The following is a 57397-nucleotide window of genomic DNA, read 5'->3' as shown; positions in this document are numbered from 1 at the left end:
ACAGTCAACAAGCTCGTCCAGGTCGCAGGCGTCATCGACGCCGTCGAGGCGGACATGATCATCGCTCAGGGTGCCGACTGGCTCGGCTTCGCGCTGCGTCTGCCGTCCGGCAAGGACGACATTCCCGAGCAGGATGCCGCGGTGATCATCAAGGGCCTCGCCGCCCCGCACGCCGGCGTCCTCATCAGCTATCTCACCGACGCCCAGGAGATCAGCGACTTCTGTCACGAACTCGGCGTCGTCGCCGTGCAGTTGCACGGTGACGTGGAGACCGGGCAGCTGCGCCGCCTCAAGGAGATCCGGCCGGACCTCTTCGTGCTCAAGTCCCTCGTCGTCAAGCAGGACAACGCCGAGGAGCTGCTGAAGCTCGTCGACGACACCCACGCCTTCGTCGACATGTACATCACCGACACCTTCGACCCGAGGACCGGCGCCAAGGGCGCCACCGGCCTCACCCACGACTGGAACGTCTCCGCCGAGCTCGTCCGGCGTTCACCCAAGCCGCTGATGATGGCCGGCGGTCTGAACCCGGAGAACGTGGGCGACGCCATCCGTGCGGTCCGGCCCGCCGCCGTCGACGCGCACACCGGCCTGGAGGGCCCCGACGGGCGCAAGGACCGCGCCAAGGTCGCGAAGTTCGTCGCCGAGGCCCGCCGCGCTTTCGACGAGATCGGCTGAACGCAGCACCGAAGCAGGGGCGTCCGGACCGCGATCCGGCCCGGACGCCCCTCCCTTCGCCGTGCCCTCGTCGAGCGAGTCGAACCCAACGGACCCGAAGGAGCCCATGCCGTGACCACGGGCCACAACGTCCATCTGCTTCCGCAGACCGACCAACTCCGTGCCATCCACACGATCATCCGGGACAAGGACTGCACCCGCGAGGACTTCGTCTTCCACTCGCGCCGCGTCATCCGGCACCTGCTCGAAGCCGGCCTCGACCTCCTGCCGTTCACCAAGAAGGACGTCACCACCCCGGTCGGCACCACCTACCAGGGACTCGAGTTCGCCTCGAAGATCTGCGCGGTGCCGGTCATCCGGGCGGGCGAGGCCATGGAGGGCGAGCTGCGCTATCTCCACCCCGGCATCCGCGTCGGCAAGATCCTCATCCAGCGCGACAAGCGGACCAAGCTGCCGCACCTGTACTACCAGCACCTGCCCGCGGACATCGCCGACGGCCACGTACTGCTGCTGGAGCCGATGCTCGCCACCGGCGGCTCCGCGATCGCCGCGATCGACGTGCTGCGCGAGGCCGGGGTGCCCGAGAAGCACATCATCATGATCAACTTCCTGTCCTCTCCCGAGGGGCTGCGCCGGGTGGGCACCGAGCGTCCACAGGTCAAGATCGTCACCAGCGCGATCGAGGACCGGCTCAACGAGCACGCGTTCATGATCCCGGGCATCGGCGACTTCGGCGACCGTTTCTTCGGGACGACCGACTCCGGAGCCACCGAGTGACCAGTCAGCGCCTCGCCGCGACCTCCGCCCTCACCGCGCTCGCCCCGGCCGTCTGGGGATCGACGTACCTCATCACCACCGAGTTCCTGCCGCCGGACCGGCCGCTGCTGGCCTCCACCCTGCGGGCCCTGCCCGCGGGACTGCTCCTGCTGCTCATGACCAGGACGCTTCCCCGGGGCATCTGGTGGTGGCGGGCCGTCGTCCTGGGCGTCCTGAACATCGGTGCCTTCTTCTATCTGCTGTTCCTGGCCGCCTACCACCTGCCCGGGGGAGTGGCCGCGCTGGTCATGACGATCCAGCCGATGATCGTGCTGCTGCTCGGCTCGGCGCTGCTGAAGGACCGGATCCAGCCCGTCCATCTGGTGGCCTGCCTGGTCGGCGCCGTCGGAGTCGCCCTGCTCGTACTGCAGCCGCACGCCGGTCTCGACGGCGTCGGCGTACTGGCCGGGCTCCTCGGCGCCCTGTCCATGGCCTCCGGCATCGTGCTCACCAAGAGGTGGGGCCGTCCCGAGGGCGTCGGACTGCTGACGTTCACCGGTTGGCAGCTCACCGTCGGCGGGCTCGTCCTGCTGCCCGTCACCCTGGCCGGCGAGGGTCTGCCGGACCATCTCACCTGGACCAACGTCGGGGGCTTCGCCTACCTCAGCGTCATCGGCGCGCTCATCGCCTATGTCCTGTGGTTCCGAGGTCTGTCCCGGCTGCCGGCCCTCGCCGCCTCCTTCCTGTCCTTCGCCTCACCGCTGTGCGCGACGGTCCTCGGCTACCTCTTCCTAGACGAGACCCTGCGCCCGCTCCAACTCCTCGGCGCGGCCGCCGTCGTGGGCGCGGTCGTCCTCGCCCAGCCGCGGGGCCGGGACCGCAGACCCGCACCGGCGCCGCCCGAACGCGCGGCGAGCCGGGTCTGATCGACTCTCATCAACGATTCGGGGGAATCACCACATGAACACCGAGGCACCCATATCCGGTGTGTCCTTCAAGCCCGCGTCGCTGCGCGGCCTGCTCGCCCACCAGGCGGGACTGCGCCCCGACGACACGGCCGTAACCACCGCCGACGCAAGCCTGACCTTCCGCGAGCTCAAGTCCCAGGCCGACCGCCTGGGTTCCCGGCTCGTCGGACTCGGCGTCCTGCCCGACACCTGCGTCGGCCTCTACACCGAGTCCTCCGCGGACCTCATGACCGGGGCCTGGGGCATCCTGACGGCCGGCGCCGCGTATCTGCCGCTCTCGCCCGATTACCCGGAGGCCCGGCTCAGACACATGGTCGAGGACTCCGGCGCCCAGGTGATCGTCACCCAGCCCCACCTGCGCGAGCAGGCCCGGCAGTTGGCCCCTGAGGGCACGGTCGTCGTCGACCTCACCGACCTTGCCGAGGACACGGTGGCGCCTCTGCCGGCCCCGCGCGGCGAGCATCTCGCCTACGTCATCTACACCTCGGGCAGCACCGGCCGGCCCAAGGGGGTGATGATCGAACAGCGCAGCATCGTCTCCCAGTTGCGCTGGCTGGCCAACTGCGGACACCTCGGCCCCGAGGTGTCCATCCTCCAGAAGACGCCGATGAGCTTCGACGCGGCACAGTGGGAGATCCTCGCCCCCGCCGTCGGAGCGCGGGTGGTGATGGGAACCCCGGGAATCTTCCGGGACCCCGAGGCCGTCATCGCCATGGTCTGCGCGCACCGGGTGACCGCGCTCCAGGCCGTGCCGACCCTGCTCCAAGCCCTCGTCGACACCGAGGAGTTCGGTGCCTGCACCTCCCTGACCCGGCTCTTCTCCGGCGGCGAGGCCCTCACCCGCGCGCTGGCCCAGGAGCTGTTCACAGCTTTGCCGGGCGTCTCCCTGGTCAACCTCTACGGCCCGACCGAGACCACGATCAACGCCACCTCGCACTGGATCGACCCCGACGCCCTCGACGTCGCACCGGCCGGGATCCTGCCGGTCGGCGTGCCCGCCGACAACGTGACCTGCTACATCCTCGACGAGAACATGCAGCCGGTCGACATCGGCGAGAACGGTGAGCTCTTCGTGGGCGGCGTCCAGGTCGCCCGCGGCTACATCGGCCTGCCCGAGGCGACCGCCGGACGCTCCTCACCTCGCCGTTCAATCCGACGGAACGCCTGTACCGTACGGGCGACCTCTGCCAGTGGAACCCGGACGGCACCATCCAGTTCACCGGCCGAACCGACAACCAGGTCAAACTGCGCGGCTACCGGGTCGAGTTGGAGGAGGTGGCGTCCCGGATCGAGGAGCACACCTGGGTGCGGCGCGCGGCAGCCGTCGTCACCGACGACCCCCGCACCGGAGGCAAGTCCCTCGTCGCGGCAGTGGAGTTGAACGAGCGCACCGCCGCGGTGATGGACCAGGGCCGCGACGACGCCGCCCACCACCGGTCCAAGGCGTCCAAGGTCCAGGTCAGGGCCCAGCTGTCCAACCCGGGACTGCGCGGTCCCGCCGAACTGGCCGGGCGCCCGGTGCTCGAACTGCCGGGCCGGCAGGCCACCGAGGCGCAGCGCCGCGAGGCCTTCGCCCGCAAGACCTACCGCCGCTACGACGGCGGCGCGGTCACCGCGGACGACGTGCTCGACCTGCTCTCCCCGCGCCGTCGTACACCCCGCGTGCCCCGGGCGCTCACCGAGCTCACACTGACGGAACTCGGCCGTGTCCTGCGCTGGTTCGGCCCGTTCCGCAGCGACGAACGGCTGCTGCCGAAGTACTCCTACGCCTCGCCCGGCGCTCTGTACGCCACCCAGACGTATCTGGAGATCGACGGCCTGTTCGGGCTGTCCGGCGTCTACTACCACCACCCCGCCGACCACACGCTGGTGCGCGTCGGCGACGCGGGCCATGAGACGTCCCGTCCGGTGCTGCGGGTGCACTTCCTCGGGCGGACACGGGCCATCGAGCCCGTGTACAAGAACAACATCCTGGAGGTCCTGGAGTTCGAGGCCGGCCACATGCTCGGCGTCTTCGAGGAGGTCCTGCCCGAGTTCGGCCTCGGCATCGTCCCCGTGGGCTTCGACCCGGCGGTCTTCGACCGGCTCGACGCGGCCGACGGCGACCGGTACCTGGGCACCTTCGAGATCACCCCGCACCAGGACCGGGAGCAGCCGGACGAGGTCGAGCTGTTGGTCCAGGCCCACGGCGACCGGGTGGCGGGACTGCAGGAAGGCCTCTACCGGCACCGGGACGGCCGGCTTGAGGCGGTCGGCTCCGGGGTCGTGGAGAAGCGGCACGTCATCGCCATCAACCAGAGCGTGTACGAGTGCTCCGCCTTCGGGATCAGTGCCGTCTCCCGGGCCACCGACCCGTGGCGGCACTACATCGTCCTCGGCACCCTGCTGCACCGCCTCCAGCGCACCGCGGGCATCGGTCTGATGTCCTCCGGCTACTCCTCCAAGTCGGGCAACCCACTGCCGGCCGCCCGCCGCCTGGACGACCTGCTCGCCGCCGCCGGAGCGCCTCCCGCGCCCGCCTCGTACTTCTTCGTGGGCGGCCGGATCAGCACCGGCCAGGCCGCGCACGAAGGCATGGCCGAGGACGCCGTGCACACCCGGGGTCCGGCGGAACTGATCCGCGACGACATGGCGCGGTTCCTGCCCGACTACATGATCCCGGCCCGGGTCGTGGTGGTGAACGAACTGCCGCTGACCGCCAACGGGAAGATCGACGCCAAGGCCACGGCCGCGCTGCCGGAGGTCGCCGCGATCCGCAGCGCCGCCGAGTACGTCGCCCCCGCCACGGCGACGGAACGCTGGCTGGCCGCCGAGTGGGGCCGGATGCTGAAGTACGAGGACGTGTCCGTCCAGGACGAGTTCTTCGCCTCGGGCGGCAACTCGCTGCACGCCGTGGCGCTGGTCAACCGGATCAACCGGGAGTTCGACGCCGGTCTGCCGCTCCAGGTGATCTTCGAGTCGCCGAAGCTGGCCGATCTCGCCGCCCGTGTCGACCGCGGCGCCCCGGACACCGGCTCCCGGCTGGTGCCGCTGCACGGCGGCCCCGGCAGCCCGGTCTTCTGCTGGCCGGGCCTCGGCGGCTACCCGATGAACCTGCGACTGCTGGCCCAGGGAGTGGACCTGGACCGGCCCGTGACCGGGATCCAGGCCCACGGGATCAACCCCGGCGAGGTGCCGCACGGCACCATCCGGGAGATGGCGACGGCCGACGTCGCGGAGATCCGCCGGGCCCAGCCGTGCGGACCGTACACGCTGTGGGGCTACTCCTTCGGCGCGCGCGTGGCCTTCGAGGCGGCCTGGCAGCTGGAGCGGTCCGGCGAGAAGGTGGACAGCCTGCTGCTGATCTGCCCGGGCAATCCCGAGCTCGCGAACGAGAGCGGACGACGGTGGGGCCGCGAGGCGTCCTTCGCCAACCCGGCCTACGTCACCATCCTGTTCTCCGTCTTCGCGGGCACCGTCCACGGCCCGGCCGTACGGGCCTGTCTGCGGCAGGTGACCGACGAGGACTCCTTCGTCGGCTTCGTCCACGACCGGCTGCCGGCCCTCGGTGAGGAAACGATTCGCCGCATCACCCGGATCGTCGCCGAGACCTACGAGTTCGAGTACAGCTTCCGCGAACTGCGCGAGCGCCGCATCGAGGCGCCCGTCACGGTCTTCAAGGCGCGCGGCGACGACTACTCCTTCCTGGAGACCAGCTCCGGCTACTCGGCCGAACCGCCGGTGCTCGTGGACCTCGACGGCGACCACTACTCCGTGCTGAAGAAGCACGGAGTGGACGAACTCATCGCCCGCATCCGGGATCTGACACACCGTCACTGAGACTCCTCGCCCCGTGAGTTCCCCCGCCGCGGGGCGAGGTCCCCGACCGAAAGGGACGCGGCCGTGCCGCACATCAGCATCAGCCACTTTCCCCGCACCTTCACCGAGGCCGAGCGGGCCGAGCTGGTCACCGCACTGACCGAGACCGTCACCCGGGTGTTCGGCGTCGAGGAGGGCGCGGTGTCGATCGCCGTGGAACCCGTCGAGCCGTCCCGGTGGATCGAACGGGTGCACACACCCGAGATCGACGCCAAGGCCCACCTGCTGTGGAAGCAGCCGAACTACTCCCAGCCGATCCCCGCCGAAGGAACCCGATGAGCACCCGCATCCCGATCCACTACAGCGAAGAGGTCCGCGAGGCCCTGCACGAACGGCGGCCCGTCGTCGCGCTGGAATCGAACGTCATCACCCACGGCCTGGCCTACCCGCACAACGCCGAGACGGCGTACGAGGTCGAGGCCGCCGTCCGCAAGGGCGGCTCCGTCCCGGCGACGATCTGCGTCGAGGACGGGGCCCTCAAGGTCGGCATGACCGAGCAGGACATCGAGCGGTTCGCGTCCGGGACCGGCATCCCCAAGGTCTCCAGCCGCGACCTGCCCGTGGTGCTGGCCCGCCGGGGCCTGGGCGCGACCACCGTCGCCTCCTCGCTCGTCGCCGCCGAGCTGGCCGGCATCCAGTGGTTCTCCTCCGCGGGTCTCGGCGGCGTCCACCGTGGCGCCGAGACCACCATGGACGTCTCCTCGGACCTGATCCAGCTCACCCGCTCCAAGGTCGCGGTCGTGTGCGCCGGCGCCAAGATGATCCTCGACCTGAAACTCACCATGGAGTACCTGGAGACGCAGTGCGTCCCGGTGCTCTCCCACGGCTGCGACGACTTCCCGGCCTTCTACTGCGCCTCCAGCGGCATCAGATCCCCGCACCGCATCGACGACGAGGACCTGATCGCCGAGGTCGTCGCCACCCACTGGGCCACCGGCCACCCCGGCGGCGTGGTCGTCGCCACCCCGCCGCGCGCCGAGGACGCCGTCGACCGGGCCGAGGCCGAGGCCGCCATCCAGGACGCGCTCGCGCAGGCAGAGCGGGACGGCGTGGGCGGCCAGGGCTTGACCAAGTACCTGATGCACGCGGTCGACCGGGCCACCGGAGGCCGCACCGCCCAGGCCAACATGGCCGTCCTCATCTCCACCGCCGAGGTCGGCGGCCGCCTGGCCGCCGCCTACGCCCGCCACCAGACCGACCGCGGCTGACACCCTCGTAAAGGAAGATCATGACCTCGCTGTTCGACTCCGTCACCTTCGGCAAGATCACCCTGGACAACCGGCTCGTGATGGCCCCCATGACCCGCAACCGGGCCAAGCCGTGCGGCGGGGCCACCGAGCTGATGGCCGAGTACTACGCCCAGCGTGCCTCCGCCGGCCTGATCATCACCGAGGGCACCCAGCCCTCCCAGGTCGGCCAGGGCTTCCTCAACACGCCCGGCCTGCACCACCCCGAGCAGGTCAAGAGCTGGCGCACCGTCACGGATGCCGTGCACGCCGCGGGCGGGCGGATCGTGGTCCAGCTGATGCACTCGGGCCGCATCGGGCACCCCGCGCTGTACGACAGCGCCCACCAGCCGGTCGCCCCGTCCGCGATCGCCGCCGCCGGACAGTGCTTCACCCCGGCCGGACCGCAGGACTACCCGGTCCCGCACGAGCTGACCGCCGACGAGATCGCCGCCACCGTAAGGGACTTCGCGGACGCCGCCCGCAACGCGGTCGAGGCCGGATTCGACGGCGTCCAGGTGCACGCCGGCAACGGCTTCCTTCTGCACCAGTTCCTCGCCGAGAACACCAACCACCGCACCGACTCCTACGGCGGTTCGCTCGCGGGCCGGATCCGGCTCACCGTCGAGGTCACCGAGGCCGTCGCCGCCGCGATCGGCAACGAGCGCACCAGCGTGCGTGTCTCGCCCGGCAACACCTACAACGACATCGCCGAGGGCGACACCCAGGCGCTCTACGCGGCCCTCGTCCCGGCGCTGCCGGAGCTGGCGTTCCTGGAGGTCTGCGAGATCGTCTCGCGCCCGGTCACCCGGGCCGTGCGCGACCTGTGGCAGGGCGGTCTGGTGGTCAACCCGCACGCCACCGCGGACTCCTTCCCGGCATCCGCCGAGACCGCGCAGCAGATCCTTGACGAGGGTCTCGCCGACGCGGTCTCGCTCGGGGCCCTCTTCCTCGCCAACCCCGACCTGTCGGCCCGTATCGCCTCAGGCGGACCGTTCAACGCGGCCGACGAGTCGGCCTTCTACGGCGGCGACCACTGCGGCTACACCGACTACCCGGTGCTCGGCCGGTGACCTCCGTGACCCGTGGCGCCCGGCGGGAGATGCTCCTGTTCTCCGGCCGGGCCCACCCCGACCTCGCCGCCCGCATCGCCCGGGAACTCGGCACCCGCCTGGTGCCCACCCAGGCACGGGACTTCGCCAACGGGGAGATCTACGTCCGCTTCGAGGAGTCGGTCCGCGGTGCGGACTGCTTCGTCACGCAGTCCCACACGGCGCCCATCAACACGTGGATCATGGAACAGCTCATCATGATCGACGCGCTGAAACGGGCCTCGGCCCGCAGCGTCACCGTCGTCGCGCCGTTCTACGGCTACTCGCGGCAGGACAAGAAGCACAAGGGCCGGGAGCCCATCTCGGCCCGGCTGGTCGCGGACCTGCTGAGCGCCGCCGGTGCCGACCGGGTCATCACGATCGACCTGCACACCGACCAGATCGTGGGGTTCTTCGACGGCCCCATGGACCATCTCTTCGCCCTGCCCACCCTCGCCGACCACATCGCGGCGGGAACCGACCGGGAGCGGCTGACGGTGGTCTCCCCGGACGCCGGCCGGGTCCGGGTCGCCGACCGGTGGTGCGACCGGCTCGGCGCGCCGCTGGCCATCGTCCACAAGAAGAGGGACAAGGACGTGGCCCACCAGGTCAGCGTGCATGAGGTGGTCGGCGAGGTCGCGGGGAGGGTGTGCGTCCTGGTGGACGACATGGTCGACACGGCGGGCACGATCTGTGCGGCGGCGGACGCGCTGTACGCGAACGGCGCCGAGGACGTCATCGTGGCGGCCACGCACGGCATCCTGTCCGGGCCCGCGGTGGACCGGTTGAAGAACTCCCGGGTCAGCCGGTTCGTCTTCACCGACACCCTGCCCACGGCCGGCGCGACCGGCCTGGACAAGGTCGAGGTCCTGTCGGTCGCACCGCTGATCTCGCACGCCATCCGGGAGATCTTCGAGAACGGCTCGGTGACCAGCCTCCTCGACGAGCTGTGACGGACGGCCTCCGGCGGGGGAGACCTTGCCGGAGGCCCTTCGTCGCGAGCCTGTCGCGTCCGGGCGCGGGCTATCCCGTCTGGCCCATCCCCGCCGCGTTCGGCCAGCTCTGCGCGTTGGGCCACCCGGTGGCGGGCGCCGCGGACAACTCCTGCGGTACGCCCGCCGCCGGTGCGGTCATGCCACGCACCTGCGCGGCCGTGAGCCCGCCACGGGCCGGAACCCCCGGCGGGGTCGGCCCGCTCGGCGCGGCGAAGGGCATCGGGGCCGGAGCCATGGGCATTGGAGCAGGGGGCATCGGGGCGGGGGCCGGAGGAGGTGCGGGTGCTGCCGCCGCCATCGCCATCGGCATGCCCACCATCCCCATTCCGTCCGACTGTGCCGAGGCCACGGCGACCGGCATCTGCACCGGCTGAGGCGCCGACATCGGCGTCGGCATCGCCATCGGCATGCCCACCATGCCCATCCCCATCCCGTCCGACTGGGCCGAGGCCACGGCGACCGGCATCTGCACCGGCTGAGGTGCCGACATCGGCGTCGGCATCGCCATCGGCATGCCCATCCCACCGCCGCCGACGGCCATCGCCGCGAGGCCCTGCATGCCGGCCCCGTTGGTCTGGCCGACGAGGCGGTCCACTGCCGCCGTACCCGAGCTGTAGCTGGTCCCTTGAGCGAGCTCGGGCACGACGGCTCCCCTCCTGGTCCCGTAGAGCACCTGTTCCAGGCCGGACACCAGGCGACGCACATCCACCTGGGGGCGCACCACGAGCCGCAGGAAGCGGCTGGAGGATCCGATCTTGTTGCCGCACTCGCGGACGAGGATGCGGTGCTCGGTGAGCATCCGGTCCCGGACCACGGTGCCTTCGGCGCCCACGGGCAGGCGCACGAAGAGGAAGTTCCCCTGCGAGGGGTAGACGGTCAGCCCGGGCAGCTGGGAGAGCTGGCTCGCCATGTCGAGGCGGTCCCGGCGGACCTGGTGCAGACTCTGCGCGTACTCGGCGCCGTGCTCCTTGAGCATGAACACCACGTACTCGGCGAAGGCGTTGAGGTTCCACTTCGGCAGCATCGAGCGGACCCGGCCGGCCAGGGAGGGGTTGGCGACCATGTAGCCGAAGCGGATGCCGTGCAGGCCGAAGTTCTTGCCGAGGCTGCGCAGGACGATGACGTTCGGCCGGATCATCGCCTCCTGGACGACCGAGGGCTCCTGCTCCGCGTCGGCGAACTCCAGGAACGACTCGTCGATGACGATGAGGTCGAGATCGGCCATGGCGTCCATGAACTGCACCAGCGCGTGCTTGTGCAGGAAGCCGCCGTCGGGGTTGTTCGGGTTGCAGATGACCGCGACCCGCGTGCCCCGGGTGCGGATGAACTCGGCGTACTGCGCGAGGTCCAGGGCGAAGCCGCTGGACTCCTGGAGCGGGAACATGTCGACCCGCTTGCCGGTCTCCATCGGCTGGTCGGTCCAGCGGCCGAAGGTGGGGACCGGTATGGCGAGGGACTCGCGGACCAGCAGGTGGTCGATCCAGGTGATCAGTTCGGTGGAGCCGTTGCCCATCGCCACGGCCTGCGGCGGGAGTTGGAGCAGGTTGCACAGCTCGGCGGTGATCGTGTCGGCGCTGCTGGGGTAGTACGTGATGATGTCCTTCAGCCGCGAGGCCATGGTGTCCATCATCGCCGGGGTGGGAAAATAGGGATTGCAGGGGATACAGAAGTCCACCGGCCCCGTCCCGTCTCCGCCCTCACGCGCCAGCGCCGCCATGGACGGGCTGTGCGCAGAAGTGCTGCGGAACAACGAGGTGACGTTGTCGGCCATCGAACCTCCGTATGGGGCGGACCCGGCGGGGACGACCGGGTCCGTCGTCATTGGGTGGCCCGCGCGGGGGAGCACGGGCCACCTCTCCATACGGAAATCCGCGTGGCGCTGTTCAACGGGTGTGAAAGAAGTGTGAGTTCGGGAACCACGGGGTAGGGCCCGTCATCTCACCAGGTCAGGCACCGAACGAGTGGACCGTTGTCGTACGGTATGTCCGGCCCGGGCGCAGCACCGTGGACGGGAACGACGGGTGGTTCGGGGCGTCCGGGAAGTGCTGTGTCTCCAGGCACAGCGCGTCGCCCTGGCGGTAGGTGCGGCCGCCGGTGCCGGTAAGGGTGCCGTCGAGGAAGTTGCCCGAGTAGAACTGCAGTCCCGGCTCGGCGGTGGAGATCCGCAGCGTGCGGCCCGACGACGGGTCGCGCAGGGTCGCCACGTGCTCGGGCTCCGCGGTGACGCCCTTGTCCAGGACCCAGTTGTGGTCGTAGCCCTTGGCGAGGATCTGCTGCGGGTGGCCGGCCCTGAGGTCCCGGCCGATCGGCTTGCCCTCGCGGAAGTCGAAGGGGGTGCCCGAGACCTTGGCGAGCTCACCGGTGGGGATCAGACCCGGGTCGGTGGGCGTGTAGCGGGACGCGGCGATCTCCAGCTCGTGGTCCTCGATCGTGCCGGTGCCCTCGCCGCCGAGGTTCCAGTACAGGTGGTGGGTGAGGTTGACGACGGTGGCCCTGTCGGTGGTGGCCGCGTAGTCGATGCGCCACTCGCCGTGCCGGGTGAGGGTGTACGTCACCTTCACCCTGAGGGTGCCCGGGTAGCCCATCTCGCCGTCGGTGGACGTGTAGTACAGGTGCAGGCCGACGTCGGTGCCCTCGGTGAACGGCTCGACATCCCACACGCGCCTGTCGAAGCCCTGGGCGCCGCCGTGCAGGCTGTTCTCGCCGTCGTCGACGGACAGTTGGTAGGTCTCGCCGTCCAGGGCGAAGGCGCCCTTGCCGATGCGGTTGCCGTAGCGCCCGATCAGCGCCCCGAAGTACGGGCTGGAGTCGACGTACTCCTCGACGCTGCCGAAGCCGAGGCAGACGTTGGCGTACCGGCCGTCCCGGTCGGGGACCTCCAGGCACTGCACGATCCCGCCGTAGGACAGGACCTTCAGTCGTGTGCCGCCGTTCTCCAGCGACCAGCGGTGGACCTTCGTCCCGTCGGCGAGCGTGCCGAACAGTTCCTTCACCGGGTTCCTGCCTCCGTGGCCTTGGGGTGGGAGGACGAAGGGTCCCGCGGACGGGCTGCCCGCGGGACCCTTCGGTACGACCTGTCTGCGAACCGGCTGCTAAGAGCCGGACTTGCGCTTGTTCCACACGTCGAACCCGACCGCGGCCAGCAGGGCGAGACCCTTGATGACCTGCTGCCAGTCGGTGCCGACGCTGAGGAGGTTCATGCCGTTGTTCAGCACACCGAGGACCAGGCCACCGATGATCGCGCCGAGGACGGTTCCCACACCGCCGCTCATGGACGCGCCACCGATGAACGACGAGGCGATCGCCTCGAGTTCGAAGTTCAGACCCGCCTTCGGGGAGGCCGCGTTCAGACGGGCGGCGACCACCAGACCCGCCAGGGCCGCGAGCACGCCCATGTTGAGGAAGACGAGGAAGGTGACCTTCTTGTCCTTGACGCCGGACAGCTTGGCCGCCGGCAGGTTGCCGCCGATCGCGTAGATGTGCCGGCCGAAGACCGCGTTGCGCATGACGTAGCCGTAGCCGACCACCAGCACACCGAGGACGAGCAGGATGATCGGCGCGCCCTGGTAGCTGGCGAGCAGCATCGTGACCGCGAGGACCGCGGCGGCGATCGCGACGAGCTTCAGCAGGAAGGCGTTCCTGGGCAGCACGTCGAGCGCGAACTCCTGCTGGCGCTTGCGGTCGCGGACCTCCTGGTAGACCACGAAGGCCAGCAGCGCGAAGCCCAGCAGCAGGGTGAGGTTGTGGTAGTTGGTGTCCGGGCCGACCGCGGGCAGGAAGCCGTTGCCGAGCTTCTGCAGACCGTCCGGGAACGGGCCGAGGGTCTGGCCCTCCAGGAGGATCTCCGTCAGACCGCGGAAGAGCAGCATGCCCGCCAGGGTGACGATGAACGACGGTATGCCGAGATACGCGATCAGATAGCCCTGGACCGAGCCCGCGACCGCGCCGACCACGAGCGTCAGCACCAGTGCGATCGGCCAGGCCACGTCGTGCTGGACCGTCAGCACGGCGGCGAACGCTCCGACGAACGCGGTCAGCGATCCGACCGACAGGTCGATGTGCCCCGCGATGATCACCAGCATCATGCCGATCGCGAGGATCAGGATGTAGCTGTTCTGGAGCACCAGGTTGGAGATGTTGCGCGGCAGCAGCAGGTCGCCGTCGGTCCACACCGCGAACAGCGCGACGATCAGGCCGAGCGCGATCAGCATGCCGTACTGCCGCATGTTGCGGCGCAGGCCGTTCAGCATCAGCTGCAGCAGGCCGCCGTCGGAAGCCTGGTCCCCGCTCTTGCCGGGCGGCGCCGACGCCGGGATCTTGCTCACATCGGTGCTCATCGGGTTACCTCTTTGTCCTTCGTCATCTGGCGCATCAACACTTCCTGCGTGGCCTCGGCCCGCGAGACCTCACCCGTCAGCCGCCCGGCGGACATGGTGTAGATGCGGTCGCACATGCCGAGCAGTTCCGGCAGCTCGGAGGAGATGAAGACGACCGCCTTGCCCTCGGCGGCCAGTTGGTCGATGACCGTGTAGATCTCGTACTTGGCGCCCACGTCGATACCGCGGGTCGGCTCGTCCAGGATCAGGATGTCCGGCCCGGCGAAGATCCACTTGCTGAGGACGACCTTCTGCTGGTTGCCGCCGGACAGCCGGCCCACCGTCTCGAACACGGTCGGCGCCTTGATGTTCATCGACTTGCGGAAGCGTTCGGCGACCTTCCGCTCCTCGTGCTCGTCGACCACACCGTACTTGGCCACCTTGTCCAGGGCGGTCAGCGAGATGTTGCGGTTGATGTTGTCGATGAGGTTGAGGCCGTAGTGCTTGCGGTCCTCGGTGACGTACGCGATGCCGTGCCCGACCGCCTCCGCGACGGTCTTCGTACGGATCTCCTTGCCGTCCTTGAGGACCGTGCCGCCCGCGTGCCGGCCGTAGGTGCGCCCGAACACGCTCATCGCGAGTTCGGTACGCCCCGCGCCCATCAGGCCCGCGATGCCGACGATCTCGCCACGCCGCACGTCGATCGACACGTCGTCGACCACCTTGCGGGTCTGGTCGATCGGGTGGTGGACCGTCCAGTTGCGGATCTCCAGGGCGGGGGCCGCGTCCGTCTCGCCCTCGTACGGAGTGCGGTCGGGGAAGCGGTGGTCGAGGTCGCGGCCGACCATGCCCGTGATGATCCGGTCCTCGGTGGTCTCCGGGGCCTTCACGTCGAGGGTCTCGATGGACTTCCCGTCGCGGATGATCGTCACCGAGTCGGCGACCCGGCGGATCTCGTTGAGCTTGTGGGAGATGATGATCGAGGTGATGCCCTGCTTCTTCAACTCCAGGATGAGATCCAGGAGTTTGCCGCTGTCCTCGTCGTTCAGAGCCGCGGTCGGCTCGTCCAGGATGAGGAGCTTCACCTTCTTCGAGAGCGCCTTGGCGATCTCCACCAGCTGCTGCTTTCCGACACCGATGTCGGTGATCCGGGTCTCGGGGTGGTCGGACAGACCCACCCGGCGCAGCAGTTCGGTGGCGTGCTTGAGCGTCTCGTTCCAGTTGATGAACCCGCCCGAGGCGTGTTCGTTGCCGAGGAAGATGTTCTCCGCGATCGACAGGAACGGCACCAGGGCCAGTTCCTGATGGATGATCACGATGCCGTGCTGCTCGCTCGCTCGGATGTCCTTGAAGGAGACGATGTCTCCCTCGAAGAGGATGTCGCCCTCGTACGTGCCGTGCGGATGGACGCCGGAGAGCACCTTCATCAAGGTGGACTTTCCGGCGCCGTTCTCACCGCAGATGGCATGGACCTCGCCCTGACGGACGGTCAGTGTGACGTCCGACAGCGCTTTGACGCCGGGAAAGGTCTTGACGATCGAGCGCATTTCCAGGACGGGTCCCGCCATGGTCGTGCCTTTCAATCAGAGGAGTGGTCCGACAGGGCTGACTACTTGAGCTCGCCGGCCTTGTAGTAGCCGGTGTCGACCAGTTCCTTGGTGTAGTTGCTCTTGTCGACGCTCACCGGCTGCAGCAGGTAGGCGGGGACGACCTTGGCACCGTTGTCGTACGTCTTGGTGTCGTTGACCTCGGGCTTCTTGCCCTTCAGGACGTCGTCCACCATGGCCGAGGCGACCTCGGCGAGCTTGCGGGTGTCCTTGTAGACGGTCTGCGTCTGCTGGCCCGAGATGATCGACTTCACCGAGGCGAGCTCGGCGTCCTGGCCGGTGATGACCGGGAGCGGCTTGCTCGCGGAGCCGTAGCCGTCCGACTTCAGCGCGGCGATGATGCCGATGGAGATGCCGTCGTACGGCGAAAGGACCGCGTCGACCCTGCCGCTGCCGTAGGTGGAGGTGAGGATGTCCTCCATGCGCTTCTGCGCGGTGGCACCGTCCCAGCGCAGCGTGGTGACCTGGTTGATCTTGGTCTGGCCGGACTTGACGACGAGCTTCTTGCTGTCGATGTACGGCTGCAGCACGCTCATCGCGCCGTTGAAGAAGTACTTGGTGTTGTTGTCGTCGTTGGAGCCGGCGAACAGCTCGATGTTGAAGGGGCCCTTGCCGGACTTCAGACCGAGCTTGTCGACGATGTAGCTGGCCTGGAGCTCGCCGACCTTGGTGTTGTCGAAGGACGCGTAGTAGTCGACGTTCTTCGTGCCGAGGATCAGACGGTCGTAGGCGATCACCGGGATCTTGGCGTCGGCGGCCTGCTGGAGCACGTTGTTCAGGGACTTGTTGTCGATGGCCGCGACGATCAGGCCCTTGACGCCCTGCGTGATCAGGTTCTCGATCTGGTTGACCTGCTGGTCGGGGTCGTCCTCGCCGTAGACCAGCTTGGTCTTGTAGCCCTTGGACTGGAGGTTCTTGACGACGTTGTTGCCGTCGGCGATCCAGCGCTCGGAGGACTTGGTCGGCATCGCGATGCCGATGGTGCCTCCCTTGGCGCCGTCGGTCGACGACTTGCTGCCGCCTTCGCTGTCCTGGCCGCAGGCGGACAGGGTCAGGGCGAGGGAGGCCGCGCCGGCTATGGCGGTGAGTGCGGCACGACGTGTACGCATGATCATCATCCTTGATGTCGGGACAGGCTGTGTCTTGTCGGGTGGTGCGCTCCGGGAGGGAGGTGTGGGCTCCGACCGAGAGAAGAGTGTGTGATTCTGAGCGACTGCGTCGACTTCTGTAAGGGAGTCTGTCCGAAACGTTATGAGGGTGTTTCGAAACGCTTCAGATCACCCGGCAGCCGCGAACCGAGCGGCGCCATGTCGCCGTCCGCCCCGTGCCGCGCGAGCAGGTCCAGGGCGAGCCGACCGCGCCGTACCCGCTCCCGGGCCGTGCTCAGGGTCAGGTCGCGCAGGTGGTGACCGTACGGGTAGATCCCCGGGGTCTTGGACAGGCCGAACTTCAGGTACAGCGGTGCGCCGCGCCGGATGAGCTCGGCGACCTCGTACATCCGTACATAGCCGCCGAGATCGTCGGGGGCCTCGATGTACATGTCCATGGGAGCGGCCGACACCCGCCGGATCTCGGTGAGGTGATCGAGCGTCAGATCGCTCGGCACGTTCAGGGAGTCGGCGCCCAGCTGCTCGTACACCGCGAACGCGGCCGGGTTGACGGGTCCGACGAGCGCGCTCAACTTCAGTGTGGTGTCGGCCGGGATGATGCCGGCGACCCGCGCCCGGTGCAGCGTCCACAGCACGCCCTCGTCGGCGACGAGGAGGCACTGCACGCCCAACTCGGTTGCCCGGATGGCGTCTTCGACACAGCCGGCCACCGCGTCGTGACCTCTGGCCCTGAGTCCCGCGCCGCCTGAGTCGGTGCGCGCCGAGGCGCCGATGTCCCAGGTGCCGCGCGGGCCGGTGAACAGGCAGAGCTCGACGTCGCGTTCACCGGTGGCCTTGACCATCTCGGTGATCTCGGAGTCGGTCAGCATCCAGATGCCGCTGCCCTGGCTGATCCGGTGGATCGGCACGTCGAGGCGCCCGGCTTCCTCCAGGACGACGGCCAGCGCTTCCGGGCCCTCGCACGAGGGGATCTCGGTGCGCCAGCGGCCGCCGCCGGGGAAGGTGTGCGGCGAGGCGTCGGCGGGGTCGAGTGCGGGCGCGCCCAGGCCGAGAGCGGCGAGGGCCTGCTCGCCGGGTCGGCGGGCCGCCGGGGCGGAAGCGTCGGTCGTCACAAGCTTTCCTTCTGGTTCGGTATCTCGGACAAGGTTCGCGGCTCAGGTCGTGCGGGGCTGGGTGTACACCGGTGCGGGGTGGTCAGGTCACCCCGCACCGGCGTACGGCTATGGGCGGAGCAGCACCTTGCCCACCATCGGATCACCGGACCCGACCAGTTCGATCGCCTCGTGGAACCCGTCGAGCGGCAGCTCGTGGGTGATCAGTGGCAGCGGATCGAGCAGACCGGCCCCGAACACCCGCACCGTGTGCGCCCAGGCGCCCGGCGGGGCCCCGAAGACGGTCTGCACCTCCAGTTGTCGTACAACCAGGTCCGTGGGGTCCAGACCCTCGGCGCCCGCTGCCGGGATGCCCGTCAGGACCAGACGTCCGCCGCGCCGCAGCAGACCGGCACCGGTGCGCGCGGCCGACGCGGACCCGGCGGTCTCGATGACGACGTCGAAGCCGTCGGGGAGCTCCTGGTCCCTGGTGCGGAAGTCGCTGGCACCGAAGGCCTTCGAGAGATCGGCCCGGTCGTGCCGCGTCCCCACCACGAGCAGCTCGCCCGGCGAAGCCGCCTTCAGGAACTGGATGGCGAACATCCCGAGCGTTCCCGTGCCCACGACGGCCACGCGCTCGCCGGGCAGGGCGTTCGCCTTCAGTGCGGCGGCCGCGACACAGGCCGCCGGCTCCAGCAGAGCCGCGGCGGTAAGGTCGGCGTTGTCGGACAGGACATGGAGCAGACGTGCAGGCAGGGTGAGGGTGGCGGCCATCGCGCCCGGGTGGGTGAACCCGGTCTCCTCGTACCCGGCGCTGCACAGGGTCGTCTCGCCCGCGTGGCAGCGGTCGCACACCTGGCAGTTGCGGAAGCCCTCGCCGACGACCTTGCGGCCTACGAGAGTTGAAGGCACACCGGTCCCCACCGCCTCGACCGTCCCGGACCACTCGTGGCCCGGAGTGAGGGGATAACGGACGTATCCCTCGGGCCGGTTGCCCTGGTACACCTCACGGTCGCTGCCGCAGATCCCGACGGCGTGGACGCGCACCAGCGCCTCCCCGGCGGCGGGCTCGCGCGGGGTGTGCTCGTCGATCCGGTGCTCGCCGGGTGCCTCGACGACGACCTCAAAGCTCACTTGGAGCCCTTTGGCCTGCGCTGCTCCCAGCCCTCGGCCCACAGATCGAACCGTGCCTGCTGCTGCGGGAACTCGGCCGCCGCGTCGACGTCCAGCTCGACGCCGAGACCGGGCTTGTCGGAGAGGTGGAAGTAGCCGTCCACGACCTCGGGCGCCCCCTTGACGACCTTCTTGATCTCCGCGTCGGCGAAGTCGTTGAAGTTCTCCAGGATCTTGAAGTTCGGGGAGGTGAAGCCCACTTGGAGGGAGGCGGCGGTCAGCACCGGGCCGCCGACGTTGTGCGGGGCGACGAGCACGTAGTGGGTCTCCGCCGTGGCGGCGAGCTTCCGGGTCTCCCAGATGCCGCCGATGTGGCCGACGTCGGGCTGAATGATGTCCACGGCCTGGCTCTCGAAGAGCTCGCGGAACTCGATGCGGTCGTGGATCCGCTCACCGGTGGCCACCGGGATGTCGACCTTGGCGGCGACCTTCTCCAGCGCCTTCAGGTTCTCCGGCGGGCAGGGCTCCTCCAGCCACGCGGGCTTGAAGGGGGCCAGGTCCTTGGCCAGCCGGACGGCGGTGGCGGGGGAGAAGCGGCCGTGCATCTCCAGCATCAGCTCGGTGTCGGGGCCGATGGCGTCCCGTACGGCCTCGATGAGGGAGACCGCGTACAGGCTCTGCTCGTGGTCCAGTTCGAAGTGGCCGGTGCCGAAGGGGTCGATCTTGAGCGCCCGGTATCCGCGCTCCACGACCGTCCGGGCGGCCTTGTGGTACGCCTCCGGGGTCCGCTCGGTGGTGTACCAGCCGTTGGCGTACGCCTTCACCCTGTCGGTGACCTTGCCGCCCAGGAGCTGCCAGACCGGCACCCCGAGGGCCTTGCCCTTGATGTCCCAGCAGGCCATCTCGATCACGGCGATTCCGGACATGACGATCTCGCCGGCCCGCCCGTAGTCGCCGTACTTCATCCTCTTGACGAGGTCCTCGACAGAGAACGGGTCCGACCCGAGAATGTGGTTGGTCTGCGCCTCGTGGAGGTAGCCGAGCAGTGCGTCGGTGTGGCCCAGCATGCGTGTCTCACCGACGCCGGTGAGACCCTCGTCCGTGTGAACCTGGACGTAGGTCAGGTTGCGCCATGGCGTTCCGACCACATGCGTGCTGATTCCCGTGATACGCACGTCAGCTGCTCCCTAGACTTTCTGCCCGTTCGAAATATCGGCTCACGTTCGAAATGCTGGCTCGACGGTAAGGACGACCCGGTCGGGGTGTCAATGGGCCGAAGGTCCGAAGGCGAAACGTGTCCGACATGAGGCCGAGCGGCACTCGTCCGCCCCGCGGACGCGTCGGGGACGCGCCCTGGGGCGCAGTGGGACGTACCGCCATGATCGGCCGCCCTCTCGGCATCCGTGGCGGCCGCGTTACGCAACCGTGACGACTTCCCGCCGCAGCCCTCTTGACCGAGATGAATTGTTAGCGCTCACAATAACCTCCGCATTCACCGATCGATGCCCAACGGCATCTGAGGGGGTATGAGCGTCGTGTCGGCAGTGCTCCAACTGTCCCTACCAGCAGCTTTCTTGGGAATGTCCGGAATACCGGAGTGACCTGGACGGCACGCCATCGTCCGTCCACAACGCAGTCCCCGTCAGCCGGCGATCACCAAGGAGGTGCGACCGTGAACCACTTGCAGCTTCGGCCGCCCACCATGGCCGACGTGGCCCGCGTGGCCGGGGTGTCCCACCAGACCGTCTCCCGCGTCCTGGGGGATCACCCCAACGTGCGCAAGGAGACCCGCGCCAAAGTCCTGCGTGCGATCGAGGAGATGGGCTACCGCCGCAACTCCTCCGCGCGGGCCCTGGCGACCAGGCGCACCCGGACCCTCGGAGTGGTCTCGGCCAACACCACGCTCTACGGGCCGGCCAGCACCCTGTTCGCCCTTGAGGAGGCGGCCCGCGCCGAGGGGTACACCGTCTCGACGGTCAGTCTGCGCAAGCTGGTCGTGGAGACGCTGTCCGAAGCCCTGGACCACCTCAGTGAGGGGGGCGTGGAAGGGGTGATCGTCCTCGCCCCGCAGCGGTCGGCGACCGAGGCCCTCGCGGAACTCCGGCACCCCTTCCCGGTGGTGGCCGTGGGTACCGGGTCCGGCGCGGAGGTCCCCAGCGTCAACGTGGACCAGCAGCTGGGCGCCAGGCTGGCCACCGGTCATCTGCTGGCCGCCGGACACGCCACGGTCTGGCATCTCGCCGGGCCCGAGGACTGGCAGGAGGCGGTCGACCGGACCGTCGGCTGGCGGTCCGCCCTCGAGGCGGCGGGTGTCGAGCCGCCGACGCCGCTGCAGGGGGACTGGAGTCCGCTGTCGGGCTACCGTGCGGGCCAGGAACTGGCCGGCTGGGTGGGCCGTGGACTGACCGCCGTCTTCGTCGCCAACGACCAGATGGCACTGGGGGTGTTGCGGGCACTGCGCGAAGCGGGGGTTCGCACTCCGCAGGACATCGCGGTGGTCGGCTTCGACGACATCCCGGAAGCGGAGTTCTTCGCCCCACCGCTCACCACCGTCCGGCAGGATTTCGCGGCTGTCGGCAAGCGGAGCATCTCCCTGCTTCTGGACCTGATCGAAGGCAGGTCCCCCTCGGGCTCGCAGGGGGTCTTCATCGAACCCCAACTCGTCGTCCGTGCCAGTACTTTTCCGCACACGCCCCAGCTGGGGGACGCTCCCGGCTGACGTGGCACCGGCCGATCTCGTTCGCACATCAGTGTGATCGATATTTCGAATAATGATCGACAGGCTGGACATCAGCGGAGTCGGTCCCAAGCACCAGGGTCCATCGAGTACCAGCGGTCCAACCTCGGACCGGCTCTTCAAAGGAGAAGAAACATGCTCAACAGGAGAAACTTCCTCACTGCGGCGGTCGGCGTGGCAGCCGCGGGCTCCCTGGCGGCCTGCGCCAAGGAGGACAAGAGCTCCACCGGCACCTCCTCCGGTGGCAGCAAGGCGATCACCCTCGGCTTCTCCCAGGTCGGCTCCGAGAGCGGCTGGCGCAGCGCCAACACCGACTCGGTGAAGGCCGCGGCCAAGGACGCGGGCTACAACCTGAAGTTCTCCGACGCCCAGCAGAAGCAGGAGAACCAGATCTCCGCCATCCGCAGCTACATCGCGCAGAAGGTGGACGTCATCGCCTTCTCCCCGGTGGTCGTCACCGGCTGGGACGCGGTGCTCAAGGAGGCCAAGGCGGCGAAGATCCCGGTGGTCCTCACCGACCGCTCCGTGGAGACCTCCGACCAGTCCCTGTACGTCACCCTGGTCGGCTCCGACTTCACCGCGGAGGGCCGTCGCGCCGGCAAGATCCTGGAGAAGGTCCTTGCCAAGGCCGGCGTCAAGGGCCCGGTGAAGATCGCTCAGCTGGAGGGCACCACCGGTGCGGCCCCCGCGATCGAGCGCGCCAAGGGCTTCAAGGAGGTCATGGACGCCGACCACGCCTCCGACTGGAAGATCGTCGTCAGCCAGACCGGTGACTTCACCCGCGCCGGCGGCAAGCAGGTCATGGCCGCCTTCCTCACGTCCAACCCGGACATCAACGTCCTCTTCGCGCACAACGACGACATGGCCATCGGTGCCATCCAGTCCATCGAGGCGGCCGGCAAGAAGCCCGGCAAGGACATCCTGATCGTCTCGATCGACGGCGTGAAGGACGGCTTCGTCGCGATGTCCGAGGGCAAGATCAACGCCATCGTGGAGTGCAACCCGCTGCTCGGCCCGCAGCTGATGGAGGTCGTGAAGACGGTCCACGACGGCGGCTCGGTCGAGCGCTGGATCAAGACCAAGGAGGGCGACTTCATGCAGGACCAGGCGAAGGCCGCGCTCCCCTCCCGCAAGTACTGACCGACCTGATCCACCGGCGGGGCCTCCGGCCGACCGGGATGTCGGTCGGCCGGGCCCTGTGGGCCTGCAGCGCTCGGCTTCCACGAGGAGCGCTGCCGTGACTCCGCCTCCGCGAGAGGGGCTTGCAGCCCTGAAGCTGCGGTCCAGCCCGAACCGGCCCCTTGCGGGGCGCAGTCGAAGCAGCACGGTATGAATTCACCCACTGGGCAAAGCCGGTGGCATCCTCATTAGGAGAGGTATGGCAGAGCCGCAGCCCGTCCTGGAGATGACGGGCATAGTCAAAGAGTTTCCGGGCGTAAGGGCTCTGTCGGGCGTCGACTTCCGCCTCTTCCCCGGCGAGATCCACGCCCTGATGGGTGAGAACGGAGCCGGGAAGTCCACTCTGATCAAGGTGCTGACCGGGGTCTACACCCTGGACGGCGGCACCATCACCCTCGACGGGAAGTCCGTGCGGATCGGCAGCCCGCTGCAGGCGCAGCAGGCCGGCATCAGCACGGTCTACCAGGAGGTCAACCTCTGCCCCAACCTGTCGGTGGCGGAGAACATCTTCATCGGACGTGAACCGACCCGCGCGGGCCGCATCCAGTGGAAGCGCATGCGCAGCGAGGCGGCCAAGCTCGTCGACCGCCTCGGCCTCGACATCGACGTCACCGCGCCGCTGTCCGCGTACCCGCTGGCCGTGCAGCAACTGGTCGCGATCGTACGGTCGGTGGGCACCGGCGACAGCGACGGCGAGGGCTCCGGCACCAAGGTGCTGGTCCTGGACGAACCGACGTCCAGCCTCGACCGCGACGAGGTCCTCGAACTGTTCCGTCTGATGCGGCAGTTGAGGGACGAGGGCGTAGCGATCCTGTTCGTGTCGCACTTCCTCGACCAGATCTACGAGATCTGCGACCGGATGACCGTCCTGCGTAACGGCACCCTGGTCGGCGAGCACATGGTCCGCGACCTCGACCAGGTCGGGCTGATCGAGCTGATGATCGGCAAGGCCCTGGACCAGCTGGAGGAGCTCCACGACCAGCAACTGCACGCGGACGTCGGTGAGTCGCTGCTGAAGGCGGAAGGCCTCGGCAGGAACGGCGGTATCGCCCCCTTCGACCTGGAGATCAACAAGGGCGAGGTCGTGGGCCTCGCCGGCCTGCTCGGCTCCGGCCGTACCGAACTGGCCCGGCTGCTCTTCGGCGCCGACCAGCCGGACAGCGGCACGCTGACCGTCGGCGGAGAGGCGGTCTCGATGAGCGCCCCGAACGACGCCATCGGCGCCGGCATCGCGTTCTGCTCGGAGAACCGCAAGACCGAGGGCCTGGTCCCCGACCTGACCGTGCGGGAGAACATCATCCTCGCGCTCCAGGCGTCCCGCGGCTGGACCCGGCCCATTCCGGCCGCCCAGCGCGACGAACTCGTCGCCAAGTACATCAAGGCGCTGGACATCCGGCCCGCCAACCCCGAGGCCAGGGTCGGCCAGTTGAGCGGCGGCAACCAGCAGAAGGTGCTCCTCGCCCGCTGGCTGATCACCCAGCCGAAGCTGCTGATCCTGGACGAGCCGACCCGAGGCATCGACATCGGCGCCAAGACGGAGATCCAGAAGCTGGTGGTCTCCCTCTCCGAGGACGGCATGTCCGTGCTGTACATCGCGGCCGAACTGGAGGAGGTGCTCCGGCTCAGCCACACCATCGGAGTGCTGCGCGACCGCAAGCTGGTGGCGCAGCTCACCAACGGGCCCGAGATCACCACCAGCAAGATCCTCGAGACCATCGCGAGCGGAGAACACCAGTGACCACCCCCACCCGCTGGCGAGCACTGACGCGCCATCACCTGTTCTGGCCGGTCGCGGTCCTGGTTGCCCTGCTGCTCGTCAATGTCCCCTTCACGCCCGGCTTCTTCGCGATCCACATGACGAACGGCCACCTCTACGGCAGCCTCGTCTCGATCGTGCTGTTCGGTTCGCCCCTCATCCTGGTGGCGGTCGGCATGACCCTGGTCATCGCCACCGGCGGCATCGACCTCTCCGTCGGCGCGGTCGTCGCCATCACCGGGGCCCTGACCTGCTCGTACATCAGCGACCAGGCTGACCAGAACTCCCTGTCCGGAGTCTTCCTGGCCATGGGCATCGGCTTGGTGGCAGCGGTCGTCTGCGGTCTGTGGAACGGCTTCCTGGTCGCCCGGATGGGCATCCAGCCCATCATCGCGACCCTCATCATCATGGTCGCGGGCCGCGGTGTGGCCCAGCTGATCACCGACGGCCAGATCATCACCATCAACAGCGATCCGTACCAGCTGATCGGCGGCGGCTACTGGCTGACCCTGCCCTTCTCCATCTTCGTGGTGGCGGCCGTCGTCGCCGTCACCGTGGCGCTGACCCGCCGTACGGCCCTCGGCCTGCTCGTCGAGGCGGTCGGCGGCAACGCCGAGGCCAGCCGTCTGGTGGGCATCAGGTCCCGCCGCATCAAGATCATGGTGTACGTGTTCTGCGCCCTGTGCGCCGGTATCGCGGGCCTGATGATCAGCTCCAACACCTCGGCCGCGGACGGCAACAACGCCGGCCTGTGGATCGAGCTCGACGCGATCCTCGCCGTGGTGATCGGCGGGACCTCGCTGCTGGGCGGCCGGTTCTCCATCGGCGGCACGGTGATCGGGGCCCTCGTCATCCAGACCCTGACCACCACGATCTACACCATCGGCGTACCGACCCAGACCAACCTGGTCTTCAAGGCCGCCGTGGTCATCGTCGTCTGCCTGCTGCAGTCCCCGAAGTTCCGCGCCAAGGTCTTCGGCGCCCGCGCCCGGTCCGCCGCGCCGGCCGAACCCGCCGCGGTGGCCGACGCCGCTCCCAAGATGGAGGTGTCGTGATGAGTGCGACCACCCGGACCCCCACGACACCGGAGAGCCGTACCGCATCAAGGTCCGCGCGGCTGCTGGGCGACCGGCGGCTGCCCGTCCTGGTCACGGCCGGTCTGTTCCTCGCGATGTACATCGCCGGCCTCGGCCGCTACCAGAACTACGGCTTCGGCGAACCGCAGGTGTTCCTCAACCTGTTCATCGACAACAGCTATCTGCTGGTCGCCGCCGTCGGTGCCACCTTCGTCATCATGTCCGGCGGAATCGACCTGTCCGTGGGTTCCGTGATCGGCTTCACCACCATGCTCACGGCCTGGCTGGTGGAGGACGTGGGGCTGCCCCTGCTGCTCGTCGTGCCCATCTCCCTGGGCGTCGGCGCGTTCGGCGGCTTCCTCATGGGCTACGTGATCCACAACTTCGAGATCCAGCCCTTCATCGTGACGCTCGCCGGCCTCTTCCTCTTCCGGGGCCTGTGCCTGGTCATCAGCAAGGAGTCGATCGCCATCACCGACTCGGCCGTGAGCACGCTGGCCGAGACACGGATACCGCTGGGCCTGGGAGACCTGTCGATCGGTGCCGTGGTGGCGCTGGTCGTGCTGGGCGTCGCCTTCTACGTCCTGCACTACACGCGCTTCGGGCGCCGGGTGTACGCCATCGGCGGCAACGAGCAGTCGGCCCTGCTGATGGGCCTCCCGCTGGGCGGCACGAAGATCGCGGTCTACACGATGAGCGGCTTCTGCTCCGCGCTCGCCGGCCTCCTCTTCATGCTGTACATCCAGTCCGGTGACCCGCTGCACGCCGTGGGCATGGAACTCGACGCGATCGCCGCGGTCGTCATCGGCGGCACCCTGCTGACGGGTGGCTCCGGCTACGTCCTGGGCACCCTCTTCGGCGTCCTCGTCCTGGGCCTGATCAAGAGCATCATCCAGTTCGAGGGCACGCTCAGCTCCTGGTGGACGAAGATCGCCACCGGGGTGCTGCTCTGCGCGTTCATCCTGGTCCAGCGCGCCATGACGGCCCGCAAGAAGACCTGAACCGAGGGGGACACGGGGCGCTTCGGCGTTCTCCCGACGTCGGTTTCGGCGCGATGGGGCGGATCATCCGCAATGCGTCGCGCCGAAACGGCGGTCCGCACACAACCTTCACGGAACTTCTCGGGAATCCTGCTCACAGGACCCTTAATGTTCCCGCGTCATGGACTACTGCAACCCGTGCCGACGGCACCTCAATGGCGCCCTCGCCTGCCCGGGGTGCGGCACCTCGATCGAGGCGCTGCGCGCGTATCCGGCCCAGCTGTACATACCCGCCCAGGCCCAGCCCCCCTCCCTGCCGCAGCAGGCGTACGCCGCGTACGGCACCGAGGGTCAGTACGGCGGAGCGGGCGACCCCCACGGGGGCGCGTACGCGGGCCACGAGGCCGGGATCGCGGCCGCCACGGGCGGGTACGGCGGCCAGGACGCGCCCGGAGCCTACGACGCGGGCACCGATGCCTCGTACGGCGGAGAAGCCGACACGGACGCCCGGTCCGACGCGGGTGACAGCCTGGCCGAGACGGTCGAGCCGACCGGCGGGCGGGCGTCGCGACGGCGTGCGCGAGGCCGAGCCGATCGTGTGGGTGCGGACGCCGGGAGCCACGATGTCTCCGGGGCGCCCGAGGGCGATCACGGCCATGACGACGAGTACGACGAGGACGACCCCGACGCCGCCGAGGGCGGGGCGAGTCGCCGAGACCGCAAGGCGGCGGCGCACCGTCGGCGACGCCGCCGGACCCTGTTGATCGTCACGGGCTTCGTGCTCGCGGCCGGCGGTCTGAGCCTCGCCGAGCTGGGCATGGACGCCCCCGGTTCCTCCCCCAAGCCGGCCGCGGCGGGCGGGGAGTCCGCCGAGGGCGGGGCCTCCCCGCAGGCGAGCGAGTCGGACTCGGCGGCCGCCCACTCCAGCGGAACCGTTCCTTCGGGCTCGCCCTCCCCGACGGACTCCACCTCCCCGTCGGCCTCGGCGTCGAAGAGTGAGGACGACAGGGTCAAGGACGCCGAGAAGGCGGCCCAGTCGGCGTCGGCCGCGGCTCCGGGCGGTCCGGGCGCCACCCCGACGTCCACGGCCACGGGCGGTGCCTCGACCCCGTCCGCCGATCCGACCACCGCGGACCCGACGCCGGCACCCTCCGCGTCGTGCGCCCGCTTTCTGTGGTGGTGCACGTAGGGGTTGCGCCCGCGGTGATGTCGGCCGCGGCCCGGTGGGGGCCGGTCGCGCAGTTCCCCGCGCCCCTGGGCCGGTTCAGCCGGACACACTGTGCCTGCACCCACTTGGGGGCGCGGCGAACTGCGCGACCGGCCACAACGCTCCCGCCGCCCCCGCCCTACGCCCCCAGCATCCGCCGCAACAGATCCCGCAGCGACTCCCGCTCTCCCTGCGACAGCCCGGCGAGCGGCTCGCGTGCGAAGCGCAGTCCCTCCCGCAGCTCCCGTGCCACCCGGCGCCCCTCGTCCGTGGCCGCCGCGACCTTGACGCGCCGGTCCGCCGGGTCGGGGCGCCGCTCCACCAGCGCCCGCGCTTCGAGCCGGTCCACTATCCCGGTGACGTTCGACGGCTCGCACTTCAGTTTCTGGGCCAGCTTGCGCATGGGCAGCGGCTCCCGGGACAGCAGACTCAGCAGCCGCGCCTGCGCCCCGGTGAGCGCGTGCTCCGCGGCCGCGTCCTCGTAGTCCGAGTAGAAGCGGGCCACCACGTCGCCGATCAGCTCGACGACCTCCAGGGCCAGCGGGTCGGGTCGGGTCGGATCAGCAGTGGACATGCGCTCCAGGATACCGCGTTACTTGACAACATGAAATATTCAGAGGCATGGTTGTTTCAGGTACTGAAGTAAATGGAAAGGTCCTGGCATCATGATCAACCGCGAATGGCACCTCAACTCCCGCCCGGTGGGCGTACCCAAGCCCGAGGACTTCGCCCTGGTCGAAGCCGAGGTCCCGACCCCCGGTGAGGGCCAGGTGCTCGTCCGGAACAAGTACCTCTCGGTCGACCCCTACATGCGCGGCCGCATGAGCGCCGCGAAGTCGTACACCGCGCCCTTCGAGCTCGGCAAGGTCATGCAGGGCGGCGCGGTCGGCGAGGTCATCGAGTCGAACGTGGACGGCATCGCCGTCGGCGACCACGTCCTGCACTTCCTCGGCTGGCGCGAGTACGCGGCCGTCCGCGCCGAGAGCGCCGTCAAGGTGGACGCGGACGCCGCGCCGCTGTCGACGTACCTCGGCGTCCTCGGCATGACCGGCCTCACCGCCTACGCGGGTCTCCTGCGCACCGCCTCCTTCAAGGAGGGCGACTCGGTCTTCGTGTCCGGCGCCGCGGGTGCCGTCGGCGGCCAGGTCGGCCAGATCGCCAAGCTCAAGGGCGCCTCCCGGGTGATCGGCTCCGCCGGCTCCGACGACAAGGTGAAGCTGCTCGTCGAGGAGTACGGCTTCGACGCGGCCTTCAACTACAAGAACGGCAAGGTCGCCGACCAGCTGCGCGAGGCCGCCCCGGACGGTGTCGACGTCTACTTCGACAACGTCGGCGGTGACCACCTGGAGGCCGCCATCGGCTCCCTCAACGTGGGTGGCCGTATCGCGATCTGCGGCATGATCTCGGTCTACAACAACACCGAGGCCGCTCCCGGCCCGCGGAACCTCGCCCGTCTGATCCAGACCCGCGGCCGCATCGAGGGCCTCCTGGTCGGCGACCACTACGACCTTCAGCCGGAGTTCGTCTCCGAGGTCGGTCCGTGGGTGGCGTCCGGGCAGCTCAAGTACCGCGAGACGGTCGTCGAGGGCATCGAGAACAACCTGGAGGCGTTCCTCGGGGTCCTGCGGGGCGACAACACCGGGAAGATGATCGTCAAGCTGTAGTCGCGGGACCGACCGCGTGACGTACCCGGGTCGGAGCTCGTTGGCCGTGCACGGGCGGAGGCCGCACTCCTGGACGTGGGGTGCGGCCTCCGCTCCTGTCATACGGTGAGCGCCGCCTGGTGCACGGCCCTCACCAGCCGCTCGTTCTCCGGTGCCGCCCCTCCCGGGAACGCCATCCGGCGGCGGGTGTAGCCGTAGGCCAGACCGCTGCGGGGGTCGGCGAAGGCCTGGGAGCCACCCGCACCGCTGTGGCCGAAGGCGCCGGCGCCGAGGAACGGGTGCCACATGTCGGCCGTGGCCTGGAAGCCGAGGCCGTAGGACTTGTGGGCCCGGGCGACGAGGTCGTAGCCGACGGAGTGGATCTGGCCGACCTCGGCGATCGTGTCGGGCTTCAACAGCGGTGGACGGTCGGACCGTTCGCTGATCGCCGCGGCGTACATGCCGGCCAGGCCGCGGGCGGACGCCACTCCGCCCGCCGACGCCGGGCCCTTCGCGCGCACAGCACGGGAGTTGGCGTAGTCCACCAGATCGCCCGGTTCCGGCACCTGCTGGTTGAAGGCGATCGCGGTCAGGGTGTGCGGTGCGGTCGGTGCCGCGTCCAGCAGCGCCTGCTGTTCGGCCGTCGGGGTCATCGGCTGCGCGGAGCGGTACCGGGGTTCCAGCGAGGCGGGCAGGCCCAGGTGGAAGTCCAGTCCGTACGGGGCGCGGATCCGCTCCTCGTAGATCTCCTGGAGCGTACGGCCCGTCGCGCGCCGCACGATCTCGCCGCTGAGCGCCCCGATGACGAGCGCGTGATACCCGAAGGCCGTGCCCGGACGCCAGAACGGCTTCTGGTCCGCCAGCCGTTCCGCCATCGCCCGGTCGTCGGCCAGCTCCTGCGCGGTGAACCCGGCGTCCAGGCCGACCACCCCGGCCCGGTGCGACAGGAGCTCGCGCAGGGTGAGCTGGCCCTTGCCCTCGGCCCCGAACTCCGGCCAGTAGTAGGTGACTTTGCGGTCCGGCTCCAGCGTGCCCTCCTGGACGAGGAGCGCGACCACCAGATGGGCGGCACCCTTGGTCGACGAGAACACGCCGTAGAGGGAGTCGGGCCCGACCCCTTCACCGGCCCACAGGTCGACGACCTGCCGGCCATGGACGTACGCGCTCAACTGCCCCTCGTAGTCGGGCCGTTCGCGCGCCACGGACGCGGTGAACTCCTCGCGCACCGCCTCGAAGCCGTCCGCGACCGTGCCGTGGATCTCCTGCGTCATCCGCTCTCCTCAGCCGCTGCTCGTGTGTGCCATGGTGAACAATGCCCGTCCGACCTGGGCGAACTCCCTCTCCGGATGATCCCGGAAAAGGGACTCGCGGGTGGGGGTCTCGGGATCCGCAGTCGCGCTGTTCGGGGTCGGCAGCGGCACGCCGGCGAGGGCGGTGAGCAGGACGGCTCTCGTGATGTGCACGCATACCTCCTCCGGAGCTTCCTGAGATCGGTACGGCGAGATGTACCTGTTCGACTCAATCGCAACCGGAGGGAGTCGGGGACACGGATGCCCCGGATGGCGCATCCCCTGCCCACCGGACGGGGCATGCTGAAGGCAGCGGAAGCGGGCGGCGCGCGAGTCCCACAGGAGATGCCCATGGCAACGATCCCTTCGCTCCCCAGCAGGGACGACGTGCTGCGCATGGCACGGAGCACCACCGACATCACCGGCCAACTCCTCGACACGGCCTCAAACATCACCAGGATCGCGATCAACACCCTCGACCCGAGGGACGGTTCCGGCACCGAGGCGTTGCGCGTCCTGCGTGAGACGACGGCGGAACTGGCCGAGGCGAGCGCGTCCCCGCAGGCCCAGGAGGCGTTCTACCGGATCGTCGACACCCTCACCCGGCTCGGTACCGCGGGCGCCCCGCTGGCCGTGCATCCGGTGAGCGAACCGGCGCAGGCGCTCCTCGCGGCGCTCGGCGACAGCCTGCTGCCCGTCCTGGACGCGGTGGAGCCGGCGGTCGAGGAGTTCGCGACGGCGCTCGGCGACCTGGTGGAGGCGGCCTCGCCGCTGCTCCCCGTGGCGGCGGGCGTGGCCGCGGGCATGCTGCTGGCCCTGACCCCGCTGATCCGGGCGGCGGCCGACGTACTGCGTGACTCGACGCCCGAACTCCGCCGTGTCGCCGACGCGTTGACGGCCGCGGCGGCCCCGTTGATGCCCCTCCAGGTGGCCCTGGCCGAGCGGGCGGCCGCCGCCGGTGCCGGGGTCGTACGCGCGACGCTCCCGCCCCTCGCCGACCTGACGGACGCGGCGGCGGCGACCGCGAAGGCGGCCCGGCCGGTGCTGATCGCAGGCGAGGAACTTTTCGTGACCGGCCTGGAACGCCTCCAGCCCGCGCTGACGGCCGCCGCCTCGCGTACCGGCAGTGTGGCCCGGGCGGTGGCGGTCAGGGTGTCCGCGGCGGTGTCCCCGGCGGCGCAGCAGGGGATGGTGGTGGCCGTGTCCCCGGCGTGAGCGGCACCCGATAGGGTTCCGGCCATGCGTGATCTCGGGACGGGCTTCCACTATCTCCTGAAGGGCCAGCGCTGGGTTGCCCGGCACGGCAAGCAGTACGGCTTCGGCCTGATCCCGGGTCTGGTCACCCTGGTGCTGTACGTGGCGGCCCTGGTCGCACTGGCCACCTGGGGCGAGGACTTCGTGTCCTGGGCGACGCCGTTCGCGGACGACTGGTCGAGCCCCTGGCAGGGCCTGTTCCGCGGCTTCCTCACGGTGGTCCTGTTCGCCCTCGCCCTGCTCCTCGCGGTGCTGACCTTCACAGCGGTCACCCTCCTCGTCGGCCAGCCCTTCTACGAGAACCTCTCCGAGAAGGTCGACCGGGACGTGTCCCCGGACGGCACGGCCCCCGAGTCCGGCCTCCCCCTCTGGCGCGAGCTGCTGATCTCGGCGCGGGACAGCCTCCGCGTCCTCGTCCGCGCCCTGCTGTGGGCCGTTCTGCTCTTCGCCCTGGGCTTCATCCCCTTCGTGGGCCAGACCGTGGTCCCGGTGATCGGCTTCTTCGTGACGGGCTTCTTCCTCACCGAGGAACTCACCGGGGTGGCCCTCCAGCGCCGAGGCGTCGAACTCCGCGCCCGCCTCGCCCTCCTGCGCTCCCGCAAGACCCTCATCTGGGGCTTCGGCACCCCCCTCGCCGTAGCATTCGTGGTCCCCTTCGTCGCGGTGTTCCTCATGCCGGGCGCGGTGGCGGGCGCCACGCTGATGGCGCGGGAACTGCTGGGGGAGGAGACCCGGGGCGACAACCAGGAGGACGGCGATGAGGAGACGGGTGTCCGGTCGGCCCGGGACCTGACGTGACGGTCCGCCCGGCGACCACCGCGGACGCGGACGCCGTCTTCCTGCTCCTGCGCGACTTCGCCACCACCCACCGCCCCGGCCAGGAGCGCTTCGCGGCCGTCACCTTCCCCCAGGTCCTGCGGGCCGCCGCCGAGAACCGTGCCGAGTTCCTGGTCGCCGAGCAGGAGACACGGATCGTCGGATACGCCTACGCGGCCAGGATGCCCACCCTGTTCGCGGGCGGCACCGTGCTCGAACTCCTGGAACTCGCCGTGGCCCCGTCGCGGCGCGGCCGGGGCACCGGCTCCCGGCTCGTCCGCGCGGTCCAGGCCCGTGCGCGGCAGGCGGGCGACGTGGAGGTCACCGTACCGACGCGCAGGGCCGCCGACTTCTACCGCCGCCTGGACTTCACGGAGACGGCGGCCCTCCTGAAGTGGCCCACCCGCTCCGAAAGCCCTACGCCCCCGCCGCCACCACCAGAATCGCCCGCACCTGCGCGATGATGTCCAGCCGGTTCCGCACGAAGTCGGGATCGGTGACCTCGGTGGTGTTCCCGGTCCCGAACTGCAGCACAGGCGTGTGCACATGGCCGCCCGGCAGGGTGTCGTGCAGCCCCAGCCGGTCCCGGAGCAGCGTGGCCCGGTAGGCGATCTCGTTGGAGAGGTAGTCGCCGCCGCCTCCGGCCCGGGCCGCCGATCCCGGGGTGGGGCCGTCCGCCCGCACCACGGGCTCCGTCCCGCCCGCCGGGATCTCGGTCACAGCGGTGTGGTCGTAGACCGGGAAGCGCCCGGTGTCCGCGTCCACGATCGCCTTGTACGGCAGCGTCGTCGTGGTCCACTGCGGCTGCGAGGCCGGATCGGCGACCGGGACCGTCCCCGTCACCCCGACGGTGTCGTTGTCCGGGAACCCGCCCCGCCAGGCCCCGTTGGTGCGCTCGACGTCGAACCGCCCCACCCGCCCCTGGCTCACGGTGGTGAAGAGGTCCACCTTCTTCAGATACGGCCGCAGCGCCCGCTCCACGGTCCCTTCCGTGAAGTCCTGCCACCGCACCGGGAAGACGACGGTCTCCACCCGCGCCGGCCCGTCGGCCGTCCGGATCACCGTTCCGTCCAGCGCCAGCGCGGTCGCCCCGGACGGATTGGAGATCCGTATGTCCCGGTCGAGCGTGAACGGGTCGAACCCGGTGACGAGCACCCGCTTCAGCCGCTCGCCGCCCGGATACCGCACGGCGGTCTGCCCCCGCGAGGTCCGCTCCAACTCACCCAGCAGGGCGTCCCGTTGCCTGTCCGACAGCCCGAACGCCGGTTCCCAGGTCCGCACTTCACGGGTCATCCCCAACCGGGCCCAGTACAACGGCCGGTCGTCGTCCCGGCTGAGGTCCCCGCCGGCCGGCCCCCGCCCCTGCGCCCGGTCGACGGCCCGCCGCCACAACGCGGACCCCTGCCCCACGACCACCTTCCGCGCCTCGGCGTAGGAACGCGTCGCCCCGAGCGCCCGCGTGAAGCGGAGCGGCACTGCGTCGAACCCGGACCGCTCCAGGATCTCCCGCGGCACCGCCCCGTCCAGCCGCTGCTCCTCCACCGTGGGCGAGGGCGCGGTCTCCGCCACCGCTGGGCTCGCGGGGACCGCCAGACCCGCCAGAACGGTCAGTCCAAGGATGCCGATCCGAACACGTAGGGATATCAAGGGAGTTCAGGTCCTTCCGTCGCTGTGGGGCGCGCGTGGTACCGGACGACGGCAGTATCGCGTGACGGAAGTGGTCTACGCCATGGGGAGCCCGGCCGGAGCGGTCGCCGGGGGATACTGCCGTGCATGAAGGCAGCCAATCTGGGCGTTCTCTTCCTCATCGAGCTGGGCGCCCTGGCGGGAGCCGCGTGGTGGGGCTTCACTCGTGACGTGGCGACCCCCGTGGCCTGGCTGCTCGGCCTCGCCGCACCCGGGCTGCTCATCGCCCTGTGGGCCCTGTTCGGGGCCCGGAAGGCGCGGCACAGGATGCACGGCGTCGCCCGGTTCGGCTTCGAGGCGCTGTGGTTCGGAGCCGGAGTGCTCGCACTGCTGGCCGTCGGGGACACCGCCGGGGCGGTCACGCTGGCCGGCCTCGTCGTGGTCGGCAAGTCGCTGGCGGCGGTCTGGGGACAGTGACCGGCCGGGCCGGGCCGGTCAGGTCACCGGCTCGCCCAGCAGTGTGAGGAAGTCCCGGAACGCCCCCGGCATGTCCACCGACTCCGGGTCCAGCAGCCACTGGTACTGGAGTCCGTCCATCACGGCGACCAGCAGCGGCGCGGTCCGCTCCGGAGTGAGGCCGTTCGGGAGCCGTTCGCCGTACTCGGAGCGCAGGGCCGTCACCATCGACGCACGCACCCTGGTGTAGCGGCCGGTGAAGTACTCCCGCGTGGGATGCCCCTCCGTCACGCTCTCGCCGAGCAGCGCCGAGAAGGTCTGGATGATGCCGGGCCGCATGGCGTTGTACTCGACGAGGGAGGCGAGCAGATCGACCCGCCAGCTGCCGTCCGGCAGGGCGTCCCACTTGTCCCGCTCCTTGAGCACCGCGACCAGCAGCGCGTCCTTGGTGGGGAAGTGGTGCAGCAGGCCCTGCTGGGTCAGCCCGACCCGCTCGGCCACCGCGGCCAGGCTCGCGCCCCGGTAGCCGCGCTCGGCGATGACCTCCAGGGCCGCCCGGACGATCTCCGCCCGGCGCTCCTCGCTTCTGGTCCTGGCGTTCATGGCGTCACCGTACGGCATGCCGACCACCCTAATATAACGACAGGGTAACGAAACCTACCGTTCACCAGGTAATCCATGCACGATGTCGGGGACGGACGGACTTCAACGAGGAGGCACCGCCATGGCGGCACCCGAGGCACCCGAGGCAGCCGAAGGACCCGGGGGGACCACCCCCGCCGACCTGGCCCGCGAGGCGGCCGTCGAGGCGGCCCTGGGCCGGCTCGGCCTGGACGCCAAGGCCCGGCTGCTGGCCGGCCAGGACATGTGGACGCTGCCCGCGCTCCCCGACATCGGCCTGGCCTCCCTCGTCATGTCCGACGGCCCGATCGGCGTCCGGGGTGTGCGCTGGAGCGCCGACGACCCGTCGATCGCCCTGCCCTCCCCGACCGCCCTCGCCGCCACCTGGGACCCCGAACTAGCCCGCAGGGCAGGCGTACTGCTCGCCCAGGAGGCCCGCCGCAAGGGCGTGCACGTGCTGCTCGCCCCCACCGTCAACCTCCACCGCTCCCCGCTGGGCGGCCGCCACTTCGAGGCCTACAGCGAGGACCCGTACCTGACGGGACGGATCGGCGCCGGGTACGTGCGGGGCGTACAGGAGGGCGGCGTCGGCACCACCGTCAAGCACTTCGTCGCCAACGACGCCGAGACGGACCGCTTCACGGTGAACAACCTGGTCTCCGAACGCGCCCTGCGCGAGCTGTATTTGGCCCCCTTCGAGCACATCGTCGAGAACGCCCACCCGTGGGGCATCATGACCGCGTACAACACGGTCAACGGCACGACGATGACCGAGCACCACCACCTCGTGAACGAGGTCCTGCGCGGCGAATGGGGCTTCGACGGCTACAACGTCTCCGACTGGATGGCCGCCCGCTCCACGAAGGACGCCATCGAGGGCGGTCTCGACGTCGCCATGCCCGGCCCGACCACCGTCTACGGCGAGGCCCTCGCGCAGGCCGTGCGGGACGGCCGCGTCGAGGAGGCCACGGTCGACACCGCCGTACGCAACGTGCTGCGGCTCGCCGCCCGCGTCGGCATCCTGGACGGCGCCGAACCCGTCGTCACCGAACTCCCCGGGACCGTCGACGGCATCGAGCTGGCCCACGAGATCGCCCGCCGCTCCTTCGTGCTGGTCCGCAACGAGGGCGCGCTTCCGCTGAGGACGGGCACCGTCGCCCTCAGCGGCGCCGCCGCCCGCGACGCCCGGGTCCTCGGCGGCGGCTCCGCCACCGTCTTCCCGGACCGCATCGTCTCCCCGCTCGACGGCCTCACCGCGGCCCTCCCCGACGGCACCGTCAGCTACGCCGTCGGCGCCGACCCCAGCACCGAACTGGCCGTCGCCGACAAGGGGTTCACCCTCGAAGCGGTCTGCCGCGACGCCGACGGCACCGTGATCGCCACCCGCTCCGCCCCGAGCGGACAGATCCAGTGGATGGGCTCGGACCTCCCCGAGGGCGTCACCCACGACCGTCTGCACACCGTGGAACTCACCGGCGCCTTCACCCCCCGCGAGACCGGCACGCACACCTTCGGCATCAAGGGCCTCGGCGCCTTCACGCTGGTCGTCGACGGCACCACGTACTACGACGACGTCCAGCGCACCGACAAGGACGACCCCTTCGTCTCCTTCTTCGGCGCCCCCGAGCCCCGCGCCCACGTCGAACTGACCGCGGGCGAGCCGGTCGACGTGTCCCTGACGTACACCGTCGTCCTGCCCGAGAACGTCCCGATGAAGGTCGTCGGGTTCTCCCTCGCCCACCGGGACCCGCAGCGCGACCCCGACGAGTTGATCGCCGAGGCCGTCGAGGCGGCGCGGAACGCCGACACGGCCGTCGTCGTGGTCGCCACCACCGACCGCGTCGAGTCCGAGGGCTTCGACCGCCGGGACCTGACCCTCCCGGGCCGCCAGGACGACCTGGTCCGCGCGGTCGCCGCCGCCAATCCGAACACCGTCGTGGTCGTCAACTCCGGTTCCCCGGTGGAACTGCCCTGGCGCGAGGACGTCGCCGCCGTCCTGCTCGGCTGGTTCCCCGGCCAGGAGGGCGGCGCCGCCCTCGCCGACGTGCTGACCGGCCTCCACGAGCCCGGCGGCCGGCTGCCCACCACCTGGGGCACCCTGGCCGACGCCCCCGTCACCCGGGTCGCCCCCTCCGATGGTGAACTCCCCTACGACGAGGGCGTGTTCATCGGGTACGCGGCCTGGGAGAAGGAGGGCCGCACCCCGGCCTACCCCTTCGGCCACGGCCTCGGCTACACCGACTGGACCTACGAGTCCGTCGAGGTCCAGGGCGCCACCGTCCGGGTCCGGCTGCGCAACTCGGGCACCCGCCCCGGCCGCGAGGTCGTCCAGGTCTACCTGGCACCCGCCGAGCCCGACGCCGAGCGCCCCGCCCGCCGGCTCGCCGGATTCGCCGGAGCCGAGGCCGGCCCGGGGGAGAGCGTCGAGGTCACCGTGCGGCTGCCGCGCAGGGCCTTCGAGATCTGGGACGACAAGACCTCGACGTGGTCGCATGTGAAGGGTTCGTACGAAATCCAGGTGGGTAGCTCGATCGAGGACCGCCGGGTCACCGCGACGATTAACGTCTGATCCCAGGGGGCACAGCCCCCGCACAAGCAGCCCCGGCCCGGGACCTGACCCCTGGGCCGGGGCTCGTCTCTGTCTACCGGCTCGTGAATCCGTAGACCGTCTCCGAGCGGTAGGTCTCTCCCGGCCGCAGCACCGTGCTCGGGAACTCCGGCCGGTTCGGGGAGTCGGGGAAGTGCTGGGTCTCCAGCGCGATGCCGTCGCCGGGTGCGAAGGGCTCCGGCAGATGGTCCGCGGTGTACAGCTGCAGCCCCGGCTCGGTGGTCGCCACCGTCAGCACCCGGCCGGACGCGGGGTCGTACAACTCGGCGACCTCTTCGGCCTGTTCGCTGATCCCCTTGTCGAGCACGAAGTTGTGGTCGTAGTCCGCGCCGACCTTGCGCGCCTCGCGGAAGTCGAACCGGGTGTCCGCCACCTCCGCGACGCCCGTCGGGATCAGATCCGCGTCGACGGGGGTGAACCGCGAGGCGGCGATGCGCAGTTCGTGCCCGCCCGCGTTCCCGGAACCGGCCAGGTTGAAGTAGCTGTGGTTGGTCAGGTTCACGATGGTCGGCGCGTCGGTGACCGCCTCGTACGCGATCCGCAGCGCCCCCGACCCGTCCAGGCTGTAGGTCGCGGAGACCTCAAGGCGTCCCGGGAACCCCTCTTCGCCGTGCGGGCTGACCCGGCTCAGCCGCACCCCGTGCTCCCCGGCGGGCGCCATTTCCCACACCCGCTTGTCGAAGCCGTTCTCGCCCCCGTGCAGGGAGTTGGGTGCGTTGTTGGGCGCGAGGGCGTACGTCAGCCCGTCCAGCTCGAAGCGGCCGCCCGCGATCCGGTTCGCGTACCGGCCGACGAACGCCCCGAGATACGGCCCCGAGTGCTCCAGATACCCGTCCAGGCCGGCGAACCCCAGCACCACGTCCGCCGTACGCCCGTCCCGGTCCGGCACCTCGACGGACTGCACGATCCCGCCGTACGACAGGATCCGCACCCGGACGCCCGCGCGCTCCAGGGTCCGGCGGTGGACCGGCGTGCCGTCGGGAAGTGTGGCGAAGAGTTCGTTCATGTGCGGAACTTTAGGTCACGGACCTGACCTTGCGGTATGCGATCTCCGCCAGCCGTGCCTGACCGTCCACACTCGGATGGAACCAGTCCCAGTGGCTGAGCTGGTCGGTGCCGAACCGGTAGGCGTACACCGCGCCCCCGTCGTACCGGCAGTGCGCGTCCTGCGCGCACACCTCCTTCAGCACGGCGTTGTACTCCTGCACCCGCTTCTGCACGGTGTCGCGCCGCTCGGTCGCCGCCGCGTCCACGGCATCCGCGTCGGCCAGCATCGACGGACACACCCCCAGCTTCCACACCTGCTTGCCCATCGGGTTGGTGCGCCCCTGGGACCACAGCCGCTTGAGGTTCGGCACGCTCGCCACGTACACCTGCGCCTTGGGCGCCTTCCCGCGCAGCACGCTCAGCGCGTCCTCGAAGTCGGCACGGAAGCCGGCCACCGACGTCATCGCCGCCGTGGAGTCGCGGCAGGCGTCGTTGGCGCCCGCCATCACCGTCACCAGCTCCGGCGCCCGGGTGGCCGCCTGGGCCATCTGCGTGGACAGGTCGGCCATCCGCGACCCGGACACCGCGTAGTTCCAGCTGTGCCCGGCCGCCTTCGCCTTCCCCAGCAGCCGCACCGCGAGCGAGTCGACCTGCGCGCTGCTCCCGGTCGCCCAGGACACGTCGGGGCAGTCCGTCAGGATGCCGCACGCGTCGAAGCCACGGGTGATGGAGTCGCCCACGGCGGCCACCGACCCGGGGCTGCTGTCCCACGCCGGGGAGGGCTTCGGTGAGGGCTTGGCCTTCTGGGTGGGGCCCGCGGAGTCGCCCCCGACGGCATCACACCCCGCGACGCCCACAAGTGCCGCCGTCAGGACGGCGACAACGGCCCGTGAGCGGTGGCCCTGCTTGCGCATCCCTTGGTGCTCCCCTCGTGAATACGGTGGTCCTCTCATCACAACGCACGGGAGTTCCCGCGGCCGGGAGGGAACGGCCGGGACCCCTGCCAGCGTCCTGCCGGGTGAATGGCGGGCGTTTCGGGGCACTGGGACCGACGGTACGTCACACTCCTTGCGCCGCCGCACGGTAGCCTCGCCATCAACGTGGCTGCCTGGCATCGCCGCCATGCCGGCCAGCAAGACTTGTCCCGCTCTGCCCGGAGGTCCCGGTGACGACACGTGGAGTTCTGTACGTGCACTCCGCGCCGCGCGCGCTGTGCCCGCACGTCGAGTGGGCCGTCGCCGGGGTGCTCGGCACACGCGTCAACCTCGACTGGATCCGGCAGCCGGCCGCGCCCGGCACCTGGCGCTCGGAGTTCTCCTGGAGGGCCGAGGCGGGCACCGCGTCGAAGCTCGCGTCGGCCCTGAGAGGCTGGCAACTCCTGCGCTTCGAGGTGACGGCCGAGCCCTGCTCCACCGCCGAGGGCGAGCGCTACAGCTGCACCCCCGACCTCGGCATCTTCCACGCCGTCACCGGCATCCACGGCGACATCCTGATCCCGGAGGACCGCCTGCGCGCCGCCCTCACCCGCTCCCAGCGAGGCGAGACGGACCTGGAGGCGGAACTGGCCAGGCTGCTGGGCAAGCCCTGGGACGACGAGCTGGAACCGTTCAGGTACGCCGGTGAGGGAGCACCGGTCCGCTGGTTGCACCAGGTCGTCTGAGGCTTCCGTACATGTGAAGGGCCCCCACCGACCGGTGGGGGCCCTTCACGTTGCGCGGTGACGGTTCTCAGATCGTGCGGAACGCCAGCACCACGTTGTGCCCACCGAACCCGAACGAGTCGTTCAGGGCGGCGATACGGCCCTCGACGGGCAGCTTGCGGGCCTCACCGCGGACGACGTCGGCGTTGGCCTCCGCCTCCGGGTCGAGGTTCTCGATGTTGATGGTGGGCGGAGCGATCCGGTTGTACAGCGCGAGAACCGTCGCGACCGTCTCCACGCCGCCCGCGCCACCCAGCAGGTGACCCGTCATCGACTTGGTGGCCGAGACCGCCATGTGGTCGGCGTCGTCGCCGAACACCTTCCGCAGCGCCTTCAGTTCGGCGATGTCACCGGCCGGCGTCGACGTGGCGTGCGCGTTGACGTGGACGATCTCCGCCGGGTTCAGGTCGGTGCTGTCCAGCAGGTTCTGCAGGGCCTGCGAGATTCCGCGGCCCTCGGGCTCCGGCTGCACGATGTCGTGGCCGTCGGCGGAGATGCCCTGCCCGACCGCCTCGGCGTACACCCGCGCACCGCGCTTGGCGGCGTGCTCGGCGGACTCCAGGACGACGACGCCGGCGCCCTCGCCGAGGACGAAACCGTCACGGCCGATGTCGTACGGACGCGAGGCGCCCTGGGGGTTCTCGTTGTTCTTGGACATCGCCATCATGTTGCCGAACGCGGCGATGGGCAGCGGGTGGATCGCCGCCTCCGTGCCCCCCGCGACGACGATGTCGGCGCGGCCGGTACGGATCATCTCGATGGCGTAGCCGATGGCCTCGGCGCCCGAGGCGCAGGCGGAGACCGGGGTGTGCACGCCCGCGCGGGCGCCGACGAGCAGCCCCACGTTGGCGGACGGGCCGTTGGGCATCAGCATCGGCACGGTGTGCGGGGAGACGCGGCGGACGCCCTTCTCCTTGAGCACGTCGTACTGGTCGAGGAGGGTCGTCACACCGCCGATGCCGGAGGCGATGACGGTACCGAGCCGGTCGGGGTCGACCCCGCCGACCGAGCCGTCCTCACCTGCCCTGCCCTCGAATCCGGCGTCGGCCCAGGCCTCCTTGGCCGCGATCAGCGCGAACTGCGCCGAGCGGTCCAGGCGGCGGGCCTGCGGACGGGGAATGACCTCGGTGGGTTCCACCGCGATCTGTGCGGCGATGCGGACCGCCTGCTCGGCGGCCCACTCCTGTTCCAGGGGCTTGACGCCGGACTTGCCGGCGACGAGGCCCTCCCAGGTTGAGGCTACGTCGCCACCCAGCGGTGTGGTTGCGCCGATACCGGTGACGACCACGGTGCGATTGGTCGGGCTCACGGGAAATCTTTCTCCAACGGTACGAGGATTAAGCGGCGCCACCGCCGGGTGGCGGGGCCGGTCAGCGTCCGGCCCAAGCAGTGGCTCAGGCCTGGTGCTTGAGGATGTAGCTGGTCGCGTCGCCGACCGTCTTGAGGTTCTTGACGTCGTCGTCCGGGATCTTGACGTCGAAGCGCTCTTCGGCGGCGACGACGACCTCGACCATGGACAGCGAGTCGACGTCCAGGTCGTCGGTGAAGGACTTGTCCAGCTGGACGTCCTCAACCGGGATGCCGGCGATCTCGTTCACGATGTCTGCGAGACCGGCGACGATCTCTTCCTGAGTGGCGGCCATTTGGCGCTCCTTCTTTTTCTTTTCCAGAGGGTTGGCAGTGCTTCCCGAGCCGGACCGGGTGATCCGGCACGGAGTGCCTAGGGGAGGGTAACGACAGTGGCGGCGTACACGAGACCCGCCCCGAATCCGATGACGAGCGCGGTGTCGCCGCTCTTCGCCTCACCGGTCGCCAGAAGCCGCTCCATGGCGAGCGGAATCGAGGCGGCCGACGTGTTGCCGGTGGTGCGCACGTCACGTGCGACCGTGACGTGCTCCGGCAGTTTGAGCGTCTTCACCATCGAGTCGATGATCCGCTCGTTGGCCTGGTGGGGAATGAAGACATCCAGTTCGTCCGGGGTGATCCCGGCCGCTTCCAGCGCCTGCTGGGCGACCTTCGCCATCTCGAACACGGCCCAGCGGAACACCGCCTGGCCCTCCTGCGTGATCGCAGGGAACTTGCCGGAACTGTCGTACTCGTTCCACGGTACGGTCTGCTTGATGGTGTCCGACTTGTCGCCCTCGGAGCCCCACACGGTCGGACCGATGTGCGGTTCCTGGGAGGGGCCCACGACGACCGCGCCCGCGCCGTCACCGAAGAGGAAGGCCGTCGCGCGGTCCTCCAGGTCGGTCAGGTCGGACAGCCGCTCGACGCCGATGACGAGGACGTACTCCGCCGAACCGTCGACGATCATGCCCCTGGCGAGGGTCAGACCGTAGCCGAAGCCCGCGCAGCCCGCCGAGATGTCGAAGGCGGCGGCCTTGTTCGTGCCGAGCTTGTCGGCGATCTCGGTCGCGACGGCCGGGGTCTGCTTGAAGTGCGAGACCGTGGAGACGATCACGCCGCCGATCTGCTCGGCGGAGATCCCGGCGTCCGCGATCGCCTTGCCGGACGCCTCGATCGACATCGCAGCCACGGTCTCCTCGTCGGAGGCCCAGTGCCGGGTCTGGATGCCGGAGCGCGAGCGGATCCACTCGTCGGACGAGTCGATCGTCTCGAGGATCACCTCGTTCGGCACGACCCGGGTGGGGCGGTAGCCGCCGACACCGAGGATGCGCGCGTACGGAGCGCCCTTGCTGGGCTTGATCTTCGACATTGCTCTCGGCTCCTGTTCAGGCACTGTGCTCGGCGATGAGCTCGCGAGCAGCGTCGAGGTCGTCGGGGGTCTTCAGGGCCAGCGTCCTGACGCCGGGCAGTGCGCGCTTGGCGAGGCCGACCAGCGTGCCGCCGGGGGAGACCTCGATGAACGCGGTGGCGCCGAGCTCCTTGAACGTCTCCATGCACAGGTCCCAGCGCACCGGGTTGGCGACCTGGCCGACAAGGCGCTCCAGCACCTCGGCGCCGGTGCCGACGGCCTTGCCGTCCTTGTTCGAGACGTACGTCACGGCCGGGTCGGCCGGTGCCAGGTCGGCGGCGGCCTTGGCCAGAGTGTCGACCGCGGGGGTCATGTGGCGCGTGTGGAAAGCGCCGGCGACCTTCAGCGGGACGACCTTGCGGACACCCTCGGGCTTGTCCTCGTTCAGCACGGCGAGCTGCTCCAGCGTGCCCGCGGCGACGATCTGCCCCGCGCCGTTGACGTTCGCCGCGGTCAGGCCGAGCTTCGCCAGGTGCGCGACGGAGACCTCCGGGTCGCCGCCGAGCAGCGCCGACATACCGGTCTCGGTGATCGCGGCGGCGTCGGCCATGGCCAGACCCCGCTTGCGTACGAGACTGAGGGCGGCGGTGTCGTCCAGGACGCCCGCGAAGGCGGCTGCGGTGATCTCGCCGACACTGTGCCCGGCGACCGCGCCGGGGGCGATGTCCGCGACGGCGCCGAGTGCCGAGGCGGACAGGATTCCGGCCGCGACCAGCAGCGGCTGAGCCACCGAGGTGTCGCGGATGGCGTCCGCGTCGGCCTGCGTGCCGTAGTGGACGAGGTCCAGTCCGATGGCGTCGGACCACGCGGCGACGCGGTCCGCGGCACCGGGGAGTTCGAGCCAGGGGGTCAGGAAGCCGGGCGTCTGGGCGCCCTGGCCGGGAGCGACGAGTACGAGCACTCTCACACTCTCTCTTGTGGGCGGCCCTAGCCGCCCGTGGGGACAGGGACGAAGAACGAGAGGGGGTTTTGTGGACCCCCGACAAAATCCTAGGCCTGGAGATCCCCGTCGGCCAGACGCCCCAGGATGAGCGCGATCCGCAGGGTGAACGCAGACCGTACATCGGAGGGCGACCAGCCGGTGACGTCAGTCACACGTCGAAGCCGGTAGCGCACGGTATTGGGATGCACGAAGAGCATCCGGGCCGCCCCCTCCAGACTGGACGCCTGTTCGAGATAGACGGAGAGAGTCTCCAGGAGCGCGGAACCGGCCTCCTCAAGTGGTCTGTAGATCTCCTCCACCAACTGATCGCGCGCACTCGGATCCCCGGCCATCGCACGCTCCGGAAGCAGGTCGTCCGCCAGGACCGGGCGCGGGGCGTCCTCCCAGGCGCTGCACGCCTTGAGCCCGGCGGCGGCGGCCTGCGCGGAGCGGGTCGCGGCCAGCAGGTCGGGTACGACGGGTCCCGCGACGACGGGCCCGGCCGCATAGGGCCCGATCAGCGACTTGGCCACGGCGAGAGGGTTGTCGCTGCCGCCCGCGATGACGACGAGCCGGGTCCCGAGCACCCCGGTGAGGACCTGGAGCTTGGCGTGCCGGGCGGCCCGCCGGATGGCCTCCACGGTGAGCTCGGAGTCGCCGTCCGGGGCGGTCCCGAGGATGACGCACACATGTTCGGGGGCGTTCCATCCGAGCGCGGCGGCCCTGCTCACGGCACCCTCGTCGGCCTCCCCGCTCAGCACCGCGTTGACGACCAGCGACTCCAGGCGGGCGTCCCAGGCACCGCGTGCCTCGGCGGCCTGGGCGTAGACCTGCGCCGTGGCGAAGGCGATCTCCCGGGCGTAGACGAGCAGGGCCTCCCGGAGCACGGACTCGTCACCGGGGGCGGCGACCTCGTCGATCGCGCTCTCCATGACCTCGATGGTCGTCCTGACCATCTCCACGGTCTGGCGGAGCGTGATGGCGCGGGTCAGCTCACGTGGAGCGGTCCCGAAGACGTCGGTGGAGATGGCCTGCGGGGCGTCGGGATACCGGAACCACTCGGTGAAGGCCGCGATGCCGGCCTGGGCGACCAGCCCGATCCAGGAACGGTTCTCCGGAGGCATGGCCCGGTACCACGACAGCGTCTCGTCCATGCGCGCGATGGCCTGCTGCGCGAGAGACCCGGACGACTTCTCCAGCCGCTTCAGGGTCGCGGCGTGGGCATGGGCGCCGGGCGCTGCCGGATCGGACTTGCGGGATACGGATTCGGGCACATGGACAAGACTGCCTCATCGGAGCGCCGGCGCGCGCCGCCGGGTACCGACTACGGCACCCGGGGCGGCCCGTCCCGGGGCTACCGTGGTGCCGTGACGGACGTACGGCGCGCGACGGAGCGCTACCTTGGCGGGGATCCCGGAGCCGGGATCGAGTCGTGGCACGCCTTCTCCTTCGGGCCGCACTACGACCCGGACAACCTCCGCTTCGGCGCGCTGATCGCCTGCAACGAGGAGCGGCTCCTGCCCGGGGCCTGCTTCGACGAGCATCCGCACAGCCACACCGAGATCGTCACGTGGGTGGTCGAGGGCCGACTGACCCACCGCGACTCCACCGGGCACGAGACGGTGGTCCACGCCGGAGACGTCCAGCGGCTGAGCGCCGCCGCGGGCGTCCGGCACGTCGAGCGCAACGACGCCGAGACCCCGCTGACCTTCGTGCAGACCTGGCTGGCGCCCCTGGAGCCCGGCGGCGAGCCCTCGTACGAGATCGTCCGCGGGATCGCCGACTCGACGCCGTACGCGATCCCGGCGGCGGGCGCGATGCTCCATGTGCGGCGGCTGGCGGCGGGGGAGCGGACCGCGGTGCCCGACGGGCGGTACGTCTACGTCCATGTCGTACGCGGTGAAGTGCAGCTGGACAGGCAGAAGTTGGGGCCCGGCGACGCGGCCCGGGTCACCGACGCGAAGGACCTGGACGCGGTGGCCGTGAGCCGGGCCGAGCTGCTGGTGTGGGAGATGTCCTAGAGATCCGCGAGCACCGCGTCGGTGAACGCCGGCCACGTCTCGACGGCCCACGGTCCGAAGGCGCGGTCCGTCAGGGCCACGCAGGCCACCCCGGCGTCCGGGTCGATCCACAGGAACGTGCCGGACTGGCCGAAGTGCCCGAAGGTGCGCGGCGAGGACGAAGAGCCCGTCCAGTGAGGGGACTTGGAGTCCCGGATCTCGAAGCCGAGGCCCCAGTCGTTGGGGTTCTGGTGGCCGTAGCCGGGGAGCACGCCCTTGGTGCCCGGGTACTGGACCGTCATCGCCTCCGCGACCGTGCGCGGGTCCAGCAGTCGCGGTGCCTGCACCTCCGCCGCGAAGCGGAGCAGGTCCTCGACCGTCGAGGCGCCGTCCTTGGCGGGGGAGCCCTCAAGGGTCGTCGAGGTCATCCCGAGCGGTTCGAGGACCGCCTGCCGCAGGTACTCGGCGAAGGGGATGTCCGTCGCCTTCGCGAGGTGGTCGCCGAGCTGCTCGAAGCCCGCGTTCGAGTACAGCCGACGCTCCCCGGGCGGGGCGGTCACGCGGTGCTCGTCGAAGGCCAGCCCCGAGGTGTGCGCGAGGAGATGACGCACCGTCGACCCGCTCGGCCCGGCCGGCTCGTCGAACTCGATGGCCCCCTCCTCGTACGCGACCAGGGCGGCGTACGCCGCGAGCGGCTTGGTGACCGAGGCCAGCGGGAAGCGCCGGTCGACCGGGCCACGGGTGCCGAGGACCGTACCGTCGGCCCGCACCACCCCCGCCGCGACGGTGGGAACCGGCCAGTTCTCGATCAACGCGAGGCTCTGCAAGGACATGCCGTCGAGCCTAAGCCGCTCAGAGCGTCAGCATCATCGTGGGGTCCGGCTTGTGGACGAACCCGAGAGCGGCGTAGAGCGGCTCGGCCTGCGGGGACGCGGTCAGCATGACCTGACCGGCACCCCGCTCACGGAACCACGCCAGCAGTTCGTCCATGCACGCGTGCGCGTACCCGCGCCGGCGGGCGTCCGGGTCGGTGGCGACGCTGAACACGTACCCGGACAGCCCGTGCGGGCTGCTCGCCTTCCCGATGCGGTAGTCGACCGTCCCGGCCACCAGCGCGGCCAGCGCCCCGGGCCGCTCCGGGTGGTCGACGACGAAGGCCGCGAAATCGCCGTCGGCGTCACCCAGCCGCTCACACAGGGACGGCAGGGCCTCCGTGTGCCACGCTGTGGACACGTCCCCGCCGGGCAGCGCGTCGATCATCACCTGGCGCAAACGCAGTACTTCTTCGGCGTCCTCGGTCGTGGCACGGCGTACGAGACTCATGTCCCGCACGCTAACCATGCGAGCCGCGCGCCGTCCTGTGGATTTCTTACCGGTTCCGCTTGCTTCGAGTGCACTCCAAGGTCATAGCGTTGGGGTCATGACGGTGATGGAGACCACGGGTACCAGGACCGACAGCTGCGCGGCGCCGCCGCACCCCCACCGGCGCCCGGCGGGCGAGGACAGCTACACGATCAGCGAGGTCGTCGCCTTCACCGGCCTGACCGCGCACACCCTGCGCTGGTACGAGCGCATCGGCCTGATGCCGCACATCGACCGCTCGCACACCGGCCAGCGCCGCTACAGCAACCGCGACCTGGACTGGCTCGACTTCGTCGGCAAGCTCCGGCTCACCGGCATGCCGGTCGCCGACATGGTGCGCTACGCGGAACTGGTGCGGGAGGGCGAGCAGACCTTCGGCGACCGTTTCAAGCTGCTGGAGACGACCCGCCGGGACGTACTGGCCCGGATCGCGGAACTCCAGGACACCCTCGCCGTGCTCGACCACAAGATCGGTTTCTACGCCGAGGCCGGCAGCGCCGACCGGGAGAAGGAGAAGGCAGGATGACGAACGGCAGGATCCCCACCGCACGACTGGGCGAGAGGGGCCCGGAGGTCGGAGTCCAGGGCCTCGGCTGCATGGGCATGAGCTTCGCCTACGGCCCCGTGGACGCAGATGCGTCCCGGGCCACCCTGGAGCGGGCCCTGGAGCTCGGCGTCACGCTCTACGACACGGCGGACGCCTACGGCCAGGGGGAGAACGAGAAGTTCCTGTCCCCGTTCTTCAAGGCCCACCGCGACGAGGTCGTGATCGCCACCAAGTTCGCCCTGGCGATACCCCCGGACGACCCGACCCGGCGGATCATCCGCAACGACCCGCCGTACATCCGCCAGGCCGTCGAGGCGAGCCTGAAGCGCCTGGACGTCGACGCGATCGACCTCTACTACATGCACCGGCGCGATGTGAACGTGCCGATCGAGGACTCCGTCGGCACCATGGCCGAGCTGGTGCGCGAGGGCAAGGTCAAGCACCTGGGCCTGAGCGAGGTCACCGCGGCGGAGCTGCGTGCCGCCCAGGCCGTCCACCCCATCGCCGCCGTGCAGTCGGAGTGGTCCCTGTTCAGCCGTGACATCGAGGCCCAGGTGGTCCCGGCGACCCGTGAACTGGGCGTGGCACTCGTCCCGTACTCCCCGCTCGGCCGTGGCTTCCTCACCGGGTCCTTCACCGACGCCGACAAGGAACTCACCGCCGACGACTTCCGCCGCCGGCAGCCCCGCTTCACGGGCGGCAACGCGACGGCGAACGCGGCCCTGCTGGAGCCGATCCGCACGGTGGCCGAGGCCCACGGGGTCTCCCTCGCGCAGATCGCCCTGGCCTGGGTCCAGCAGCAGGCATCGGTGCACGGCCTGACCGTCGTCCCGATCCCGGGTACCCGCAAGCCGGGCCGGGTGGAGGAGAACACGGCGGCGACGGGCATCGAACTCACCAAGGAGCAGCTGGAGCTGCTGGAGCCGATCGCGGCACAGGTGGCCGGCGACCGGTACGCGGACATGCGGTTCTCCTCGGCGGGCCGGGAATGAGCTAGAGCTCCGCCAGCAACTCCGCCTTCTTCACGGAGAACTCCTCGTCGGTGACCAGCCCGGCCTGGTGCAGCTCCCCGAGATGACGGATCCGCTCGGCGATGTCCGCGGGGTCCCGGCGTGGCACGCTCGCCGCCGGGACCGCTGCCGCAGGCCCCCGCTGCCGTACGGCCGCCAGGACCGCCGCCGCGAACGGCAACGACTCGTGCACGGGCCCGTACCCCAGCCCGAACACCACCGCCGCCGGATCCTGGTCCGCCTGCGCGGGCCCCTGTTCCGCGCGCAGCAGCCGCAGATGCCCTTCGAGCACCTCCGGCGAACGCCACTCCACCCCGCTCAGCTCGGACACCTGGAAGCTCTGGTCGCCGGCCTTCCACTTCGCCGACGACGCTCCCGTCCAGAACCAGCGGAAGTGCACGGTCCGGCCGTCGAAGGACGCCTTCCCGTCATAGGCCTTGAACTGCAACGGCACCTCGGGGGCCGGTACCAGGAACCGCTCGGCGGGCTCGTCGTCCTCTTTGAGCAGCGCGCGCAGCTCGTCCGCGTAGTACTCGGCGAGCGTCTCCTTGTCGGCCGGCAGCACCAGCCGGTACGGATCGCACCCTTCCTTCAGCTGCCCCGCCGCCGCCTCCATGAGCGGGTCCGCCCCGGGCCGCGGCTCGGCGTGCAGGACCACCGTGCCCCGCTTCCCGGGAGTCAGCGTCACCCCGGAGATCGCCTCCAGGGGAATCCGTCGCTCTCCCAGTGCCTGGAAGAGCTTCGGTGTTCGAATCCCCCGTTCGTAGCGGATGAGCACGGAGTCGGACTCGAACTCCCAGGCGGCATGAAATCCGGCCAGTACGTCACCCATGCGGGTCATCGTATTCGGCACGAGCTCCTTCGTCCCCTCCTCGCGCAGACCGCAGTTCCTGCAGTCTCTACGCGCGTCCGGCCGTGGCCGTGCCGGACAAACCGGCGCGACAGGCTTCGTCCTCGTGGGCGCACCGCACCGAGCGGTACGCGCCAATGCCGATCTCGGCGAAGTTGAGCAGGCTCTCCGTTCCGGGTTCGAAGTAACCGGCGTGCCCGTCGGCACCCCGTGCGGACAACACGCGCGCACCGAACGCGGAGGACACCGGGTCGGCCCCGTGGCCGAACCCGCCGACCTCCAGGTACGGCACGTCCTGGATCCAGTCGTCGGTGTCCCGCATCGCCCACACCTGAGCGGAGGTGCGCAGGTGGGAGGCGTTCGCGACGCGCATCCCGGGGCTGCCGGCCACCGCGATGTCGGCCACCCTGCGGGGCAGCGTGTGCGCGGCCACTCCGCACACCACGGAGCCGTAGCTGTGGCAGAACAGGGAGACCGGCGAGGTGCCGGGCAGCGCGCGCACCAGTGCGTTCAGGCGGACGGCGCCGCCCTCGGCGCGCATCGCGGTGGCCGAGTCGATGCCGAGCCCGGCGGGTGCCGTGTAGTCGGCCCAGGCGATCACCGCCGTCCGCGTGGCGGGACTCGCCTCGCGCTCGGCCCGGTACAGGGCCTTGGCCATGCCGACGGGGGCGGAGTAACTGCGGTTGCTGCGCTGGAAGGTGAGCAGATCGGTGTCGACGCCGGGCACGACGACGGAGATCCGCTCCGCCGTGCGCAGGTCGCCGAAGACCTCGGCGACCCGGCCGGAGCCGTCCGGGTCGAAGGCGAGGATGTGACGCTCCGGGGCCGTCAGCGACTCGAAGCGGTGCATACGGCGGCCCGCCTCCTGCTGGCCCTCGGGCGTGAGCAGGGGGTTGTGCATACGGGTGCGCTCGACGCCTCGGGCCTTCAGGAGCGCGAGGCGGTTGGCCTGGTAGCGCAGTCCGACGGGGGCGCCGTTCATGTTGCCGACCGCGAGCGGGTAGCGCTGGGCGAGACGGACCCGGTCCGGCGAGGTGAGCGACGCGAAGAACCGGGTGAGCTGCGCGGGGGAGGCGGTGTCCGGATCCGGCAGCAGGTTTCCGTGGAGGTGGCCGTGCGCCCAGGATTCGAGGGAGGCCTGCAGCGGTGTGGCCTCCCTCTGGTTGCGCAGCGCGGTCCAGCCCGTGGTCGCCAGCATCACGAACACCACGGCCAGCGCGAGCAGTGCGCGCCAGACGTTGAGTTGCGGGGAGGTGTCGAAGGAAGTCACTGAAAGGACACACTAGGAGAACGAGACGGTCTCGGGTTAATCGAGTGACGGGGATCACGTATTGGTGTAGGGGGGCCACTTGCCGGTCAGTGCGGGACCCAGCAGTTCGAGATACGAGACCGTCAGCTCGCGCATCGCCTCCAGGCTGACGTCACCGTCCGCCAGCCACTGGCGCTCCGTGACCCGCATGACACCGCTGAAGACGGCCACCAGCAGCCTGGGCCGCGGGTCGGTGCTCCCGTCGAGGCCCTCGCGTTCGGCGAGCACGCGCGTGAGGACCTCCTCGGTCTCCGCGGAGCGCCGCAGATGGGCGGCGAGCAGTACGGGCGTCGACTCGATCACCCGGTACATGCCAAGGAACCGCTCCACGGGCACGACCGCGTCGACGACCTCGTGCAGGGTGCCCCAGCCCTCCAGTACGGCCTGGCGCAGCGCCTCCAGCGGAGGCTCGTGCGCGGGGCGCGCGCGTACGCCGTCGACGAAGTGCGCCACCGTCATCTCGTGGAGAGCGAGCGCCGCCTCCTCCTTGCCGGCGAAGTAGCGGAAGAAGGTGCGCTGCGAGACCCCGACCTCGTCGGCGATGTCGTCGACGGTCGTCTGCTCGTAGCCCCGCTCGGTGAACAGCTCGACGGCGACCCGCAGCAGCGATTCGCGGGTGCGCTGTTTCTTGCGTTCGCGCAGAGTTTCCATTGGTGTCAGTTACCGACTTGTGAATTGGTTTGTCAATTGTCAGTGGCTGTCACTAGCCTCGAACGCATGACTAGTCAGACCACCATCGACCCGACGGGACCGGGGGACAGGGCGTCACAGTCCCCGTCGGACCAGCCGCCCGCCACCGGGCTGCGCGGCCATCCCTGGCTCACCCTCCTGACCGTGGCCGTCGGAGTCATGATGGTGGCCCTCGACGGCACCATCGTGGCCATCGCCAACCCGGCCATCCAGTCGGACCTGAAGGCGAGCTTCGCGGACGTCCAGTGGATCACCAACGGCTACTTCCTCGCCCTGGCGGTCGCCCTGATCACCGCGGGCAAGCTCGGTGACCGCTTCGGCCACCGCCAGACCTTCCTGATCGGTGTCGTCGGCTTCGCCGCCGCCTCGGGCGCGATCGGCATGTCCAGCAGCATCTCCGCGGTCGTCACCTTCCGCGTCTTCCAGGGACTGTTCGGCGCCCTGCTGATGCCGGCCGCGCTCGGCCTGCTGCGGGCCACCTTCCCGGCCGAGAAGCTCAACATGGCCATCGGCATCTGGGGCATGGTCATCGGCGCCTCCACCGCCGGCGGCCCGATCCTCGGCGGCGTCCTCGTCGAGCACGTCAACTGGCAGTCGGTGTTCTTCATCAACGTGCCGGTCGGCGTCCTCGCCCTCGTCCTCGGCGTGCTGATCCTGCTCGACCACCGCGCCGAGAACGCCCCGCGCTCCTTCGACATCCTGGGCATAGCCCTGCTGTCCGCCGCCATGTTCTGCCTGGTCTGGGCGCTCATCAAGGCCCCGACCTGGGGCTGGGGGGACGGACTGACCTGGACCTTCATCGCCGTGTCCGCCGTGGGCTTCGTGCTGTTCGCCCGCTGGGAGACCAGGGTCAAGGAACCGCTGATCCCGCTGGCGCTCTTCCGTTCCGTCGCGCTGTCGGCGGGCGTGGTCCTCATGGTCCTCATGGCGATCGCGTTCATGGGCGGCCTGTTCTTCGTGACCTTCTATCTCCAGAACGTGCACGGTATGAGCCCGATCGACGCCGGTCTCCACCTGCTCCCGCTCACCGGGATGATGATCGTCGGCTCCCCGCTCGCGGGCGCGATGATCACCAAGCTCGGCCCGCGCATCCCCCTGGCCGGCGGCATGGCGTCCGTCGCGATCGCCATGTTCGGGATGTCCACGCTGGAGACGGACACCGGCAGCGCCACCATGTCGCTCTGGTTCGCCCTGCTCGGCCTCGGCCTCGCGCCCGTCATGGTCGGCGCCACCGAGGTCATCGTCGGCAACGCCCCCATGGAGCTCTCCGGTGTGGCCGGCGGTCTCCAGCAGGCCGCGATGCAGATCGGCGGCAGCCTCGGTACGGCCGTCCTCGGCGCGGTGATGGCCTCCAAGGTCGACGGCGACCTCGCGGCCAACTGGAAGGACGCCGGCCTCCCGGCACTCACCCCGGCCCAGCTCGACCAGGCCTCCGAAGCGGTCCAGGTCGGCGTGGCGCCGGTGGCCAAGGGCACCCCGGAGGCGATCGTCGCGAAGATCACCGACGTCGCCCACGACACCTTCATCTCCGGCATGAGCCTCGCGTCCCTGGTCGCCGCCGGCGTCGCCGTGGTCGCCGTCTTCGTCGCCCTGCTCACCAAGCGCGGTGAGAACGCCGAGGCGGGCGCGGGCGTCGGCCACATCTGACGAACCCGCAGGTCACGCTTGACGGAGCGTCAGCGTTCTTCCCCTATCAGGATGACGAGGCTAAAGATTTCTCGCCTCCGGCACGCGCCGCAGGTCACAGTAAGTCAAGTCCTCCGCACGGCACGCTCGTGGAACGCGGAGGGCGGACGGCGCTGCGGCGCGCTGCCGGAGGGGGGCGGCGCGCCGCAAGGCCGGAGGATTATCGGCCGTGGCGGGGGTACCCGATTCATTGAACCCGAGACCAACCCAACCAACCAAGGGCGTCAGGGAGTTGATGATGGCGGGCTTCGGACACGGAACGCGCAGGTACCCCCGATCAAGTGGCCGGACGAGGTCACGGAGCGGGCCGGATCGCGCGACGCTCGGAATCATCGGAGTCATCTGCGCGATCGCGGGATTCTTCGTGCTGGGGATCATCCTCGGCCCGGTCGCGATCGTCTGCGGCTGGCTTGCAATGGGCCGCACCTGGTCGGGCGGCAACCGCGCCTGGCCGGCCCTGGTCGCCTTCGTGCTGGGCGCCATCGACACGCTCCTGGCGATCATCTGGCTCGTCGGAGCGGCCACCCCGGGCAGCGGGTTGTTCTGACCCGGGGCGCGTGAGGGAAGGGTCCCCGGTGGGACGACCGGGGGCCCGCCCGCATGCCACGAGCGAGCCGGCACCGACGCGGGGCGCCCGCCGCAGGCCTTCGATCTGCGGCCGCGAAGTCGTTGCCCAGCCTCGGAGAGAATCCGCACACCGACCCGCGACCTCGACGCCCTCGCGCACTGCTCGACGGAGTGCGCGGGGCCGTGTCCTCGGAGTTGTCGCTGGGCCCTCCACGGGAGGTCGTGCGCGGGCCGCGGCCCCGGAGTTCTCGTTCAGCTTCCGACGGATGTCCTGCGCAGGGCCTCGACCTCGGCGCGCAGGGCGCGTACCTCGTCCGTCAGTGCGCGGATCGCCTCCGTCTGCTGGCGTTCCTCCACGTCGTCCTTCTCGAACCGTTCGATGAACCACGCGGCGATGTTCGCGGTCACCACACCCAGCAGGGCGATCCCGGACAGCATGAGCCCGACCGCGATCATCCGGCCAAGACCGGTGGTCGGGGCGTGGTCGCCGTAGCCGACGGTCGTCATCGTGGTGAAGGACCACCACACCGCGTCACCCAGCGTCCGGATGTTCCCGTTCGGCGAGTCCCGCTCCACCGAGAGCACGGCCAGCGACCCGAACATCAGCAGTCCGACGACCGCCCCGCCGACGTACGTCGTGACCTGGATCTGTGAGGCCATCCGGGCCCGCCGTCCCACCAGCATCAGCGTGGAGACGAGACGCAGCAGTCGAAGGGGCTGGAGCAACGGCAGCACGACCGCGCACAGGTCCAGCCAGTGGGTGCGGACGAACTCCCGCCGACGCGAGGTGAGCGCGAGCCGCACCAGATAGTCCGCGGCGAACGTCCCCCACACCACCCACTCGACCACCGTGCACGCGAACGTCACCGACGGCCCGGCAGAGGTGTCCACGATCGGTACCGCGTAGGCGAGGGCGAACAGCACGGGCAGCCCCAACAGAGGCCGCTGCGTCCACTGTTCCCACCGCTCCTGCGCCGATTTTTGGTGCATGAGGGCATCGTAAAGAAACGGTAAGGGCGGTGGGACCATGTGGTCCCACCGCCCTCGCCGTTCACCGCTCGAGCCGAGCGCAGCGGCTACGCGTCGCCGCCCGCCGCTCCCGGGTCCGCCGCAGCCACGTCGAGCAGCTGGTACCGGTCGATCGCCTGCTTCAGCACCGACCGGTCCACCTTGCCCTCCCGCGCCAGCTCGGTCAGCACGCCCACCGCGATCGACTGCGCGTCGATGTGGAAGAACCGCCGCGCCGCACCCCGGGTGTCGGCGAAGCCGAACCCGTCGGCGCCCAGCGACTGGTAGGTGCCCGGCACCCAGCGGGCGATCTGGTCCGGAACCGCCCGCATCCAGTCGGAGACGGCGACGAACGGCCCCTGCGCACCGGCCAGTTTCCGCGTCACGTACGGCACCTGCTGCTCCTCCTCGGGGTGCAGCAGGTTGTGCTCCTCGCAGGCCACGGCGTTACGCCGCAGCTCGTTCCAGGAGGTCGCCGACCAGACGTCCGCCTTGACGTTCCAGTCGTCGGCGAGGAGCTTCTGCGCCTCGACCGCCCACGGCACGGCCACACCGGACGCCAGGATCTGCGCCGGGACCGACCCCGAGGTGCCCTCGCTGAAGCGGTAGACGCCCTTGAGGATGCCCTCGGCGTCGACGTTCTCGGGCTCGGCCGGGTGCTGGAGGGGCTCGTTGTAGAGGGTGAGGTAGTAGAAGACGTTCTCGCTGTCGGGGCCGTACATCCGGCGCAGACCGTCCTGCACGATGTGCGCGATCTCGAACCCGAACGCCGGGTCGTACGCCACACAGCCCGGGTTGGTCGAGGCGAGCAGCTGCGAGTGGCCGTCGGCGTGCTGCAGACCCTCACCGGTCAGGGTCGTACGGCCGGCGGTCGCACCCAGGACGAAACCGCGCGCCAGCTGGTCCGACATCTGCCAGAACTGGTCACCGGTGCGCTGGAAACCGAACATCGAGTAGAAGACGTAGACCGGGATGAGCGGCTCGCCGTGTGTCGCGTACGCCGAACCCGCGGCGATCAGCGAGGCCGTGCAGCCCGCCTCGGAGATGCCGTCGTGCAGCATCTGCCCGGTCGGCGACTCCTTGTACGCGAGGAGCAGTTCGCGGTCCACCGACTCGTACTGCTGGCCGAGCGGGTTGTAGATCTTCGCACTCGGGAAGAACGAGTCCATGCCGAAGGTGCGGTACTCGTCCGGCGCGATCAGCACGAACCGCTTGCCGATTTCCTTGTCCCGCATGAGGTCCTTGAGCAACCGCACGAACGCCATGGTGGTGGCGATCGACTGCTGCCCGGAACCCTTCTTCACGCTCGCGTACGTCTTGTCCTCCGGCAGCGCGAGCGGCTTGGCCCGCACGACGCGTGTCGGGACGTAACCGCCGAGGCCCTGGCGCCGGTCGTGCATGTACTGGATCTCTTCCGAGTCCCGGCCAGGGTGGAAGTACGGCGGCAGACCGCTCTCCAGCTCCTTGTCGGAGATCGGCAGGTGCAGGCGGTCGCGGAAGCCCTTGAGGTCGGCGACCGTCAGCTTCTTCATCTGGTGCGTGGCGTTGCGGCCCTCGAAGTTGGGGCCCAGCGTCCAGCCCTTGACGGTCTTGGCGAGGATGACCGTCGGCTGGCCCTTGTGCTCCACGGCCGCCTTGAACGCCGCGTAGATCTTCTTGTGGTCGTGACCGCCGCGGCCCAGGTGCAGGATCTGGTCGTCGGTCATGCCCTCGACCATCGCGCGCAGGCGCTGGTCGTCGCCGAAGAAGTGCTCACGGATGTAGGAGCCGGACTCGGTGGCGTACGTCTGGAACTGGCCGTCCGGTGTGGTGTTCATCCGGTTGACGAGGATGCCGTCGCGGTCCTGCGCGAGCAGCGGGTCCCAGCTCCGGTCCCAGATCAGCTTGATCACGTTCCAGCCGGCGCCCCGGAAGACCGACTCCAGTTCCTGGATGACCTTGCCGTTGCC

51 protein-coding genes and 2 pseudogenes (2 of these 53 running past the window's edge) are annotated in these 57397 nt (G+C 70.1%); 26 read left to right on the top strand and 27 right to left on the bottom strand.

Translation table 11 applies throughout. The annotated features are described in order from the left end of the window. From OHT57_RS15515 to OHT57_RS15480, 8 genes and pseudogenes are all read left to right on the top strand, one after another. Window positions 1-678, top strand: partial view of a phosphoribosylanthranilate isomerase gene (locus OHT57_RS15515; protein ID WP_328746996.1) — the 3' portion only. It extends 6 nt beyond the left edge of the window; the window shows 678 of its 684 coding nt (coding positions 7-684); the start codon falls outside the window, past its left edge; it ends in the stop codon at window positions 676-678. Between the two features lie 111 nt (window positions 679-789). Next, a complete protein-coding gene (upp, locus tag OHT57_RS15510) occupies window positions 790-1455 on the top strand; it encodes a uracil phosphoribosyltransferase (protein WP_328746995.1) in 666 nt (221 codons plus the stop codon). Continuing rightward, entirely contained in the window at window positions 1452-2360 is a 909-nt protein-coding gene (locus OHT57_RS15505) for an EamA family transporter (protein ID WP_328746994.1), read from the top strand. Before upp ends, OHT57_RS15505 begins: the two co-directional genes overlap by 4 nt. Before the next feature lie 34 nt (window positions 2361-2394). Next, window positions 2395-6221, top strand: a pseudogene (locus OHT57_RS15500) (amino acid adenylation domain-containing protein). A 63-nt stretch (window positions 6222-6284) separates the two neighbouring features. Continuing rightward, on the top strand, window positions 6285-6539 hold the full coding sequence (locus tag OHT57_RS15495; protein ID WP_328746993.1) for a tautomerase family protein: 255 nt from the start codon (window positions 6285-6287) through the stop codon (window positions 6537-6539). Then, window positions 6536-7468 carry a pseudouridine-5'-phosphate glycosidase gene (locus OHT57_RS15490; RefSeq protein ID WP_328746991.1) on the top strand — a complete coding sequence of 311 codons (933 nt, stop codon included), beginning with the start codon at window positions 6536-6538 and terminating at the stop codon, window positions 7466-7468. The genes OHT57_RS15495 and OHT57_RS15490 overlap by 4 nt, the downstream gene beginning before the upstream one ends. A gap of 20 nt (window positions 7469-7488) precedes the next feature. After that, entirely contained in the window at window positions 7489-8559 is a 1071-nt protein-coding gene (locus OHT57_RS15485; protein WP_328746990.1) for an alkene reductase, read from the top strand. Continuing rightward, on the top strand, window positions 8556-9530 hold the full coding sequence (locus OHT57_RS15480; RefSeq protein ID WP_328746989.1) for a ribose-phosphate diphosphokinase: 975 nt from the start codon (window positions 8556-8558) through the stop codon (window positions 9528-9530). The genes OHT57_RS15485 and OHT57_RS15480 overlap by 4 nt, the downstream gene beginning before the upstream one ends. Window positions 9531-9600: 70 nt before the next feature. Here OHT57_RS15480 and OHT57_RS15475 read toward each other — a convergent pair whose 3' ends face one another. The 8 genes and pseudogenes from OHT57_RS15475 to OHT57_RS15440 all read right to left on the bottom strand — a co-directional run bounded on the left by OHT57_RS15475 (window position 9601) and on the right by OHT57_RS15440 (window position 19983). Further along, entirely contained in the window at window positions 9601-11343 is a 1743-nt protein-coding gene (locus tag OHT57_RS15475) for a pyridoxal phosphate-dependent aminotransferase (protein WP_328746988.1), read from the bottom strand. Window positions 11344-11518: 175 nt separating this feature from the next. After that, window positions 11519-12583 (bottom strand): annotated as a pseudogene (locus tag OHT57_RS15470) (aldose epimerase family protein); the annotation flags it as partial. A gap of 81 nt (window positions 12584-12664) precedes the next feature. Further along, window positions 12665-13909, bottom strand: coding sequence for a multiple monosaccharide ABC transporter permease (gene mmsB, locus OHT57_RS15465; protein ID WP_328746986.1), 1245 nt, complete (start codon window positions 13907-13909; stop codon window positions 12665-12667). Continuing rightward, a complete protein-coding gene (mmsA, locus tag OHT57_RS15460) occupies window positions 13906-15456 on the bottom strand; it encodes a multiple monosaccharide ABC transporter ATP-binding protein (protein WP_328746985.1) in 1551 nt (516 codons plus the stop codon). The genes mmsB and mmsA overlap by 4 nt, the downstream gene beginning before the upstream one ends. A 41-nt stretch (window positions 15457-15497) precedes the next feature. Then, window positions 15498-16604 carry a multiple monosaccharide ABC transporter substrate-binding protein gene (gene chvE, locus OHT57_RS15455; protein ID WP_328746984.1) on the bottom strand — a complete coding sequence of 369 codons (1107 nt, stop codon included), beginning with the start codon at window positions 16602-16604 and terminating at the stop codon, window positions 15498-15500. Window positions 16605-16744: 140 nt separating this feature from the next. Beyond that, window positions 16745-17716, bottom strand: coding sequence for a hypothetical protein (locus tag OHT57_RS15450; protein ID WP_328746983.1), 972 nt, complete (start codon window positions 17714-17716; stop codon window positions 16745-16747). Window positions 17717-17824: 108 nt separating this feature from the next. Next, the gene (locus OHT57_RS15445; RefSeq protein ID WP_328746982.1) at window positions 17825-18829 is read right to left on the bottom strand and encodes a zinc-dependent alcohol dehydrogenase; all 1005 of its coding nucleotides are present in this window, start codon (window positions 18827-18829) and stop codon (window positions 17825-17827) included. Further along, window positions 18826-19983: a mandelate racemase/muconate lactonizing enzyme family protein gene (locus OHT57_RS15440; protein WP_328746981.1), complete on the bottom strand. Its 1158-nt coding sequence runs from the start codon at window positions 19981-19983 to the stop codon at window positions 18826-18828. Before OHT57_RS15440 ends, OHT57_RS15445 begins: the two co-directional genes overlap by 4 nt. 497 nt (window positions 19984-20480) lie before the next feature. Between OHT57_RS15440 and OHT57_RS15435 the strand changes: the two genes are divergently transcribed. The 6 genes from OHT57_RS15435 (at window position 20481) to OHT57_RS15410 (ending at window position 27725) form a co-directional block, all read left to right on the top strand. Beyond that, window positions 20481-21527: a LacI family DNA-binding transcriptional regulator gene (locus OHT57_RS15435; protein WP_328746980.1), complete on the top strand. Its 1047-nt coding sequence runs from the start codon at window positions 20481-20483 to the stop codon at window positions 21525-21527. A 153-nt stretch (window positions 21528-21680) separates the two neighbouring features. Next, window positions 21681-22685: an ABC transporter substrate-binding protein gene (locus OHT57_RS15430; RefSeq protein WP_328746979.1), complete on the top strand. Its 1005-nt coding sequence runs from the start codon at window positions 21681-21683 to the stop codon at window positions 22683-22685. A gap of 238 nt (window positions 22686-22923) precedes the next feature. Next, entirely contained in the window at window positions 22924-24462 is a 1539-nt protein-coding gene (locus OHT57_RS15425) for a sugar ABC transporter ATP-binding protein (RefSeq protein WP_328746978.1), read from the top strand. Then, window positions 24459-25535, top strand: coding sequence for an ABC transporter permease (locus OHT57_RS15420; protein ID WP_328746977.1), 1077 nt, complete (start codon window positions 24459-24461; stop codon window positions 25533-25535). Before OHT57_RS15425 ends, OHT57_RS15420 begins: the two co-directional genes overlap by 4 nt. Then, window positions 25535-26557, top strand: coding sequence for a galactofuranose ABC transporter, permease protein YjfF (yjfF, locus tag OHT57_RS15415; RefSeq protein WP_328746976.1), 1023 nt, complete (start codon window positions 25535-25537; stop codon window positions 26555-26557). Before OHT57_RS15420 ends, yjfF begins: the two co-directional genes overlap by 1 nt. A gap of 160 nt (window positions 26558-26717) precedes the next feature. Then, a complete protein-coding gene (locus tag OHT57_RS15410) occupies window positions 26718-27725 on the top strand; it encodes an SCO2400 family protein (RefSeq protein ID WP_328746975.1) in 1008 nt (335 codons plus the stop codon). 157 nt (window positions 27726-27882) lie between these two features. Here OHT57_RS15410 and OHT57_RS15405 read toward each other — a convergent pair whose 3' ends face one another. After that, entirely contained in the window at window positions 27883-28317 is a 435-nt protein-coding gene (locus OHT57_RS15405; protein ID WP_328746974.1) for a MarR family winged helix-turn-helix transcriptional regulator, read from the bottom strand. 91 nt (window positions 28318-28408) lie between these two features. On the opposite strand from OHT57_RS15405, the gene OHT57_RS15400 reads away from it, so the two are divergent. After that, on the top strand, window positions 28409-29407 hold the full coding sequence (locus OHT57_RS15400; RefSeq protein WP_328746973.1) for an NADP-dependent oxidoreductase: 999 nt from the start codon (window positions 28409-28411) through the stop codon (window positions 29405-29407). Window positions 29408-29505: 98 nt separating this feature from the next. On the opposite strand, the gene OHT57_RS15395 is transcribed toward OHT57_RS15400, so the two are convergent. Beyond that, entirely contained in the window at window positions 29506-30657 is a 1152-nt protein-coding gene (locus OHT57_RS15395; protein WP_328746972.1) for a serine hydrolase domain-containing protein, read from the bottom strand. 9 nt (window positions 30658-30666) lie between these two features. Beyond that, on the bottom strand, window positions 30667-30849 hold the full coding sequence (locus OHT57_RS15390) for a hypothetical protein (RefSeq protein ID WP_328746971.1): 183 nt from the start codon (window positions 30847-30849) through the stop codon (window positions 30667-30669). Window positions 30850-31026: 177 nt separating this feature from the next. Here OHT57_RS15390 and OHT57_RS15385 point away from each other — a divergent pair, with 177 nt between their 5' ends. Genes OHT57_RS15385 through OHT57_RS15375 form a run of 3 tightly spaced genes read left to right on the top strand, consistent with a single transcriptional unit; the run spans window position 31027 to window position 33209 of the window. Continuing rightward, on the top strand, window positions 31027-31890 hold the full coding sequence (locus OHT57_RS15385; protein WP_328746970.1) for a hypothetical protein: 864 nt from the start codon (window positions 31027-31029) through the stop codon (window positions 31888-31890). 24 nt (window positions 31891-31914) lie between these two features. Then, window positions 31915-32727: an EI24 domain-containing protein gene (locus tag OHT57_RS15380; RefSeq protein ID WP_328746969.1), complete on the top strand. Its 813-nt coding sequence runs from the start codon at window positions 31915-31917 to the stop codon at window positions 32725-32727. After that, window positions 32724-33209, top strand: coding sequence for a GNAT family N-acetyltransferase (locus OHT57_RS15375; RefSeq protein WP_328746968.1), 486 nt, complete (start codon window positions 32724-32726; stop codon window positions 33207-33209). Before OHT57_RS15380 ends, OHT57_RS15375 begins: the two co-directional genes overlap by 4 nt. On the opposite strand, the gene OHT57_RS15370 is transcribed toward OHT57_RS15375, so the two are convergent. Beyond that, a complete protein-coding gene (locus OHT57_RS15370; RefSeq protein WP_328746967.1) occupies window positions 33163-34392 on the bottom strand; it encodes a pyroglutamyl peptidase in 1230 nt (409 codons plus the stop codon). The genes OHT57_RS15375 and OHT57_RS15370 overlap by 47 nt on opposite strands. Before the next feature lie 126 nt (window positions 34393-34518). Between OHT57_RS15370 and OHT57_RS15365 the strand changes: the two genes are divergently transcribed. Beyond that, a complete protein-coding gene (locus OHT57_RS15365) occupies window positions 34519-34848 on the top strand; it encodes a YrdB family protein (RefSeq protein ID WP_328746966.1) in 330 nt (109 codons plus the stop codon). Between the two features lie 18 nt (window positions 34849-34866). Here the strand turns inward: OHT57_RS15365 and OHT57_RS15360 are convergent, their stop codons facing one another. Beyond that, window positions 34867-35448, bottom strand: a complete 582-nt coding sequence (locus OHT57_RS15360; RefSeq protein WP_328746965.1) for a TetR/AcrR family transcriptional regulator — start codon at window positions 35446-35448, stop codon at window positions 34867-34869. A gap of 103 nt (window positions 35449-35551) precedes the next feature. On the opposite strand from OHT57_RS15360, the gene OHT57_RS15355 reads away from it, so the two are divergent. Beyond that, complete coding sequence (locus tag OHT57_RS15355; protein ID WP_328746963.1) at window positions 35552-38017, top strand: glycoside hydrolase family 3 protein; 2466 nt, start codon at window positions 35552-35554, stop codon at window positions 38015-38017. A 73-nt stretch (window positions 38018-38090) separates the two neighbouring features. On the opposite strand, the gene OHT57_RS15350 is transcribed toward OHT57_RS15355, so the two are convergent. After that, window positions 38091-39062, bottom strand: coding sequence for an aldose epimerase family protein (locus OHT57_RS15350; RefSeq protein WP_328746962.1), 972 nt, complete (start codon window positions 39060-39062; stop codon window positions 38091-38093). A gap of 10 nt (window positions 39063-39072) precedes the next feature. Beyond that, complete coding sequence (locus tag OHT57_RS15345; RefSeq protein WP_328746961.1) at window positions 39073-39957, bottom strand: SGNH/GDSL hydrolase family protein; 885 nt, start codon at window positions 39955-39957, stop codon at window positions 39073-39075. A gap of 251 nt (window positions 39958-40208) precedes the next feature. Here OHT57_RS15345 and OHT57_RS15340 point away from each other — a divergent pair, with 251 nt between their 5' ends. After that, window positions 40209-40703 (top strand): DUF3145 domain-containing protein, encoded by a 495-nt coding sequence (locus OHT57_RS15340; RefSeq protein WP_328746960.1) that lies wholly within the window; start codon window positions 40209-40211, stop codon window positions 40701-40703. Window positions 40704-40770: 67 nt separating this feature from the next. On the opposite strand, the gene OHT57_RS15335 is transcribed toward OHT57_RS15340, so the two are convergent. The 5 genes from OHT57_RS15335 to OHT57_RS15315 all read right to left on the bottom strand — a co-directional run bounded on the left by OHT57_RS15335 (window position 40771) and on the right by OHT57_RS15315 (window position 45693). Beyond that, a complete protein-coding gene (locus OHT57_RS15335) occupies window positions 40771-42051 on the bottom strand; it encodes a beta-ketoacyl-[acyl-carrier-protein] synthase family protein (protein WP_328746959.1) in 1281 nt (426 codons plus the stop codon). A gap of 85 nt (window positions 42052-42136) precedes the next feature. After that, window positions 42137-42385 carry an acyl carrier protein gene (locus OHT57_RS15330; protein WP_062042561.1) on the bottom strand — a complete coding sequence of 83 codons (249 nt, stop codon included), beginning with the start codon at window positions 42383-42385 and terminating at the stop codon, window positions 42137-42139. A gap of 77 nt (window positions 42386-42462) precedes the next feature. Beyond that, window positions 42463-43458, bottom strand: coding sequence for a ketoacyl-ACP synthase III (locus tag OHT57_RS15325; RefSeq protein ID WP_328746958.1), 996 nt, complete (start codon window positions 43456-43458; stop codon window positions 42463-42465). A gap of 16 nt (window positions 43459-43474) precedes the next feature. After that, complete coding sequence (locus OHT57_RS15320) at window positions 43475-44398, bottom strand: ACP S-malonyltransferase (protein ID WP_328746957.1); 924 nt, start codon at window positions 44396-44398, stop codon at window positions 43475-43477. An 89-nt stretch (window positions 44399-44487) separates the two neighbouring features. After that, on the bottom strand, window positions 44488-45693 hold the full coding sequence (locus OHT57_RS15315) for a PucR family transcriptional regulator (protein ID WP_328746956.1): 1206 nt from the start codon (window positions 45691-45693) through the stop codon (window positions 44488-44490). 93 nt (window positions 45694-45786) lie between these two features. On the opposite strand from OHT57_RS15315, the gene OHT57_RS15310 reads away from it, so the two are divergent. Further along, window positions 45787-46440, top strand: coding sequence for a pirin family protein (locus OHT57_RS15310; RefSeq protein ID WP_328753208.1), 654 nt, complete (start codon window positions 45787-45789; stop codon window positions 46438-46440). Here the strand turns inward: OHT57_RS15310 and OHT57_RS15305 are convergent. Together OHT57_RS15305 and OHT57_RS15300 are read right to left on the bottom strand one after the other, a co-directional pair. Continuing rightward, window positions 46437-47252 (bottom strand): serine hydrolase domain-containing protein, encoded by an 816-nt coding sequence (locus OHT57_RS15305; protein ID WP_328746955.1) that lies wholly within the window; start codon window positions 47250-47252, stop codon window positions 46437-46439. The two genes, OHT57_RS15310 and OHT57_RS15305, sit on opposite strands and share 4 nt — an antisense overlap. Window positions 47253-47271: 19 nt before the next feature. Then, on the bottom strand, window positions 47272-47742 hold the full coding sequence (locus OHT57_RS15300; RefSeq protein ID WP_328746954.1) for a GNAT family N-acetyltransferase: 471 nt from the start codon (window positions 47740-47742) through the stop codon (window positions 47272-47274). A 97-nt stretch (window positions 47743-47839) separates the two neighbouring features. Here OHT57_RS15300 and OHT57_RS15295 point away from each other — a divergent pair, with 97 nt between their 5' ends. Then, the gene (locus OHT57_RS15295) at window positions 47840-48307 is read left to right on the top strand and encodes a MerR family transcriptional regulator (RefSeq protein WP_328746953.1); all 468 of its coding nucleotides are present in this window, start codon (window positions 47840-47842) and stop codon (window positions 48305-48307) included. Next, window positions 48304-49320: an aldo/keto reductase gene (locus tag OHT57_RS15290; RefSeq protein WP_328746952.1), complete on the top strand. Its 1017-nt coding sequence runs from the start codon at window positions 48304-48306 to the stop codon at window positions 49318-49320. The genes OHT57_RS15295 and OHT57_RS15290 overlap by 4 nt, the downstream gene beginning before the upstream one ends. Window position 49321: 1 nt before the next feature. Here OHT57_RS15290 and OHT57_RS15285 read toward each other — a convergent pair whose 3' ends face one another. Genes OHT57_RS15285 through OHT57_RS15275 form a run of 3 tightly spaced genes read right to left on the bottom strand, consistent with a single transcriptional unit; the run spans window position 49322 to window position 52148 of the window. After that, window positions 49322-50179 carry a DUF4429 domain-containing protein gene (locus OHT57_RS15285; RefSeq protein ID WP_328753207.1) on the bottom strand — a complete coding sequence of 286 codons (858 nt, stop codon included), beginning with the start codon at window positions 50177-50179 and terminating at the stop codon, window positions 49322-49324. Window positions 50180-50237: 58 nt separating this feature from the next. Further along, window positions 50238-51458 carry an alpha/beta hydrolase gene (locus tag OHT57_RS15280; protein ID WP_328746951.1) on the bottom strand — a complete coding sequence of 407 codons (1221 nt, stop codon included), beginning with the start codon at window positions 51456-51458 and terminating at the stop codon, window positions 50238-50240. Window positions 51459-51512: 54 nt separating this feature from the next. After that, window positions 51513-52148, bottom strand: coding sequence for a TetR family transcriptional regulator (locus OHT57_RS15275; RefSeq protein ID WP_328746950.1), 636 nt, complete (start codon window positions 52146-52148; stop codon window positions 51513-51515). A gap of 66 nt (window positions 52149-52214) precedes the next feature. On the opposite strand from OHT57_RS15275, the gene OHT57_RS15270 reads away from it, so the two are divergent. Together OHT57_RS15270 and OHT57_RS15265 are read left to right on the top strand one after the other, a co-directional pair. After that, window positions 52215-53834: an MFS transporter gene (locus tag OHT57_RS15270; protein WP_328746949.1), complete on the top strand. Its 1620-nt coding sequence runs from the start codon at window positions 52215-52217 to the stop codon at window positions 53832-53834. Between the two features lie 274 nt (window positions 53835-54108). After that, window positions 54109-54420 (top strand): small hydrophobic protein, encoded by a 312-nt coding sequence (locus tag OHT57_RS15265; RefSeq protein WP_328746948.1) that lies wholly within the window; start codon window positions 54109-54111, stop codon window positions 54418-54420. A 272-nt stretch (window positions 54421-54692) separates the two neighbouring features. On the opposite strand, the gene OHT57_RS15260 is transcribed toward OHT57_RS15265, so the two are convergent. Both OHT57_RS15260 and aceE read right to left on the bottom strand, forming a co-directional pair. Further along, the gene (locus OHT57_RS15260) at window positions 54693-55430 is read right to left on the bottom strand and encodes a potassium channel family protein (protein ID WP_328746947.1); all 738 of its coding nucleotides are present in this window, start codon (window positions 55428-55430) and stop codon (window positions 54693-54695) included. A gap of 86 nt (window positions 55431-55516) precedes the next feature. Continuing rightward, on the bottom strand, window positions 55517-57397 hold the 3' portion of the coding sequence (gene aceE / locus OHT57_RS15255; protein WP_328746946.1) for a pyruvate dehydrogenase (acetyl-transferring), homodimeric type. It continues 852 nt past the right edge of the window; 1881 of the gene's 2733 nt are visible here — the last part of the coding sequence; its start codon lies off the right edge, out of view — the gene reads right to left on this strand; its stop codon occupies window positions 55517-55519.

Origin of the sequence: Streptomyces sp. NBC_00285, assembly GCF_036174265.1 — a bacterium.
Classification (GTDB): domain Bacteria; phylum Actinomycetota; class Actinomycetes; order Streptomycetales; family Streptomycetaceae; genus Streptomyces.
Note: the sequence above shows the minus strand (reverse complement) of the source record. Positions and strands in the feature narration are given on the sequence as shown.

Excerpts from the sequence above, each read along its gene's own strand:
- OHT57_RS15355 (WP_328746963.1), top strand. The coding sequence starts at position 35,552 with ATGGCGGCACCCGAGGCACCCGAGGCAGCCGAAGGACCCGGGGGGACC.
- mmsB (WP_328746986.1), bottom strand. The coding sequence starts at position 13,909 with ATGAGCACCGATGTGAGCAAGATCCCGGCGTCGGCGCCGCCCGGCAAG.
- OHT57_RS15325 (WP_328746958.1), bottom strand. The coding sequence starts at position 43,458 with ATGTCGAAGATCAAGCCCAGCAAGGGCGCTCCGTACGCGCGCATCCTC.
- OHT57_RS15350 (WP_328746962.1), bottom strand. The coding sequence starts at position 39,062 with ATGAACGAACTCTTCGCCACACTTCCCGACGGCACGCCGGTCCACCGC.
- OHT57_RS15410 (WP_328746975.1), top strand. The coding sequence starts at position 26,718 with ATGGACTACTGCAACCCGTGCCGACGGCACCTCAATGGCGCCCTCGCC.
- OHT57_RS15330 (WP_062042561.1), bottom strand. The coding sequence starts at position 42,385 with ATGGCCGCCACTCAGGAAGAGATCGTCGCCGGTCTCGCAGACATCGTG.
- OHT57_RS15425 (WP_328746978.1), top strand. The coding sequence starts at position 22,924 with ATGGCAGAGCCGCAGCCCGTCCTGGAGATGACGGGCATAGTCAAAGAG.
- OHT57_RS15475 (WP_328746988.1), bottom strand. The coding sequence starts at position 11,343 with ATGGCCGACAACGTCACCTCGTTGTTCCGCAGCACTTCTGCGCACAGC.
- OHT57_RS15260 (WP_328746947.1), bottom strand. The coding sequence starts at position 55,430 with ATGCACCAAAAATCGGCGCAGGAGCGGTGGGAACAGTGGACGCAGCGG.
- OHT57_RS15400 (WP_328746973.1), top strand. The coding sequence starts at position 28,409 with ATGATCAACCGCGAATGGCACCTCAACTCCCGCCCGGTGGGCGTACCC.
- OHT57_RS15300 (WP_328746954.1), bottom strand. The coding sequence starts at position 47,742 with ATGAGTCTCGTACGCCGTGCCACGACCGAGGACGCCGAAGAAGTACTG.
- OHT57_RS15290 (WP_328746952.1), top strand. The coding sequence starts at position 48,304 with ATGACGAACGGCAGGATCCCCACCGCACGACTGGGCGAGAGGGGCCCG.
- mmsA (WP_328746985.1), bottom strand. The coding sequence starts at position 15,456 with ATGGCGGGACCCGTCCTGGAAATGCGCTCGATCGTCAAGACCTTTCCC.
- OHT57_RS15360 (WP_328746965.1), bottom strand. The coding sequence starts at position 35,448 with ATGCCGTACGGTGACGCCATGAACGCCAGGACCAGAAGCGAGGAGCGC.
- OHT57_RS15265 (WP_328746948.1), top strand. The coding sequence starts at position 54,109 with ATGATGGCGGGCTTCGGACACGGAACGCGCAGGTACCCCCGATCAAGT.
- OHT57_RS15380 (WP_328746969.1), top strand. The coding sequence starts at position 31,915 with ATGCGTGATCTCGGGACGGGCTTCCACTATCTCCTGAAGGGCCAGCGC.
- OHT57_RS15295 (WP_328746953.1), top strand. The coding sequence starts at position 47,840 with ATGACGGTGATGGAGACCACGGGTACCAGGACCGACAGCTGCGCGGCG.
- OHT57_RS15405 (WP_328746974.1), bottom strand. The coding sequence starts at position 28,317 with ATGTCCACTGCTGATCCGACCCGACCCGACCCGCTGGCCCTGGAGGTC.
- OHT57_RS15275 (WP_328746950.1), bottom strand. The coding sequence starts at position 52,148 with ATGGAAACTCTGCGCGAACGCAAGAAACAGCGCACCCGCGAATCGCTG.
- yjfF (WP_328746976.1), top strand. The coding sequence starts at position 25,535 with ATGAGTGCGACCACCCGGACCCCCACGACACCGGAGAGCCGTACCGCA.
- OHT57_RS15385 (WP_328746970.1), top strand. The coding sequence starts at position 31,027 with ATGGCAACGATCCCTTCGCTCCCCAGCAGGGACGACGTGCTGCGCATG.
- OHT57_RS15285 (WP_328753207.1), bottom strand. The coding sequence starts at position 50,179 with ATGACCCGCATGGGTGACGTACTGGCCGGATTTCATGCCGCCTGGGAG.
- OHT57_RS15305 (WP_328746955.1), bottom strand. The coding sequence starts at position 47,252 with ATGTCCTTGCAGAGCCTCGCGTTGATCGAGAACTGGCCGGTTCCCACC.
- chvE (WP_328746984.1), bottom strand. The coding sequence starts at position 16,604 with ATGCGTACACGTCGTGCCGCACTCACCGCCATAGCCGGCGCGGCCTCC.
- OHT57_RS15365 (WP_328746966.1), top strand. The coding sequence starts at position 34,519 with ATGAAGGCAGCCAATCTGGGCGTTCTCTTCCTCATCGAGCTGGGCGCC.
- OHT57_RS15485 (WP_328746990.1), top strand. The coding sequence starts at position 7,489 with ATGACCTCGCTGTTCGACTCCGTCACCTTCGGCAAGATCACCCTGGAC.
- OHT57_RS15345 (WP_328746961.1), bottom strand. The coding sequence starts at position 39,957 with ATGCGCAAGCAGGGCCACCGCTCACGGGCCGTTGTCGCCGTCCTGACG.
- OHT57_RS15395 (WP_328746972.1), bottom strand. The coding sequence starts at position 30,657 with ATGACGCAGGAGATCCACGGCACGGTCGCGGACGGCTTCGAGGCGGTG.
- OHT57_RS15430 (WP_328746979.1), top strand. The coding sequence starts at position 21,681 with ATGCTCAACAGGAGAAACTTCCTCACTGCGGCGGTCGGCGTGGCAGCC.
- OHT57_RS15490 (WP_328746991.1), top strand. The coding sequence starts at position 6,536 with ATGAGCACCCGCATCCCGATCCACTACAGCGAAGAGGTCCGCGAGGCC.
- OHT57_RS15270 (WP_328746949.1), top strand. The coding sequence starts at position 52,215 with ATGACTAGTCAGACCACCATCGACCCGACGGGACCGGGGGACAGGGCG.